Below are 57,671 nucleotides of genomic sequence, written 5' to 3'. Positions count from 1 at the left end.
AGTGAAATAAGGTTATTAGATAGTTGAACATCGCCACCTACACCCTCAACTTTGAACAGCCGCTCTATAGATTGAGATAACTTAGTGTTGAGCTCATCTGCACTCACACCAGCTTGCGCAAATAACGCCCTGACACTCGAGCCCGTTTGCTGTAACAGCGCATACATTAAATGGACTGGTTCTATAAATTGATGATCTCGACCCAATGCAAGGGATTGAGCGTCTGACAACGCACTTTGGAATTTGCTAGTAAATCTATCTAAACGCATGAGACTCCGCACCTAAGTATTCTAAACTACTTCTTTAAGTGGGTCCTTTGGTGAATATGTTCAAGTAGAGAATAGAATTTATTTGCGCCAGATCACGGTTGCCATGCGTCCACATTGCCCCTCTCGGCGGTATGAAAAAAATTGCTCACTATCACTGTAAGTACAAAGTTCATCGCTATAAATATAGTTTATATTCAACGAATTTAACCGAATACGAGCCAATAGAAAAATATCCGCGAGAAACTTGTTTCCACCATTAGGCGTAAATGCCTGCGTTTGCGCTGGTAATTTTTCTATGAAGGCATCTTTAACTTCAGCCCCCACTTCAAACGCAGTAGGTCCAATTGCTGGCCCAAACCAAGCCACTATCTCATTTGCAGGTGCACGAAAGCACTGTAGCGTGTTCTCTATAATACCACCAGCAAGTGGCCGCCAGCCGGCATGGATTGCCGCAACTTCATCACCTTGTCGACTTGCTAATAGGATAGGCAAACAATCTGCGGTCATAATTGCTAAAGGCTGTTTTCTTAAACGCGTATACAAAGCATCTGCACTACACGTCTCGTCAAGCTCTGTATGCGCATCAACACGGTGTACATGTGAGCCATGAACCTGATTTATCCAAATAGGCTCAGCTGGAAGAGACTTTGCTAGCAGCTTGCGATTACTTTTAACATCTTCAACGCAATCTCCGACATGAACCGCCAAATTAAACGTATCAAAAGGCGACTTAGAGTAACCGCCCAAGCGGGTGCTTGTTAAAGCACCGACTTTCTCTTGCACTGGCCATTGAGGCAATATCATATGACTAGTATTCAATTTGAGGGTTAGCTTTCGTATCCGCTCTTAGCATCTCAGTCAGCGCTTGCATATCATCAGGAATTGGCGCTTCCCAAGTCATTTTCTCACCGGTAATTGGGTGTGCGATACTGAGTTTAACAGCATGAAGTGCCTGCCTTTTGAAGCCTCGTAATGTCTCTAAAAATTCTGCTGAGGCATTTTTCGGTGGGCAAGGACGACCATTGTAAAGCTGATCTCCAATCAATGGATGCTTTAAATATGCCATGTGTACACGGATCTGGTGTGTTCTACCTGTTTCCAGACGTAACCTGAGTCGCGTATGGGCTCTGAACTTTTCAGCAACACGATAGTGCGTAATCGCAGGTTTACCCATTTCATGTACCGCCATATGCGTACGCTTTGTGGCATGACGACCAATCGGCTTTTCGATTACACCGCCAGCTGTCATTGTACCATTACAGATAGCTTCATATTCTCGGGTGAAGTTGGTGCGCGCTTGCAGGTTTTTAACCAAATGAGTTTGCGCCTGAATGGTTTTTGCAACCACCATCAAACCTGTTGTGTCTTTATCCAAACGATGCACGATACCAGCACGCGGTACATTGATAATATCAGGGTGGTGATACAGGAGTGCATTAAGTACCGTACCATTAGGGTTGCCTGCACCTGGGTGAACAACTAAACCCATAGGCTTGTTAATCACCAGAATATCGTCATCTTCATAAACAATATCTAGTGCAATATCTTGCGCTTCATACTCGCGCTCTGCTTCTATTTGTGTTTCGATCTCTACGACTTCACCACCAAACAGTTTTTCTTTGGGTGTGCTTAATGTTTGACCATTAACGGTTACCTTCTCATCTAAAATCCACGTTTTTATTCTTGAACGTGAAAAATCAGGGAACAATTGCGCTAATATTTGGTCTAGACGTTTACCGCCTAACTCGATTGGCACTTCGGCTTGTAGAGAAATTTGCTCTGACATGTGTAACTTTACCTAAATTACCAGTGCAAGCCTCGCTCGACTGGGTTAGAATCGCATAAATGCATAGTTTACTCGGTTTTACCGACTTGGCCTAGCCGAAGACAACGAAGGTAGTAAAATAAAATGATAATGAAGTTGGGAAAACGCGCTGCTGCAGTATTTATTAGCGCATCTATACTAGGATTAGCCGCATGTTCTTCAGCACCAGAACAAGAAGAAATTGAACGTGTACCAAACAAATCTGTACAAGCATTATATGAAGATGCCAAACGCACACTAGACTCAGGCCTATACGCTAGAGCTATTCAGCTACTTGGCGCAATCAATGCTCGTTACCCATTTGGTCCTTACTCTAGACAAGTACAAATGGATTTGGTTTATGCACATTATCAAACAGGCAATATCGATCAAGCACTTGCAACCGTAGACCGCTTCATTCGATTGAATCCGAATCACAAAAACCTAGACTACATGTATTACATGCGTGGTTTGATTAATATTAAAGCCGATGAAAATGCGTTTCAGGAATACTTTGGCGTTGACCGTGCGGATAGAGATGTAAGCAAAACACGCGTTGCGTTCCAAGATTTATCTACGCTAGTCAAAAACTATCCAGATAGCAGTTACACGCCGGAAGCGAAAAAGCGCCTTGCTTGGCTACTCAATAAAATGGCACGCTATGAGCTGAAAATTGCTAATTATTACTTTGAACGTGAAGCGTATTTGGCAGCAGCTAACCGTGGCAAATATGTTGTTGAGCACTATTCACAAAGTAGTTATTTGCTTGAAGCGCTGGACATGATGGAGAAGAGCTACGACAAGCTTGGTCTAACCGAGCTAAGTGACCATGTCAGAAAGACAAAAGCGCTTAACCAACGTTAAAATTTTGGTTCAGGCATCTGTGATGCCTGAACTCCCCTATTGGATACGAAGTTAAATCGCTTCTTCGTCTTCTTCCCCAGTACGGATCCGAACCACACGCTCAACTTCTGTGACAAATATCTTACCATCACCAATCTTACCGGTTTGAGCCGTTTTCAAAATAACATCAATTGCACGGTCGACATCTTCTTCTGCAAGTACAATGTCTAGTTTTACTTTTGGTAGGAAGTCAACCATATACTCTGCGCCACGATAAAGCTCAGTATGGCCTTTTTGGCGTCCAAAACCTTTGACTTCACACACAGTCATGCCAGTAATACCTATATCAGACAGGGCTTCCCTTACATCATCTAACTTAAATGGTTTAATTATTGCTTCAATCTTCTTCATGATTATCATGCTTCCTCTGGTAATGCGTCGATTTTAGACAATAGGGGCAAGCATGGCAAACATAGCTGTTGAATAATATATTGAAAAAGCGCAAAATAAAGTATCATAATCAGCCTGTATTTGGAGCTTAAGATGCGATACCAACGCGGCATGAGCTTATTGGAGTTGTTAATCACCGTTGCTATTTTAGGTGTATTGGCTTCCCTGACTTTCTTCTTCACAAGCTCCACTTATCAAGAAAATCGCGCCCAGAGTTTTTTATTGGAGCTTAAGCGTACTGTCACTTTTGCTAGAGCAAAAGCGACTGCCAGCGATGAAATTGTCATCGTATGCCCTGTTCTAGAAACTCTACTTTTGGAAAATAAAGACTTTACTTGCAACACAGACTGGAAAAGCAATCGAATCGTTATTTTTGTAGATCGAGACAATAATGGTACATACACGACTGATACTGATGACTTATTAAGAGTAATGGAACGAGTATTAGATAATGATGACTTAAACTACCCAGTTGCTTCATTAAAATTTGACTCAAGTGGCCGACTTGGTGACGGACAAAATGGTACATTTGTCTACTGCCCGAATGGGGCTACAACACAAAACCAAAGCCTCAATATAACACAAGCAGGTACGGCATTATTCACTGGTGATACAACGCAAACTTGCACCTAATCTTCAACACGCTAAAAAAGAGTTTTAAAACCAAAAAAGATTAACTTTTTCATTTTCACACTCGCTATTGTACAGATGCACTAAAAAATAATAATTAAAGTGCATGGCCAACGGTGTTTAAATTTTACCCCCTCAAATCCACCTTCTAAGTCACCAAAATACATACCTATACTCAAGGACTAGAGTGGAATTGATGAACAAAATTAAAAATACAGGGTTTTCACTGTTCGAGCTGCTTATCGTGCTATCAATATGCGCCATTGTTACTTCACTTGCTATTCCCTCTATGAGTGAAGTTTTTTCTATTAATAGACCCAAATACGCACTCATGTATCTAGACAGGTTAATAAGTTACGCCAGACTTAAGGCGGTTTATTCTGGTGAACGTGTCACACTATGCCCGTTGGTTTCAAATTGCTGCGCAAAACACTATTGGCATACTGAACTTACTCTGTTCATTGATAGAGGTGAACTAAAGTGCTTAAACGATCAAGACACCATTCTTACAGTTAGCACTGGCATAAACCCAGCTGACGATATTAGTTATCAAAGATCAGGAGTCACGTTTAAACATACGGGCAGCACTTGGGGCCTTGCAAATGGTACTTTTGTCTATTGCATCACCAAACGCGATGGCAGCAAATATGGCAAAGCACTTTCTTTAAGCACAGCTGGCCGCACCAGACTAAAAGATACTTCTAAATGTAAACTTTAGCGCTCCCAGCAAGTATCCGCGCTGGCTGTCCCAGTCACTGTTTTTATACCTAAGTTATTGACAGATAAACTACTGCACTCAAGATCTCCTTGAACAGGCCCGCCCGCGGCGGTTGCCGTTAAGGTATAGCCCCCACTGCTGACACTGACTGAGATATTAAAATAACCGTTTTCACTTGTTGTCGGTACGCCAATATCTTCCAATTTACTGGCATACTCTCGATTATCCACAAAATACTGCTCTTGCTTATTTGCCGCATCCAATAAGATGGTCATGGCATCCGTTCTCGCGCCGCGTTTAATATAACTAGAGTAATTGGGATACGCCAAGGTGGCGAGTATCCCGACAATAGCTACAACTATTACGAGCTCGATCAACGTAAAACCTGAATCAACATGCATTTTACTTTTCATCATTATCTTCTTTCTTGTAAATATAAAGTTGCCTTGTTTCGTACGTGATCGTCAGTGGCGAAACACCCGGTACATTTGCAGAGCCATCGGTATTTTTATAAACATTGGGTGGCTCAAGCTTGTAAGGATCAATACCATCAGCAGGATTACCACCAAACATGTCATCTAACGCGTCATCTTTTATAACTGTCGGGCTGATAATTTTGGCTTTGACCGTCTTTTTCTTCGTGATTGGGTCTTCGTATACATCGTAATGCGTCCGAGGTGTATCTGGTAGTGTGGCTGTCGTCCTGTAACGACGTAATTGGAATACTTGCATACCGTAATGCAGGTGCACAATGTACAAGTATCCTGTACCTTCGCCAATCGAACATTGATTTTCTGAGACCGTCGTTGGTGAAAACGAAGTAAAATAGGCTAACCCACCAATCGCTGTTGCTGCAGAAAGAGACTTTTCTCCTGCTTCTAATCTAATTTTCCAGCCTTTCGCTTTACCTAACTCTACCTCTTGGTCCGTAAAATTCTCGTAGCTATCTAGGCTAGATTTAAATGGATCATTAGTGACATTAAACAAATCACTTGCGCGGATCACACTTGGCGTATTATCTGACGTAAATGATTGAGTTTTTGTATTTTCATCCCTGACCATAAATAAAAAGTTCTTGATGTGTGTTGACGTTGGCTTTGCTCGGTTACCACTACCAATCAAGATCCCCTCGTACGGTACATCTCTTCTAATTTTAGTCGCCTTGCCATCTATAATTTCTTCGGTGACCTTGCTGAAGTAAGTCCTTGCTATCATGGGTCGATAGAAAAACCTTCTTTTAGCAATGTCATTCCCACCACTCAAGTTAGCTAGCATATAATGAGTCCATGGCGCATCTTCATCGTCCGGTTTGCTACTAGGTAGATCTACTCTCCAAAGCCCACCACCCGTATCAGCTGCATAGATCCTATCAACATAACCATCATAGTCAGAGTCAAGCACACTCACATCCGCAGCAATACTATGCTCGCCTTTAAAGCCGTTATCAGGAGTCAAAGACCATACGGGCTTACCGCTTTCTAAATCAACGATATATATTCCTCTGCCTTTAGTGTCTTCCGAGAAAATAGCATTGTCTTTATTCGTGTCATACCCAGCACCAAAAATTAACACTGGCTTGTCTGGTTGAGCTGTAATAAAAGACACAATAGGCTTAGACCAAGACTGGCCTAACTCTGTGAAATCACCAACACCACCCTTAATTGGCCCGCCCCACAACATTCTGGGCTGATCCGGTACAGTAATATCAAAGCCGTAATATTCATTGCCACCGCGTCGCATACCCGCAATCAACCAAACTTTCTCACCAGAATCCACCACTCCACTATCATTTTTGTCCCAAAAATACACTGTGATAGGTCCGTCCATCCCATACAGCTTGGTATCTTGCCTGCGATCTCTAAGCGGTTTCATAATATCTAGGAGCGAGTCTGGAATGAACGCCCAGCTTTCTTCAACTGTTTCTCCTTTATCTTTGAACATATGCAAAAAGCCGGCATTAGTACCCACAACCACCCTTAAATCATCATTGCCATAATCTATGGTCACAGGCCTTGAATGAAGTGGGTCTCCAAAGATATCTTTTCGCCTTTCGTTAGTGATACGGTTACCATTTTGGTCATCGACATCAAGCCCTCTTGCCCACAACATAGTGTTTTGCACTTCGGCCGTTGAACTACCAAGCTTTGCTGCCAAATTTACCAATGAACCTTGGTGAGCATTTAAAGCGGACGCATAATCAAAGTCATACAGGGCCCCTTTACCATAATCTGAATATAAACGACGAACTGTTTGCCGCTCAGTCAGCTGGTAATTAATCCCGCCTTCCAATACCACGTTGCCATCTTTACTGCTTGGCGCAGACCAAAACGTTGTGACTGACTTATCAATTTGACCTTGATCATTAATCGCATTAGTTGTGCTAGATGAGCCATGTACGATACCACCAGTCACTTTGAGTTTTTTAAGATTCCCAGCCCATCGAGTATGAGTTTCCGGATAAAACATAGTGAAGTAAACCGAATCACCACTGCGACTCAAATCAGAACTACTTGTAGACACTGAAGGAGATGAAAAGCTATCGCTTTGCTCTCGTATTTTTGAAATAGTTAGTTTTAGTGCTTCAGATAACTGCGATGCCGTATTTGCGTGAAGGTAATCCCCTCCACCGTCAATCTCCCCCGTTTGTCTCAAAAGCGCTTTACCGGCATTAGACATACCAGTACCAAATCCAATTGTGTAAACTCGCGCAAAGTCTTGCTTATCAGGTGTAGTAGGGTATAAGTCAATGGGCGTTTCTGAGGTACCGCGCATCAATTTTGCCAAGGTGTTTAGATAGCTATTAGATAACTTATCCGGTTTCGAGCCAAACGTTACTAGATGTTCGTCAGATATATCAGTATCTTTTCCTGTGTCACTTGTTGGGTCACCGTCAGTCATCAAGATAATATTCGTTGAAGTATCGCAGCGCTCAGGTTCACCAGCTACAGGCGCAAAAGGTGATATATAGGTGTTGTTATATTCAATGGACTTATCTCTGTCATTACCGCCATTAAAACCATAATCAACGGATTCCCCTTTAAGATACAAATAAGCCTCCCACAAGGTTTCCGCCAAGGGAGTGCTGCCGCTGGCTCTAAGCGCATTTATTTTACTGACAACCACACTTGGATCGGCACCAATACCATTTAAAACATACCCTCCTGAGCTGGAATACAAGCGCATTAAGCCAAAGTCAAAATCAGGGTTGTCGTTCACTAAGGTAGTCATGGCATCTTTCGCCACTCTCAGTCGGCTGTCATAACATCTTGAAGAGCGATAACGGCCATTCTTGTACTTATAACAGGTCTTGGATGTCTTTGAGGTGTCAAAACACTCTACGGATCTCAGCCGCCAATTTTTATACTCATAGCAACGCCGCCCGTCAGTTACATCCCACGCCATACTGCCTGAAGTATCAAAAATCACCATAACACGCGACTTTTCAGAGCCACCCACATCGTGTTTTACATACAGTTCAATGTCTTCAGCATATACACCGCTGCTTATCAGCAAGCAAACTAAGAAAAGTCTTTTAAAGTACATCATTGATTTGCCTTAACATCTTGAATCTCTTGACCAATACCAATAACGACTGTCACCTTATGACGGCCTTGGTCACCATACTCTACAGAGCTCGTTAGCTCAGTCATATTGCAGACAACCCCCTCGGTATAACCATATATCCTAGGGCACGGAACTTCTAACTGTCCTTTATTCAAGTTTCTTAATTCATAATCGACTAGGCTTTCTTGGTTTTCATTATCAAACTTGTGAACACCGCCATCATTGGCGTCTATCTGACCATTGGTTAGATGAAACTTACTGGCACCAAACATTTGTTTTTGATCTTTTACCAGTCGCTGCACCTCGCCCATTAAATAGGCCTCAGCTGTTTCACGCTCTTGTGCTGCATTGGTAATTTTTATATCAATCGTACTGCTACTCATCAATGTCACAGCGATACTCGTCACCGCAACGATCAATACCATAGAGACGATTAATACCATCCCTTTTTGTTTCGAATGATTTACCATGCTGAAGACCCCATGTTATATAGCTGAACAGTCGTTGAAAAAACGGTTCTCCTATAACTGTCTGAAAATGTATGAACGACTTTGTCGGTATCGTTCCCTAATGTATATTTTTGGTTCTTCAAATTTATTCCAGGATCAGGCTCCAAAGACCTCACAAGTACGATAACCTGAACGGTCAATACACCTTCAGACCTTTCCCAATCAGCAGCTGTCATTTGCTTAACGCTGCGATAGCTATCCACTCGGCTATCACCATCAATATCAATACCAAATAAAAAGCGCATATCCTCAACGCCTTCGATGACGGTTTCAGTGGTCATCTGACCGCTCACAGTTAACCTCTTCCTCATCAGTACCGGAATTGTCAATGGCGCATTATTAATGGTTATCTGTTGCTCGCTTATGTAATAAACATGATGACTATATGGCCAGAGCGTCGCATTTACATTGGGTAAAGCGACAAAGTCCCTCCCTGCGATAAACTCCCCCTGCTCTTGCTGCGCAATAAAATAATATTTATTACTATTTACTGCATCATTGATGATTTGCTCGCCTTCTAGGAATTTAAGTTGCAGGGCTTCAGTATTCTTTTTTGCGCCAGTGATACACTCTAGCGTAGTACCCGTAGTCGTATAGCTGGCATAAATTGGACGAAAGTTAGTAGGCACAGCAGCAGGGAAGCTGCCGTTATTCAACCCCCCAAAACAATCACCAGCGGGGTTAGATGGACTTACGGAGTTAACAGTACTAAAGCTTTTATCGTAAAAAGTACCCCAAAATCCTATCTGCTCCAAATCTCTACGCAGCAAAGTTAAGGATAACCGACCTATTTCTTGCAGCTCTCCAATGGCCATCGTGTCTTTCGTCGTCACTCGCATACTGACATACGTCGCAACAACGCCACCTAAGAGTATCGCCCCGATAAAAAGAGAGATTAAGATTTCGATCAGAGTAAACCCACGCTGGCGCATTGCTAACTCCTTACAAGTACAAAGCTAGATAAAGACACGAGCCTTCTGTAGTCATCGTTGGTGCCGCAGTTAATACCCGATGTCGTGCTGTTTGCTTTAATCGCTTGGCGACCAACCCAAGCAACAGTAACAGTGACTTCAAAGCCATCACCATCTCTAACAGGGGTGATGCAGACTGTTGTATCGTCTAAAGAACCCGTATTCTCTTTTGCCCGAATAGCTTGCTTCCATTGTTCTTTGTCTAAATTAGCTATCGCCTGATTGTTACAAAAGTTAGAAAAGCACGTCGTATCCGTATTGAGTTCGGTCTCACTCGTAAACGAGCCACCATATAAGTCTATTAATGAAGCCGTGTCGTTTGACCTGATCCGCTGAATAATGTCTCCTGCCAAGGCAACTGCAGCAGCTCGCTGCATAGAATCAAAGCTAGCTTGCTTCGCCTTTGCTTGCAGTGCCACAGCACCTAACAACCCAAAGCTAAGTACCATAAAGGCAACGACCACTTCTAGTAAGGTAAACCCTACTTGGACTTTTTTTGGAAACAAAATACCCATGAAAAAAACTCAATATATACTCTATATTACATATTATCGCTTTTTTTTGATAACCAAACCGCCAGATGACTAAACGGTCAATCAATGAGGGTCAGTGGTTAAAACACTGTTTTTAGACTCGCATAAGCGCGTCTACTTACCTGTACAGGCTCTGCTAAACCATTGAGAACAACTCGATGTCCCCCTTCGCAACTTTCTAATTTTACAATGCTCGCCTTTTTAACAATGGTATTTCGATGTACTTGGACAAAATGGTGGGGATAATCAGACAAGAGTTTCTTCAAAGGCATATCAATCAGCGCATCACCACCTTCAAAATAGATATGCGTGTACCTATCGTCAGTTTGCGCAATTACAATGTCGGGCACATTTACCCAACGAATGTCATGCCCAACTTGGTATTGCAGCTTGGCCAATGAATCAGGAAAAAGGTGGTTCAATAACTCAGATATTTGGCTCCGATCTACTGGCTTAACAAGATAACCTGAAGCAAAAATTTGATAAGCTTTCAATGCATGTTCAGGATAAGCAGTCACATATACCAATTTTAAATTGGCGTTATTTTCACGCAAGTGCTTTCCAAGTTCGATGCCATCCATCTCTGGCATAGAAATATCTAAAAATACCAGTTCCGGCTTTAAACGCTCAACCAGCTCAACCGCTTGTTGGCCATCCGGAGCTTCTCCAATACACTCTAGTGCCTCAAATTCACCGAGTAATCGCTGTATACGTCGTCGTGCGATCGGTTCATCATCTACTACCAGATATTTCATTCAAAGCTCCAAGCGGCAACATAACTGTTAACACAAATCTACCACTTTTTTGCGATGTCTTCAAAGTTGCTTTTTCGCCATAGTAAATTAATAGGCGACGAGTTATGTTTTCAAGGGCAATCCCCTGACCTGAGCGCGACTTTGAGCCAGCGTTAAATGGGTTATCTACTTTAAGAGTTAACATTGAATTTACAAAGCCGACTTCAATGTTGATCACCCCACCTTCCCGCATAGGCTCGATACCATGAACTACAGCATTTTCTACTAGCGGCTGCAAAATAAGTGCAGGCACCTTTACATTTAAGTTAACATTATTAATAGACCACACAACCATAAGACGGTGTTCAAAGCGGTATTTCTCAATTGTTAAATACCCTTTTGTCAGAGATATCTCCTGCTCTAAGCTATGTGTTTTGTTGCGTGCAAAAGCAACTTGCATCAGCTTCGCCATAGTTAAGGCCGCTTCCTCAGCATCATTTGGACTTTCATGACAAAGCTCAGCTAATGTATTTAACGCATTGTGTAAGAAGTGAGGTCGAATTCTCGCTTGTAACGCCTCTAGCTCGGCATTCGCTGCGTGTGCAATAGTATTGAGGTTATCGATATAAATTGCCATGAAATGCAGTAACAAAATCACCACAAAACCGCAAATAGCATTGTTATTAATAACAAACGGCCAATCTACTGGCTCAACGGGAGTAAAGGGAGAATATTGGACAAGCACACTTGTCACAATGCATACAGACTGGAAGAAAACCAGCACTAAACCAAGCTCGCTCTTGAACGAAAGTGGTTTTGAAAATCGCAGCACCAGGGCTATTAATGAAAGTGTGACAAACGCATTTGCGTGTGTGAAAAGGCTGACTAAACCAAGACTTAACCAAAAGTCCTTACCACTAGCCAATGTATAAATAAAGGCGACGGCCTGCGAGGCAATAATCATTGCAAGTATGCCTCGCTCAGTGAGCATCGCCTTAAATAAACCACGGTCAATCGACGTCGAATGAGCCCATGGTGTCATGTTTTATCTCAGCTCTACAGGCACTGCAAACACTACATTTTCTTCCTGACCCGGATTTTCTAAAACCGTATGCCCACCCAATTCCTTCAAGCGAGAAATTACCTGTTGAACTAAAACTTCAGGTGCAGATGCACCAGCAGTGACGCCTACACGCTCTACATTATCAAACCAATCTGCATCAATACTTTTCTCATCATCGATAAGGTGCGCAGCGGTGCCCATTTTGTCTGCTAATTCACGCAAGCGATTTGAGTTAGAGCTATTTTTTGCACCCACCACGAGTAGCAAATCCACTTTATCAGCTAAATCACGCACAGCATCTTGACGGTTTTGCGTTGCATAGCAAATATCATCTTTGCGTGGTCCATGGATCTCAGGAAACTTCTCACGCAATGCATCAATAACATCTGCCGTATCATCTACTGACAATGTAGTTTGGCTACAATAGAACAAATTACTCGCGTCTTTAACTTCTAACGAGGCAACATCTTCAGGTGTCTCAACAAGATAAATCCCACCTTCAGGGTTATCGTACTGCCCCATAGTACCTTCAACTTCTGGATGACCGTGATGACCAATTAGAATGCACTCAGTGCCCTTTCTACTCGCTCTAGTCACTTCCATATGTACCTTGGTAACCAATGGACAAGTAGCATCAAACACCTTCAATTCGCGTCGTTTCGCTTCTTGTCTCACTTGTTGTGAAACACCATGCGCACTAAAAATAACGATGCTGTCATCTGGTACTTGATGAAGCTCTTCAACAAATACTGCGCCTCTGTCTCTGAGACCATTTACAACATATTTGTTATGTACAACTTCATGGCGTACATAAATAGGCTTTTCGAAAATATCGAGCGCACGCTCAACAATACTAATCGCTCTATCTACACCTGCGCAGAACCCACGTGGATTAGCTAACAAGATTTCCATTAACCATGAACCTCTAAGATATCTACTTCAAACGTCACCACCTGACCAGCAAGAGGGTGATTAAAGTCAACCGTAACAGAGTCTCCAGCCACTTCACGAATAAGCCCAGGTAATTCAGTGCCATCAGGCTGAGTGAAAGCAATAATACTGCCAACTTCTGCAGGTGTATCAGCACCAAACTTGGTGCGATCTAAATAATAGATATTATCTGGATTTGGCATCCCAAAAGCATCTTCTGGCTGAAGCTCAAAGGTTTTGTTGTCACCCTCTTTTAACCCCAGTAAGCAGCTTTCAAAATTTTCAGTGAGGCTTCCATCTCCCATAAACAACTTAGCAGGCTTATTATTCACCTTTGTTGAGTCAGCAGCAGATCCATCTTCCAGCTTTATTGAATAGTGGAACAGCACTTCTGATTTTGGGCCTATGACTTGTTCACTCACGCCTCTGTCTCCCGAGTATTGGTTTTATCACCAAAAAATGCATCAAATAAAAGTAAACCAGCACCACCGACGATCGCCATGTCTGCGACATTAAAAGCAGGGTAATGCCAATCTTGATAATAAAAATGTAAAAAGTCGACAACGTAGCCTAACGTTACGCGGTCATATAAATTACCTATAGCGCCAGCAAGCACCAATGAATATGCGCCACACAGCACCAAGTTATTGGCTCTCAAGTTTTTTAGCCACACGACTAATAATACGCTGATAACCACGGCAATACCGCTGAGGAACCATCTTTGCCATCCACCGGCTTCACTTAAAAAGCTAAATGCAGCACCATAATTATGCATGTATGTAAAATTGAAAAACGGCAACAACTCTATTGATTCATACAGCTTCATATTTGCAACTACTAATGCTTTTGTGACGTAGTCTACTGCAAAAAGCAGTAGACTTAGCCATAACCACACTAGACCACTTCGTTCGGTCAATTTGGTCACTTGCAACTCCTATGCAAATTTACGCTGTTCGCCTTCACCGTCAACATTGGTAATACAGCGACCACACAGCTCTGGGTGGGCTTCACTTGTACCAACATCTTCACTGTGATGCCAACAACGATCACATTTCGCCGCATCTGTTGCAGCAACTTTAATGAATAAGCCGTCAATCTCAGAAGCCACTGAGCCTTCTGGTTGGCTTGATACTACTTCAACATGTGCTTTTGAAGTAAGTAATACGAAGCGTAGTTCATCTTCTAAACCTTGCAGTTTTTCAGCTAATTCACCACCTGTGTACAGCGTTACCTCAGCCTGTAATGTCGCCCCAATCACTTCTTCTTTACGTGCGTTCTCTAGCACTCGGTTCACTTCATCACGAACTGTTAATAGCTCTTGCCAGAACGCATTATCAAATTGACCACACGTTGCGCCTGTAATTCCGTCGTACCAAACGTCAGTGAAAACAAACTCACCACGCTCACCTGGCAGTGCTTCCCAAAGCTCTTGTGCCGTGAAGCTCAAAATAGGCGCCATCCAACGCGTCATTGCCTCGGCGATATGATATAACGCAGTCTGACATGAACGACGAGCATGACTGTCACTCTTAGCTGTGTACTGTCTGTCTTTAATAACATCAAGATAGAATGAGCCTAATTCACCTGTACAGAAATTCATTAGCTTCTGCGTAACCACCAACATTTGATAGTTGTCATAAGCTTCAACAATTTCACTTTGCAGTTCTGCTGCACGAGAAACAATCCAACGATCCAACTCAACCATGTCTTCAATGGCAACTGAATCCGTTGCTGGATTGAAACCACTTAAGTTAGACAATAAGTAACGGCTAGTGTTACGAATACGGCGGTAACGGTCAGCTGAACGCTTGAAAATTTCATCAGAAACTGTCATCTCAGCTGTGTAATCGGTTGAAGCAACCCATAAACGTAGGATGTCAGCACCTAGTTTATTCATGATGTCTTGTGGTGAAATCACGTTACCCAAAGACTTTGACATCTTGCGGCCGTTTTCATCCACTGTGAAACCGTGCGTTAACACTTGCTTGTATGGCGCGTGACCGTTAATAGCCACAGACGTCATCATAGATGACATAAACCAACCACGGTGCTGATCTGAGCCTTCTAGATATAAATCTGCAGGGCCACTCAGCTCTTCTCTTGCATCAACAACACATGCGTGTGTGACACCAGAGTCAAACCATACATCCAGCGTATCTTGCACTTTAACGTACTGCTGAGCGTCTGTTTCATTGAGTAATGTGCTTGGTTCTAAGTCATACCAAGCTTGAATGCCAGCTTGATCAACTAAATCAGCAACTTTTTCGATTAGGGTTTCAGTATCTGGGTGAAGTGCACCAGTGTCTTTATCAACAAAGAGTGCAATTGGCACGCCCCAAGTACGTTGACGTGAAATACACCAATCTGGGCGACCTTCTACCATGTTAGCAATACGGTTTTCACCCCAAGCTGGGATCCACTGTGTTTTCTCGATTTCTTTCATCGAGTCTTTACGTAAATCAGCTTGATCCATGCTTACAAACCATTGCGGTGTTGCACGGAAAATAATTGGCGTTTTGTGTCTCCAACAATGTGGATAGCTGTGCGTTAATGCATGATGATGCATTAACATGCCTTTTTCAGTCAGAAGCTCAATCACATTTGCGTTCGCTTTGAACACGTGCTGGCCAGCAAAAATCGGCGTGTCCGGTAAATATACACCGTTCGCACCTACAGGATTTGCAACCTCTAAGTTATATGCTTGTCCTGCCACGAAATCTTCTTGACCGTGACCAGGTGCGGTATGAACGATACCAGTACCTGAATCAGTCGTAACGTGCTCACCAAGGATAACCGGTACATTAAAATCGTAGAATGGGTGTGCAACTTCTAGGTTCTCTAGCGTATCACCTTTACAGTAGCCTAATACGTGATATTGCTTGAAGCCAAAGCGGTCAACTGCGTCTTTTACTAACTCAGAGCCTAATACTAGGCGCTGCTCTTTGCCTTCGTCTTCAATTTGAACCAATGCATACTCAAGGCCGCCGTGTACAGCAACCGCTCGGTTTGCAGGTAGTGTCCAAGGTGTTGTCGTCCAGATAACTGTGCTGATATCGCCTTTGCCTTCGTGACCTTCAGACAGTGAAAATGCTTTCTCTACTGCGGCCGCTTCGGTAAATACAAAGCGTACATCAATTGCTGGTGATTGCTTATCTTGATATTCAACTTCTGCCTCAGCAAGCGCAGAACCACAGTCAGTACACCAGTGCACAGGTTTTGCACCTTTGTGTAAATGACCATTCTTAATGATACGACCAAGTACTCGAATCGCATTCGCTTCGAAGTCGAAGTTCATTGTCAGATATGGCTTATCCCAATCCCCAAACACACCTAGGCGTTTAAAGTCTGTTTTTTGCCCATCTACCTGCTTACGAGCATATTCGCGACATTTTTCTCTAAATTCAGCAACCGACACTTTCTTGCCCGGCTTACCGACTTTTTTCTCTACCATCAACTCGATTGGTAGACCATGACAGTCCCAACCAGGCACGTAAGGCGCGTCAAAATCAGACAACGTCTTCGATTTAATAATGATATCTTTTAAAATCTTGTTTACTGAATGACCGAGGTGAATATTGCCATTCGCATAAGGAGGGCCATCGTGCAGTATAAATGGCTTTTTACCTTTCTTCGCGTTACGAATTTGACCATATAAGTCTTGTTCATACCATTTTTTAAGCATTTTGGGTTCGCGTTGCGCCAAATTGCCACGCATCGGAAACGATGTTTCCGGTAAATTTAAAGTATGTTTGTAATCGCTCATTTAACTTACTTTCCGTTCGGCTACCTAATTTTAGAAAATACTGCTCTTGCTGCATCGACGTCTGCCGATATCTGCTTTGTCAGATGCGTCAGTGACTCAAATTTTTGTTCATTGCGAAGCTTATGAATAAGCTCCACCTTAATAAATTGACCATAAATATCTTGGTCAAAATCAAATAGGTGTACTTCTAATAATGCACGCTTGCCGTTTAGTGTCGGCTTTGTACCAACATTAGCTACACCGTTGTAAATCTTGTTTTGGATGTAAACATTTACAGCAAAGACCCCTTGTACAGGACTCACTTGTCGCTTCAATGCTACATTTGCGGTCCGAAAGCCTAGCTCTCGACCCTTTTTCCAGCCATGAATAACCCGCCCAGAGATAGCATAAGTATGACCTAACATCTCGTGTGCTTTGTGAAGATCACCTTGTGCTAACGCATTACGAATAAGCGTGCTACTGACACGACTGTTTTGCTGTCTAAAGCTCAATGTATCTTTAACATGTACACCCAGCTCTTGTCCGATATTTGATAACATCGCAAAGTCGCCTTTACGAGCTTTGCCAAAACGAAAATCATCACCTACAGTCAGGGCTTTAACCCCCAAACGTTGATACAGTATTTCACGGACAAAAAACTCAGCTTCTAGATTTGAAAACTTATTATTAAAGCTGACACAAATAACACGCTCTATGCCGTTCTCAGCGAGCAACGCAAGCTTATCACGCAGTCGTGTTAATCGTGCTGGCGCTTTGTTCTTAATAAAAAACTCTTGCGGCTGCGGCTCAAAGAGCATCACGGTACTGGGTAAGTTGTATTTTTCAGAGTCTGCTTTGAGCCCTTTTAATACTTCAGTATGGCCTAAATGAACACCATCAAAGTTTCCTATAGTCAAAACACAGCCGTAGTGGTGTGGTCGAATATTATGGATGCCCCTGATTAATTGCATACAACGCGTGCCTTTTGCTCGAGTCTTCAAAAAGCCCGATTATACCCAAGTTAGTTAGAAATGCGAGCTATGAAGACCTTCAATCGAGTCTATTTATTCTTCTATCTGCCGAATTTCTTTTATCGTCGACACCCTAACGCCACAAACATACAAAATGCAGAAGTACAAAAAGATTGCGCTCGCTAATAAACTACCCAAAACCCATAACTGTGTCGCAATCCCTTCCCCTCGCCATGTAAGCTGATGTGATAGCCAATAAACACTGCTGGCCATAACCAAAGTTGCAAAAATGGCTTTTGCGGCAAACCACAATGTAAAGGTTGAAACGGTATAAACCTGCTCTCTCTTAAGCCCACGATAAAGCAAAAAAGCATTACAGGTAGCTGAAAGAGAAGTAGCTAGAGCGAGGCCCAAATAACCGAAGAAAGGCGCCAATGCCAAATTGAAAATCATATTGAGGGTCAGTGCCTTAATACCTATTTTTACTGGTGTTTTAGTATCCTGCCTTGCATAAAAACCAGGCGCTAACACTTTTATCAGCATAAAGCTGACCAAACCTACACTATATGCTGTCACACCTGCGCTGACAGCTGCTATATTGTCAACATCGCCATTTTTAAACTCGCCATGACCAAATAACACAGAAATAATTAAAGGACTTATTACAATCAGCCCCCCCATTGCCGGGAACCCAAGTAAAAGTACAAATCGTACCCCCCAGTCCATTGTTTGCTGGAAATTCTCACCTTTATCATTCGCATGCAACTTTGATAGCGTCGGTAAAATAACTGTGGCAATGGCAATACCAAATAATCCAAGCGGAAACTCAATAAGGCGGTCCGAGTAATATAGCCACGCAATTGACCCTGTCATTAATGCAGCGGCTATGATCGTATCAAGTAATAAATTAATCTGGCTCACCGAGACACCAAAAATAGCAGGCAACATCAACTTGCGAACTTTTGTCACATGTGGTGCATGCCAAGCAAATTTTGGACGAGATAACATGCCTAGTTTACCTAAAAAAGGAATCTGAAATGCCAATTGAGCAGCACCTCCAATGAACACACCAATAGCCAAAGCATAAGCACCTTGCTCAAAATGGTCGTGTAATAGTAAAGCGCAACTAATTAAGCAAACATTTAATAGTACAGGTGTAAACGCCGCAACTGAAAAGCGGTTGTAAACATTCATGACCGCGCCACATAGTGCAACCAATGAAATAAAGAATAGATAAGGTATGGTAAATTTAAGTAATGCACTGGCCAGAAGGAATTTATCTGCATTTTCTCCGCCTTGCCACCAATCAATAAACCAAGTTGTACCGAATAGTGCGGCTATAATAGGGGAGCCAACAACTCCAAATAGGGTAACACACAGTAAGATAGTCCCAAGTGTTCCCGCAGCTTGCGCAACAAAGACACGTACTTCGTCATCGCCATGTTTTTCTTTAATCTCAGATAAAACAGGGACAAACGCTTGCGCAAAAGCCCCTTCAGCAAACAAACGTCGAAAAAAGTTTGGAATGCGATTTGCGAATAAAAATACATCTGCCGCGAGCCCAGCACCCAGTAAATTTGCAACGACCGCATCACGCACTAACCCCAAAATGCGAGATAGCATAGTCATTGCACTCACAATCATGCCTGACTTGAATAGCCCTTTTGCCACTAAACTTACCTTAAGAAATAAAAATAAGCGCCAAGTATGCCACAGACAAGCAAGAACCATAACCACTAAACATCGGGCACAAATAAGAAAGCGACGTACTTCATTATTAAAGCTAGGCTTGGGTTCTGTGTTTTGCTACAATACGCCCATTAATCATTGGCCTTTAGGCTTATGATTCGTAGTCTGTTAACGCCGTAGCCGAGGACCACAGGTTTAGGAGATGGTTTTACAGACTTATAAAGGCGGTGCATCTTACGCTAACTGGCATAAAAGATGTAGCAAAGCCGTACTGAAATACATAGGTCGGACAGGTTAATTTTTATTGACATTGGATCATAAAACAGGCATAGTCCTCGGCCTTAAAACTAAGCTTATTTTTAAAAGATTGTTAGGAGCATACCTTGGCTAACATCAAGTCTGCAAAAAAACGCGCTATCACTAGCGAAAAGCGTCGTCAGCACAACGCAAGCCGTCGTTCAATGATGCGTACATACTTCAAAAAAGTTATCGCTGCTATTGAAGCTGGTGATAAAGAAGCTGCACAGCAAGCATTTGCTGTTGCAACTCCAATCCTAGACCGCTACGCAACTAAAGGTCTAATCCACAAGAATAAAGCTGCTCGTCACAAGAGCCGCCTAGCTGCTAAAATCAAAGCGCTATAATCTGTGGAAATGGATATAAAAAAACCGACGTAAGTCGGTTTTTTTATGCCTATCATACAGAGGTAAAACGCAATGCTTTCAAAACATTACGCTATTTCCAATTTCGGATAAAACTTTTTCAACATCGCTGCAATTTTCTTCGGAGAAAAAGGTTTTACTACAAACCCTTTCGCCCCACGTTCAATAGCGTCTTTTACGTTGTCAACCGTTGAGTGGGCAGATACCATTACTACATTGATCTCAGGATTTATTTGAGCCAGTTCAGCAATTAATTCTTTTCCATCTCCATCTGGTAATTCTATATCCAAAAAAACAATGTCAAAGTGCCGCTCTTTACAGGCTTCAATACACTGTTTTGCGGTTGATGCTTCTTTTACATTGTCAATTCCCAAATGCATCAATGTTTGATGCAAAAAGCTGCGAACGGTTCCTACATCATCAACAATGAGAATAGAGATTTGTTGTTCCATATCCTTTCCCGTGGGCTAGTAATTAGAAATGCGCTATCATCTATAGCATAGAACTATTATAGAGTCCTGCAACCAAAAGGCTACACCTAAGCATGGCAAATAATCCAAAAAAACAAACACTATTGAATAAAAGTGACTTTCAAAAGCAACAAGCAAACAAAAATAAAAAGCGTCGCCTCTCTGCACAGCAAATCAAACGACAGCAAGAACTCGTACAACAACACGGCCATCAAGGAACGCAAACTGAGCCACCGAAAAAACTAACAACACTTATCACCATTGGTGTTATAGCACTTATCGCTATATTATGCCCAAAGCCTAAACTTATCACGTATAAAAAACTCAACATGGTAACTCAGAGCGTCTATTGGCCAGGTTTACCTGGTGTCGAACCTATTTTATTTGATTCCATCTTACAGCCAATTAAAGCTTCGGAGCGCAGCACACTTTATTTGTGTCAAGATGTGTCAAAACCTGATACATGTCAAAAATATGCGATTATTGAAACCCAAGGTTTCATCGCTGCAATGAAACACCTCGTACTTTATTAAAAAAACTAATCCGAAAATCATAAAATTACTCGTTTGAGATGACTAAAAAAGCGGCGCATAATGGCGCCCCTTTTTAATCATCTTTGGAGTTAATTTAAGATCATGGCTAATGAGTTTGACTGGTTACTGAATAGTTTATTACTGGTACTAGGATTTGGAGCTCTTTTTATTAATCATAAAACATTGCTTCGAGCCGCAGCTATTATGGCCTGTAGCTTATTATTTGTTTTGTTTAGTCTAGATCTTATGGATACTTCTGTGATTTCTAATCTTGGGTTAATTTTGATTAACTCCTTTTATTTGTTTAAAGTGTTTACACTAGAGCACTACGATAGCAACTAAAAAATCAGCCAGCTGAGGTACACGAAATCTCAGCTCATTATCATTAATAATATCTATTAAATAAAAATACATATCTATTCACACAAATAGATTAATTTTCAGACGCGCTACGTTTTCACCCCAATTTAGATCAAAAAAATATTCACCTGTTTAAGGCTATCCAAGGTTTCAGGGATAGGCTAAAATCGTGAAAATTGTCCCTTATTGGAGATTCGTCATGGCAATGACAGATGAAGAGTTATTTTTAGCTTCAATGGGCGATGTTGTACCGCTGGCACAAGATAATCGCGCACAACTTAAAAAACAACAAAACCAACCAACGGATGCACAACTAGCAAGGCGCAAAGCAGCTCAAAAAGAACTAGATTTCGATCCCAACTTTTTATCAACAGAATATGTTGACTTGTTAGACCCCCATGATCAGTTAGGCTACAAAAAAGATGGTGTCCAAGAAGGTGTTTACAAAAACTTAAGATTGGGCAAATACCAGATTGATGCAACACTTGATCTACACGGCAAATCATTTATCGAAGCCCGACAGGCCATGTTCGAATTCGTCACAGACTGCCAAAAAAGAAATATCCGTGTTTTACTTATACGCCATGGTATCGGCCTTAAAAGTAAGCCGTTTCCTGCTATTCTGAAAAGCTACTGTAACAAGTGGCTGCAAGAAATGCCTAACGTATTAGCTTTTCACTCTGCCTTAACGTGCCACGGTGGGAGCGGTTCAACATACACGCTACTCAAGAAAAGCGACGAGAAAAAACTAGAGAATAGAGAAATACACGCGAAGAGATAAACCACAAGATGGGGCGTAAAGCCCCATATTCATTTCAACATACTCTATTGATTTTGAACAAAGTACGTACAGGTTTGGCACTCAGCGGCCTGCGCTTGGTTAAACCAAGCTGAAACACCCAGTGCAAGTACAGAAATAACGACAAAATAAAGTTTCACACCACCTTGACCGTTTTTCATTTTTTTTCCTGTCTTATTATTGTTTTTTTCCTAACATACTGAATATAAAAAGATGTCTCAATATGTTTTTATATACAGTAATTATGTAAATTAGAATAACTATTACTTACATTTACTTACAAATCAGAGAGTTAATTTTTTTCTCTATTAAATCATTCATTAATAAAATCAACTTGAGAGAATTTCAGTCAAAATTAATTCTTTTTTAGTATCTAAAAATATTAGTAGCCTTTGTTCACATCCACTGCATTTTTAATCGGTAGACCCGCGATGCAAGCTCGGATATTTTCTGCAATTTGTGCAACAACCGTATCTAGATTTGTCACAGCTGCAATATGCGGGGTGACCATCACTTTAGGATGCTTCCAAAAAGGGTGAGTTTTGGGCAATGGCTCTGTGGCAAAAACATCTAAGACTGCACCACCAATCTCTTCTTTATCTAGCGCTTCAATCAAGTCTTGTTCATTTAAATGCTGACCTCTCGCAACATTAATCAGTAAACACTCACTAGACACATAATGAAAAATCGACTTGTTCAATATGCCTTGTGTTGCTTCAGTTAATGGTAACAAACACACTAAATAGTCGAGCTCAGAGGCAAATGCTTCAAGTTTCTCCTCTCCATGAAAGCAATCAATGTTATCAATCTCTTTATGGCTTCTCGACCAGCCTCTAACCGTAAAACCATTATCTAATAAACGCTTTGCAACAACTTTACCCAGTTCACCCAGACCTAGTATGCCTACACTTTCACCTGTCCTCGCACGGCGCGGCTTCCAATATTGAGTGTCTTGATTAGCAATGTATGATTGATGTCTCAATTTATAAGCCAGTACATGAGACAATACATATTCCGCCATGTCATCACTTAACTGTGGATCAACAATCCTCGCAACTTCCACATCTGAAGGGAAACTATTCATGGGGATACCATCTACACCCGCGCCGAAAGACTGCACCACTTTCAGGTTCGGTAATTGCAGCCAAAGTGATTCGGGCGCTTTCCATGTTAATACAAACTCTATGCCGGATAAGTCGTCACATTCAGGCCATAACTGCAAGTTAATACTAGGTAATGCAGCTTGTAATTTTGCCATTAATTTTTCATTATTTCTTCCAGTTATACAAACTAATACAGACATATTACTCCCCAATTTAAAATACAAAACTCACCCTGCACAGTATATCGTTTAGTAACACGCGGATAATAGTGCGAGATCACCATAAAATTGACATACCCATGCAACGCAATTGTCACATTCAGTTTTTAATCTGCTATAAACACAGCCGTAGAGAATTATGATGATCAGCGTTGATAAAGTGATCGAAGCCAACCTACCACAACTAGAAAACTCACCAAAAGTGAAAGGTTTAGTAAAAAAAGGATTAGGCTACTTATTACATGAACAAGAGTTCGTCGCATTTGCAGATACATACCCGCACTTGGAGGGTCTTGAATTTGTAGAGCAAGTACTTGAAGAATTAGATTTTGACGCACGTTTCAAACCTAAGCAAATTGAACACATACCTAGTGAAGGCAGTGTTGTGATTGTCGCAAACCACCCTATTGGTTCATTGGATGCTCTCGCACTCATCAAAGTCTTAGCTAAAGCGAGACCTGACTTAAAAGTCGTCGCCAATCGCATGTTAATGTCAATTACGCCAATGCATTCATTATTACTCCCTGTGGATAACGTATCTAATGCCAGTCGCAAGCAAGAACTCGCTAATATCCAAAAGCACCTTAAAAGTGAGGGAGCACTGTTAATTTTCCCTGCGGGCGAAGTCTCTAGGCTAGGTCCGACGGGTATCAAAGATTGCAAGTGGAATACGGGTTTTTTACGCATGGCAAAAAAAGCCAACTGCCCTATTCTCCCCATCTATATCAAGGCGAAAAACAGCCCTCTGTTCTACGGCACGTCTATGATTTACAAACCTCTGGCGAGCTTGCTTTTGGTTAAGGAAATGTTTAAGCAAAGACAAAAATCGTTGGAATTTGAAATTGGGGCCAGTATCCCACCGGAGTCCTATCGATTAGATAACCTCAAAGATAAAGAGATCGTTGCACTTATCCGCAAGCAACTGTATCGATTAAACAGTAAAAAAGCACTCCCGTTAAAAACACAAACCCCCATTGCCGTTCCTGAATGCAAAAAAGAGCTTAAAAAAGCCATTGAGCAATGTGAGCGCCTTGGCGAAACCGCAGATGGCATGCAAATATACTTGTATCAATATGCTGGCAGTTCCCCCATCTTTCGAGAGCTCGGCCGCTTACGTGAAATTGCTTTCAGAGCCGTCGGTGAAGGCAGCGGTAAAAGACGAGACACTGACAAATATGATATGTACTATCAGCAGTTAGTGCTATGGGACGCCAAGCAACTTGAACTGGTGGGGGCTTACCGCTTAGCCAGTGCTCAGCAAGTTATTCGGCAACATGGTACCAATGGCTTATATACCAGTAGCTTGTTTTCATACACGGATGATATGGCCCCCTACTTTAATCGAGGTTTGGAATTGGGTAGAAGTTTCGTACAGCCTAAATATTGGGGTCGTAAAAGCCTAGATTACCTTTGGTATGGCATAGGTGCATTTATTCAGCGCTATCCCGAACACCGCTATTTATTCGGTCCCGTCAGTTTATCAAACGCATTGCCAGATAAAGCAAAAGCCATGTTGGTATATCACTATCAACACTACTTCTCAGCGCTTGACAACTTAGCACACCCAAACAATGAATTTAAGCTCTCACAATCTCAGTTAGAGACCTGTACTGATTTGTTCTGTGGCAATGATATAAAAGAAGACTTTGCTGAGCTCAAACACATTTTGGCGAACATGGGCGCACAAGTACCAACGCTTTTTAAGCAGTACACAGAGCTTTGTGAACAAGACGGCGTTAACTTTTTAAGCTTTAGCATTGATCCTGATTTCAATAATTGTATAGATGGGCTGGTACTCGTCGACTTGACCAAGTTAAAAGCAAATAAAGCGAAACGTTATCTTGGTGAAAATATTTATCAGTCGTAATGAGGCTTTCTGCTTTTATAAAAAGAAAGCTTGCGACAAACTCCTTGCAACCCTGTTGCAATTTTTTATACTGGCGCTCGGTCTTCATATATAACAACGCAGATTAAGCGCCAGTAATGATTAAATCTCTCTTTAATATCATCGTTTTTGTTGTCATCTTTGCTGCCGTGCTAGCGTATCAGGAACTCGGCATGCTAGAAGATGACGGCAAGCAATCAGCCCCCTACTTCTCATTGCCTTTATTAGAGAATACATCGCAAAGATATGACATTAGCCAGCTTCAAGGGGATCGTTCTGTCATTTATTTCTTCGCACCTTGGTGTAATATTTGTCGTTACAGCATGCCGAATATAGACAAGCTTCACCGCCAAGGAAAAGTAAACGCAGTTGCCATCGCGCTAGACTTTCAAAGTGCCGAAGAAGTTAAAACTTTTAGCAAAGACTTAAACCTATCCATGCCTGTTTTATTAGGTAATCGAAAAACCGCACAAGATTACAAGGTTAAAGCCTACCCAACTTACTATGTGATGGATCCAAAGCTCAAAGTCATTGAGCGCTCTATTGGTTACTCAAGCGAGCTGGGTATTAGATTTCGCCTGTAAGAAAGTGTATCGCAGCTATACATTTTCTTACCCAAATCCGCAATAAATCAACGCTTTTAGTCCGTAAACTGTCGTCAAATTTGAAGTTACTCACTGCCAAAGGGACTCGACGATGTTTGCACTTACTGCGAAAAAGCGTTTTATTTTATCTCCAATCATGTTGTGTATGGCGATGTCAGCACATGCTCAAACCAAAAAAGATGATATTGAGCATATAGAAGTCATTTACAAACGCAGCTCTATTACCTCTGAAATTACGGAAGACACCGAAAAGCTCATCGAAATGCCTGGTGCACTGGGCGATCCACTGCGTGCTGTTTTTGCACTACCTGGGGTCGTCGCTGCTGGCGGTTCAATGAGCGAGCCTGCGGTTAGAGGCTCATCACCCAGCGATAATATGTTTGAAGTCGACTTTATGCCAGCAGGGTATATTTTCCATGACTTTGGCAGCTCTATTTTTAATCGTCATATTATTCAAGATTTTCAGTTGTACTCAGCAGGCTATGGCGCGGGTTATAGTAATGCCACAGGTGCGGTGTTTGATGTTACGTTAAGAAATCCCAAATACCAGCCAATTACGACCACACTAGACTTTTCGATGTTTAATGCTGGTTTTTTTGTGGAAGGTCAGGCAACTGAAAATACGGCGTTTTATGTCTCGGGCAGAAAAAGTACGCTCCCATTATTTTTCAGTGAAGGAGAAGAGCTAGATGATGACGATGGCGAACCATCAGGGGTAACCATTAACGACGCCCCAGATGACCATGACTATCAAGGCAAGTTTTTATGGGACATTAATAATAACAATACCCTCACCTTTAATTTTACCGGTGCTGAAGACTCCGCCGCAGCTGGGTTTAGTGAACGCGCTGAACTCGCACAAAAAACGCCTGAGTTTCAGGGGGATGCCCGATTTATTCGAGACTTTAATAGCCAGAGTATTCTGTGGGATCACTACAACAAAAAGTTTCACTTAAGGGTCGGTGTTGGCGCACTGGATCATTCCGGGCGACTCGAATTTGGCAAACAACCAAACAATCTGGCAGGCTTTTTTGAACAAGAAGGTGAAAAGCAACTTACCTATAAAGCACGCCTAAACTATACCGTTAACCCACAGCACCGGTTTGTATTTGACGCAGCCTACTTTGATAATGAAACGTCTTATGAATATGACACATTTCAATATTTGTGTACCGAGATTGATCCAGACTGCGACTTGAAAAAGGGAGATCGTATTTCAGGTAAACATACCATAGATCTGGACTCAGGTTTTGTTGGTATCACGCATATCTGGCAACCCCATGAAGACTGGCAAACCGAAGCCGGTGTACAAAGCCAGCATAATCGCTATACCGACGAAACATTCACTTCGCCTCGTGTCGCAGTAAATTACTATGTGACACCTAATAGCGTAATAAGCGCGAAAGTCGGTCGTTATAACCGCATGCAAGATGTTGAGTACATTCTGCCTGAAATAGGCAACCCAGCCCTCAAATCACAAGTTGCGACACACAGCACCCTTGGATTTAGACAAGTGCTTGAAAACGAGTGGTCTTGGTCGATAGAGGGCTATTATAAAACCATGGAAGATTTACCACTGGCGATCGACGCTGGCAGCAATGCACACCTTTTATATAGCAACCAAGTCGAAGGACGTGCATACGGTGTTGACCTTCTGGTAAATAAGAACAAAACCGATAACTGGTATGGCTGGGTAGCACTGAGCTACGCCAAAAGTGAACGAACTGACTTAAGCCGTAACGTCACGCGAGATTATTATGCAGATACACCGCTCGTATTTAACGCGGTCTTGAACTACGACATTAATGAGCTCTGGCAAGGTGGATTTAACTTTACCGCACGCAGTGGGCAAGCTTACACCCCTATTGTCGGTGTAAGAGAGAACCCAGATCATACTGGGCGCTTTTTACCTGTTTATGGCGACCCGTTCTCTGAGCGCTTTAAGACTTACCACAGACTGGATGTGCGATTTGAAAGAAAAACCACCGTGTTTGGCCTAGAGGGCAAATTAATACTTGAGCTCATGAATGCTTATGGCCAGGATAATGTCGCTTACATTGATTTAGATTACGACAAGATCTCGTCGGTGAATGACCTACATATAAAAGAAGAAAATGACGACTTTGAAATGCGCCCTTCAATTGGTTTTAGTGTGACTTTTTAATATAACGCCGTCATCTACACTGATAAAGGCGTGGCGAGCAAGTAATTGCCTCTTGCGTTTTTCGCCATCGCCTTGCATGATCCGCTCCTTAAACATGTCGGAGTATTATCATGCCTAAAGCTTGCGCGTATCACATCTTAGTGAAAACTGAAAAAGAATGCTTAGCCATCAAAGCCAAACTCGCAAAGGGGGGAGATTTTAATAAGCTAGCAAAACAGCATTCAACATGCCCTTCAAAAAAACGTGGCGGTGACCTTGGTGAATTTAACAAGGGCGATATGGTTAAAGCCTTCGATGACGTAGTTTTCAAAAAGCCGCTTTACGAGGTTCATGGCCCTGTTAAAACCAAATTTGGCTTTCACTTAATTAAAACGGTGTACCGTTCGTAAAACACTGCTCAGCCTGTTCATTTTTTCAAATCGAAAAAACAGATTGGTGTAATAGCTTTTAATCAATTTTAATTCCAGCGCGCTCAACTATACTGAGTGTCATTGAAATCATTGAGAGAGTTATTACTATGTTTACTGTTATTTTTGGTCGTGAAGGGTGTCCTTATTGTGTACGTGCGAAAGAATTGGCGACGCGTTTAAAAGACGAGCGTGACGATTTCAATTTTCGCTATATCGATATAAACAAAGAAGGGATCAGTAAAGCTGACCTAGAAAAGTCTGCTGGCAAGCCATGTAACACGGTGCCACAGATATTTGTAGACCAAGATCACATTGGTGGATTTGATGATTTTGAGGCCTATGCCAAGGCAAATTTAGGGTTATATCAATAATCCTAAAAAAATTACAGTTTATTTTTTAACCAATTTCAAACACCTACAAATTTAGTGCCAATTTATACAAGCAATTATCTTTTCTTTACTGTACAATGCCGCCTCTTTTAAATTGTTGAGGCGCATTAATGTCAGAACCAGTAACGTTTGAATCTTTAGACCTTTCTCCTGCAATCCTAAAAGCAGTCGAAGAGCTAGGGTATCAATCACCTTCTGAGATCCAGGCTCAATGTATACCGTTATTGCTAGAAAGAAAGGACGTGCTGGGACTAGCGCAAACGGGTACGGGCAAGACGGCAGCTTTCGCACTGCCGCTATTAAACAATGTTGACGCATCCGTTAAGCAACCACAAATTTTAGTACTGACTCCGACTCGTGAGCTTGCATTGCAAGTTGCTGAGGCATTCGAGCAGTATGCTAAGTACACCAGAGGCGTAGAAGTACTTGCGCTATATGGTGGACAAAGCTATGGCGTGCAGTTAAGTGCACTTCGCCGTGGCGCACAGATCATCGTGGCAACTCCGGGGCGTTTAATCGACCATATCAACCGTAAGACCATTGATCTATCAAACTTAAATGCATTGGTATTAGATGAAGCTGATGAAATGCTACGCATGGGCTTTATCGATGATGTTGAAAGCATCATGGAAAAAACACCAGAAGAAAAGCAAACATGCCTTTTCTCTGCAACTATGCCAAAGCAGATCCAATCTATTTGTTCTAAGTACTTAGATAACGCAGAGCAAGTAAAAATCACTCCACGTAACTCAACTGTTGACACAATTGAGCAGGTGTACTGGCGTGCAACGACACATAAAAACAAAGCAATCGTACGTTTCTTAGAAGCGGAAGAATATGATGCTTCTATCGTGTTTGTACGTACTCGTAACGATACTGTTCAGCTTGCTGAGCTGCTTGAGCGTGAAGGTTTCTCTGCTGCACCACTCAATGGTGACATGAACCAACAGGCACGTGAGCGCACAGTTGAAAGACTGAAAAGTGGTTTACTAGATATCGTTATCGCAACAGACGTTGCGGCACGTGGTCTAGATGTTGACCGCTTAAGCCTAGTTATCAACTACGATATCCCACAAGACAGCGAAGCATACGTACACCGTATTGGTCGTACTGGTCGTGCGGGTCGTAAGGGTAAGGCTATCTTGTTCGTAAAAGGTAACGAGCGTTACTTACTACGTAACATCATGCGTCATACTCGCTCAGACATCGAGCAAGTCGAGCTTCCAAGTGCAAAAATCGTTGAGCAAAAGCGTATTGAAGCACTTCAAAACAAGCTTAGCATGTCACTTGATCACAAAGACATTGAGTTCTTCAGTGAAGTTGCTCAAGGCCTAGGTGAGAAACTAGAGCTAAGCCAAGAACAACTTGCAGCTGCGCTACTTTGCCTAGCACAGCAGCAATCTCCGCTTAAAGTTGAAGAAATTAAAGTTCAACAACGCGAGCGTCGTGAGCGTGATGGTAATCGTGACCGCCGTGACGACAGACGCGGTGAACGTGGCGACAAGCGTGGTGAACGTGGCGACAGAAAAGGCCGTCGCAATAGCTCAGAACCGATGGATACTTACCGTATTGAAGTGGGTCGTGAGCATGGTGTTCAAGTTAAGAACATTGTGGGCGCAATCGCTAACGAAGCAGATATCTCAAGCAAATTTATCGGTGAAATCCGTTTATTTGATGAGCACAGTACCGTTCAGCTTCCACAGGATATGCCTGCTGAAACGCTAACACACTTCCAAGGTGTTCACATTTGTCAACGCCCAATGAAGATGACTAAGAGCACACACCCTGCTGATCAGGCGCGTGGTAACGGTAATCGTCGTGAAGGTGGTAGACGTTTTGAAGAGCGTGGCGAGCGCCGTGATGGTGGCAGACGTTCTGAAGGTCGTGATGGTGGCAAACGTAGCTTCCGAGATCCTCGCAGTGACAAACGTCGTGACGGAAACAGAGATGGTAACCGTGACAACAGACGTAAAGAGCGCGGTGAGCGCAACGAAATCAACTTCTCATAAGTTGTAACCGTTATTGATAAAAGCCGCTGACTCAGCGGCTTTTTTGTTTTTGTTGACCCGTCCTATATTACGTTGTCACTTTTTTAAACCGCTCTACCAAACTAGCTTCTAGGATCAAACCTAAAATAACTCACTAACAGGTTAAACAATTCCGGGTTTTCTTGCTTTAGCTCAACTGGTTTTTCAATGAAAGTCTCCGTTAAAACTGCAAAATATTCTGCTTCATTGGTCGCACCGTATTCATGGATAATGCAGATGACGCATTTGATACGCAAGCTTCAACCTTTTCGTGTTTGCCAATTTTAAACTGCCCTTCCCAACCAATCTCTAGGATCAAACCTAAAATAACTGATTAACAAATTAAACAGTTCAGGATTTTCTTGCTTTAGCTCAACTGGTTTTTCAATGCAAGCCTCCGTTAAAACTGCAAAATATTCTGCTTCATTGGTCGCACCGTATTCATGGATAATGCAGATGACGCATTTGATACTCAAGCTTCAACCTTTTGTATTTGTTAATTTTAAACTGCCCTTCCCAACCAATCTCTAGGATCAAACCTAAAATAACTCACTAACAGGTTAAACAATTCCAGGTTTTCTTGCTTTAGCTCAACTGGTTTTTCAATGAAAGTCTCCGTTAAAACTGCAAAATATTCTGCTTCATTGGTCGCACCGTATTCATGGATAATGCAGATGACGAATTTGATACGCAAGCTTCAACCTTTTCGTGTTTGCCAATTTTAAACCGCCCTTCCCAACCAATCTCTAGGATCAAACCTAAAATAGCTCACTAACGGTTAAACCGTTCCGGGTTTTCTTGCTTTAGCTCAACTGGTTTTTCAATGAAAGTCTCCGTTAAAACTGCAAAATATTCTGCTTCATTGGTTGCACCGTATTCATGGATAATGCAGATGACGTACTTGATACGCAAGCTTCAACCTTTTGTATTTGTTAATTTTAAACCACCCTACCCAACCAATCTCTAGGATCAAACCTAAAATAGCTCACTAACAGGTTAAACAGTTCCGGGTTTTCTTGCTTTAGCTCAACTGGTTTTTCAATGAAAGTCTCCGTTAAAACTGCAAAATATTCTGCTTCATTGGTCGCACCGTATTCATGAATAATGCAGATGACGCATTTGATACGCAAGCTTCAACCTTTTGTATTTGTTAATTTTAAACCGCCCTACCCAACCAATCTCTAGGATCAAACCTAAAATAGCTCACTAACAAGTTAAACAGTTCCGGGTTTTCTTGCTTTAGCTCAACTGGTTTTTCAATGAAAGTCTCCGTTAAAACTGCAAAATATTCTGCTTCATTGGTCGCACCGTATTCATGAATAATGCAGATGACGCATTTGATACGCAAGCTTCAACCTTTTGTATTTGTTAATTTTAAACCGCCCTACCCAACCAATCTCTAGGATCAAACCTAAAATAGCTCACTAACAAGTTAAACAGTTCCGGGTTTTCTTGCTTTAGCTCAACTGGTTTTTCAATGAAAGTCTCCGTTAAAACTGCAAAATATTCTGCTTCATTGGTCGCACCGTATTCATGAATAACGTGCGGCATTTGATACGCTAACTGTGTTTTTAGCTGACGATAGGCACGACTTAACACATCAGCCCAATGCTGGTAACTGATCCCTTTTGGCAACTCTGGCGTGCCATTAGTATTGCCAGCTTGCTGATCTAATTGATGAGCAAACTCATGAAATACCAAGTTATGACCATCCCCGGGTAAGCGGTTGCCCTCGAGGACATCGTGCCAACTGAGCACCAAGGTGCCACCCGGCCAAGACTCGCCTTGTCTCACAGCTGTGTGATAGCTTACTAACCCAGCACTGTCTTTATTGGTTTGCGGTGCATAATACTGACTTGGATATAGCAGTACTTCTTTAACATTGGGATATAAAGGCCAAGCTTGATTTAACACCAATAGACAGGCATCCGCTGCGATAATTAACGACATCGGCCTTGTCACTTGCAAGCCGTCACGTCCAATCACTCGCTTTTCACCTAAAAACCAAATGATGTGCTGCTCTAAACGTGTACGATCAGCTTCCGTCATGTTGCGATAAATAGGCATGTAATTACGCAAAACTTTTTTATCTGCCCGAGATAGGCTTTGCTGCTGGTATTTTTTGTGCCAAAAGTGGCGTTTAATGTCGTTGAGGTACCAATAGACCACCACAAACACCACTAAGAACAGGATCAACATTAGATTTATCATATTTGCTCATTTACTGTGCTTTTTTATTTAAGTGTGTTCACCCTTGTCCCTTTTCAATCATTTTTTGATAAAATCGACAAAAAAGTACCGAATAAATAAAGCCATGACCTTGCCCATTGAATCCATCAAATCAGAATTTTTAGCGACCATTACCAAGCAAGATGTAGTCGTGACCGCAGCCACTGGTTCTGGTAAATCAACGCAACTGCCTATCTGGGCAGCCACAATGGGAAAGGTATTAATTGTTGAGCCAAGGCGAATTGCATGTACATCACTTGCTGAATATGTAGCTAGCCTATGCAACTCTAAACTGGGCGACAAGGTGGGCTATGCAATCCGTTTTGAAACCGTGTTTGATGAACAAACGAATATTGTGTTTGTCACGCCTGGTGTCGCACTAAGATGGTATTTTGAGGATAAATTAGCCGATTATTCACATATCATACTCGATGAGTTTCACGAGCGTCGCTGGGACATGGATTTACTACTAGCACTACTTAAGCAACATGCAAAACACCGGTTAGTACTGACTTCTGCGACGCTCAACGCACAAAGCCTGAGCCGCTACCTTGAAGCACCGATACTGCATAGCGAAGGCAAAATGTATCCCGTAGAGCAAGATTTTATCGCAAAAGATCAGCGCGCTATGCCCAGTAAAGACCGCCTTGTCGAGCGTGTTGTCCTAGCCTGTCAACAAGCGCTTGAAGATACACATGGCGACATTTTAGTGTTTTTGCCGGGCAAAGGAGAGATCCTCGCCTGTACCACAGCCTTAAAATCTCTCGAAGCCATTATCGTCCCGCTTTACAGCGGCTGTAGCAAACAACACCAGCAGCTCGCCCTATCGCAGCAATCAACACAGCGTATAATATTGGCCACTAATGTCGCAGAAACATCCCTTACAATTCCAAATGTTACCTGTGTGATTGATTCAGGGTTAGAGCGTCGTACACACCTGAGAAATGGCAAAACGGTACTTGGATTAGATGCCATTGGCCAAGATTCAGCAAAGCAGCGCCTCGGACGAGCAGGCAGAACTCAAGCTGGTATCTGTATTCGTCTATACGGCCAATATGCCCCTTTAATTGAACGCACACCACCAGAAATACAACGTGAAGCACTCACAGAGCTTGTACTTGCAGCTGGGTGCGCAGCACAAGGCGTTAACTCGCTGCCCTTTATCGACCCCTTGCCAGAGGCGTCAAAGCAACGTGCAATTTCCACATTGCATAGTATAGGTGCGATTGACGATGACCAACTTGCGACCAATCTTGGTCGACTGCTATACCCGCTTCCAGTTGATGCTGAGCTTGGTTTTTTAATTGATAAAATGCCATCCGGTGCGCTCAAACAAGCAATGATTGATTTAATCGCTGTTATCTCTGTGCCAGCGCGCGTTTATCAGTTACCAACTCATCTTGAACAATTAGAGCAACTAAATCTGCTACTGTCTAATCAGTGCGATATAGAGCTTGCCATCGCGCTTGTAAGAGGAAAGCTTGACGGTATTGTGCAAGCAGATCCTGAAGCCCTAGCCGAAGCTAAGCAGTTTAGTGAGCAATTGAGAGAAGCATTTTCACTGCCAAGCCTGGATAAAGCAGCTAGCTACGACCGCCAAGCGCTTCTCCAAGCCATAGCCGAAGCGCGCCCAGAGTGGGTGTTTATAAAACGACAAAACCGCAGGGGCGGTTTTGGCAATGGTCACGTGGAAGTCTCTGTATCAAATACCTCACGCGTAGATGAACGAACACAAGCAATGCTGGTGCTCGACACTTTTGCTCTGGCTGGCAAGGGCACTAAGCAAGCGATGACCATGGCAACACTTGCCGCGCCATTGCCGATTAAAACACTCATTAAGCTGGGGATTGGTGAACAACACATTATCCGCACATTCATAGAAGATGGGCAGATCAAAATAGAATATAACTTAGTCTATGCTGGCGTGTCGTTAGTAACAAAAGTCAGTGATGCACAGGGTGATATGTTGATCCCCGCTTGTCGTATGCTAATTCAAAGCGGGCAGCTGTTTCCAAATGTTAGTAAAACACTTGAAGACTCGCTCGCATACCATGCATTGTACTATCAGTACGAGAAAATGAGCGAAATAGTACCTACACCAGAGGAGCACATAGAAAGCAGGCTGTCCGAGCTGGGTGTCACTCACTTTGAAGACCTAGAGCTAATTGAACCAGAAGATTTATACTTTCAAGCTGTGGAACGCTGGATACTCGACCCTTTTATTGAAAAACACCCTATCAGAGTCACATTGCCCGAGTTAAGTATCTCTGTAACATACAACTTTTTATCAAAGCGTATTTTATTAGAATTCCAATCGGGAAATAGAAAAGATGCGCCCAAAAGGTGGGAGTTGCCTAGCTTTCAAGGATATAAACTACAGTATAAAAAAGCCAGTAAAGTGGTTGATATAAAATAAAACCATAGTTCTCTCAGCTTATCTTATGTAAACCATGGTAAATTCAGTTTTAAAATAAAAAAGGCTTTTTAAATGACGATTATGCCGCCGTTTAAAATGCCTTTTCTGTTAACTAAAAGTATGGTTAGCATTACAAGAAACCTAGTTCATACGCCTTTTAATAAAATAAGTTATTAGCGTTTCACCTTATTTCTCATACCAACTATTACCTCTAGTTTTATCCAATATAACTTGCACTCTCCTGTTACCTTCTTCCATTTGCTTCATTTGATGAGTAGAGTAACAGTAACGTTTTTTAATATTACTACCGAGCTTTGCACGATATTCACATTTTACAGAGTCATTTGCAGCGACAACGTCTTTATTTGATTGATTAGTTGATTGACAAGCCGCAAGGGTTAATACGGTTGCCGCTAGGGCTAGCTCTTTAACTTTCATATTAAACATCCTTCTTAATTAAGAAAAATCCATTGAGGATTTTTCTATGGCAGATTATAAATTAAAATAAGTAAACTGCTTGCTCGTTATTGATAGGGCAGCATGCACAGATATAACAATACACATAACTAGTTTTACGTTAGTATCAGCAAGATGAATATAAATAGCGCTTATCTATCACTTAAGTAATAAATACTATACGTAATCGGTTGTTTTTAAGTCTAGTTAGTTTTACTGATAATTCAATCTACAGATGATAAAGATAACTGAATAGTAATCATAGATATGTAGGTTTGCTAATATACAAGATAAGAGGTACCTTCATTTAGCCTTTGGGCTTGGCTACTATCTTTCATCTTGTATTTTAATGAATATAGCTTCCGGAGCTCAAATATTTTTAATTATTAGAAGGTATGATATTGAAAATGTATCATCTTTAGCAAACTACTCTATTAAATCCATATAGTTACTGAGATAAAAATCATCTTTCGCTGAATTTATGTATCTACGATTAATAAAGCACTTAACAGATACTTAAACTTCTAGTTGTTGCCTTCATATGAACTGACTGCTCTTACTTGGTTAAACGCTTCTCTTTCTCTTCTTCTCTCTTCTTTGCGTTGTTTCATCTGAGCAGCAGTATAACAGTAACGTTTTTTAATATTACTGCCGAGTTTAGCACGATATTCGCATTGCATCGCGTTATTCGCAGCCACTTCATCTTTGTTTGACTCACTGGTTGATTGGCAAGCCGCAAGGGTTAAAACCGTAGCTGCCAGAGCTAATTCTTTAATTTTCATAATAAACATCCTTCTTCTTAAGAAAATAGAAAAGCCCATCTGGGCTTTTCTACAAGAGTTTTACATATTAAAACGAGTAAGTTGCATTCACGTAGAAAGTACGACCATATACATCTGTGTAACGAGGGTCATAACCAACTTGGTGACCAGAACCTGCACGACGAAGTGAAAGTGGTGGCTGCTTATCAAATAGGTTATTGATACCGAATGTAATCGACGTATTTTCGAAGCCTAAATACGTTGTCTGATAGTCCATGTAGCCAACAGACGGTACACGTAATTGAATTGTATCAGCACACACTACAGGGTCTGTTGGTTTACCTACACGTACAAGACAAGAAGTACCTTCATTTTGTCTTTGATCTAGGTAACCACTTCTCCATCTGTAATTAAATGTATGTACAAAGTCACCGTGGCTTAATGTATTGCTTAATGACAACATATTACGGAAAGTAACTTCATCATTTGTACCAAACTGACCCATTGATGTTAACCAATCACTTGGATTAGAGCCATCTGTACCTGGATCTGTATATCTACGTTCAATAAAGTAAGTACCAGATAGTTTAGTATTCAATGTACCGAATGAAAGGTCGTTTTTCAGTTCAAATGAGTAATCAACACCACGGTTAATTTCTTGACCGATGTTCAATGCTCTTTCGATAATTGCTAGTTCAGTGTCACCTGTACCTGGGTTGAAACGCGTTCTGAATAAGTTAGCATGCTTCACTGGATCAGCAAATATCTGTGCCTCTGAAACTTCTGAAACCTTGTTCTCAAGTTCAATTTCAAAGTAATCGATAGTTACACCGAAATCCGTTGAAGGAGAGTAAACAAAACCAATTGTAGACTGCGTTGAAGTTTCAGGTACTAGTTCTGCATTACCAGAAACGAAGTTTTCGTACTGTGCTTCACCATCTTGACATAGGTATGCAAGTGGGTGGTTACCTAATTCACACTTATAGCTACCGCTAGTCACACCAAAGTTTACAAGTGGACGGGCGATTTCTAGGATAGATGGTGCTTTAAAGCCTGTGCCGTAGCTACCACGAACTAATAAATCTTCTGTAGCTTGGTAACGGAAGCTCAACTTGTAAGTTGTGTCATCCATCTTCACACCAACTGGACCACCAGGTACATTATCACGCGACAAGCCACTTCCGCTTGCATAGATAATTGATTGACCATCGACCTCAGATACTTCGTCGTAACGAAGTGCAGCTGAAAGCTCAAGGTTATCTAGTACTGGGATTGCGAATTCTGTAAAGACACCTAAGTTATCACGTGAAAACGCGTAGTCTGTACGAGGGTTTTCAAATAATATCTGACCGTTTCGAGTGTTTTCATCATTAGTAGACGTGTACTCATAGTCTCGAACATCAACACCGAATGCAGCGTATACCGTACCCGCTGGAAGTTCAAACACAGGTAATGAGCCTTTGAAATTGAACGCTTTCATTTCAATTTCATTGGTCATGTAATGACCTTTGTACATAGTATCTTGTACAATCTTTGCACGCTCTGGATCATCAAAGTTATCTGGTGTTTCAAAAATATTGATTTGACCAGCTTCAAGTGCAGGTACAAACGCAGACGATAGTGGCCAACCATCTACATATGTCTGTGTACGTTTGTTCTTAGATACTGTGAAATATGTATCATAGTCAATCAAATCAAAGATATAACCTTTCGAACCTACAACAAAGTGGTAGCTATCTGATTCCCAATTTGTGATACGGTTACCACCTGCCAATGCACGCCAGCGAGGACGGATGCTATCAACCGTTGCAAGCTCATGCTCGTTAAGCTTGCCAGGTAGGTACGGATGTACGTATTCATTCGCAAGATCGCTATCTAGCGCAATCTCAAATTCACCTGTCGGGTAAGGTGCGATACGTGAAATTTGACTGTAATCTGTTGCTGTAAGCTCTGAATAAAGTTGAATATCTTCTGTAACTTCAAAGTTAAAGTTAGCAACAAAAGAGTGGCGCTCAGATTCAGGGTAGATTTCTAGCGTTTTAGTAAAGTCATATTCACAGAAATTACCGTTTGGTGCATTGTCTGGAGCACACTCGCCATTTTTCTCAAAATATGGGTTAAAAGCAGCAAAAGTTGTGTTGTGCTCGCCTTTGTCATTTAATACCGGTGTACCGTCATCATTATATGGTAAGTGACGAACCCTAACGTTGCCCGGAATTGCATTACTAGAAGACGCTAATAAGTACTTCTCTTGACCATCATGCTGGAATGATAGAATACCTGTTTTTGCAAAGTCACGCTCTGCAGATTTCAGCTGTTCTTTACTGTCAAATGAATAACCTAGAGATAGGCTGAAACCATCTTCATCAAGATCACCAAAACCAGTTACAATGCTCGCTGTGTAAGAACCACCACCTGATTCCTGCGGCTGGTAGTAACGTGCATTAACTGTAGTTTGATCAACTTCATCTCTTAGAATGAAGTTAACAACACCAGCGATTGCATCTGAACCATAAAGTGCAGATGCACCATCAGTTAGAATTTCAACTCGCTCAATCATTGCAAGTGGAATTGTGTTCAAGTCAACAGCAGAGCCTGAACCTAAAGGCGCTGTACGACGACCATTCAATAGTACTAGTGTATATTCAGCACCAATATCACGTAATGAAGCAGTAGCTGTACCACCACCACCGCCACCTACAGAGTCAGCTGGTGTAGTGAAACCCTGCATTGATGGCAAGCTCTGTAGTAAATCTGGAACAGACGCGAAACCAGATTGATCGATGAAATCACGACCAATTACCTGTACTGGAAGTGCACCTTCCATATCAGTTCTTTTGATTGCAGAACCTGTAATCTCGATTTTTTCAATGCTTTCTTCGCCTTCGGCAGCAACAGCACTTGTTGCAGTTACTGAAACTGCACCAAAAGCAATCGCTAAGCGAACTGCTTTTGAGATCTTATTATTTAACATTCAATTTCTCCCTGAGCTTCTATCAAAGCTTTTATTTTATTTATGGTCTCTATACAAGGTTAAACACGTTACTTTTTTGTGTACCTTATATGTAACACCGCCAGTATAGTAACCACAAAGTAAATACCCATGCAAGCTTGTAAAAACCAGTTAATACAAAGGTTTATTTCAATAAAGTGGATGAAAGAATTTATCAGAATAAGATATGGAACTTATTTGGGTGGTTAGGGATTTGATTTAAAAAAGAACAAAACAAAAATTAAAAAAACAGCAAAAAAAACAACAAATAAACAATAATATCAAGTAGTTAAAAACAAAAAAACAAACAAAAAACACACTCAACACATTAACCTGCCGTAACTACGACGCAGCTAACAAAAGAAAAACCAAACAACAGCGCGACTATAAAAAAACAAAAAATAAACATAAAAAACACCAAGTAAACAACAAATCCCCAAAACAACAACAAAACAAATAAAAAAAAACCTGCATAAGCAGGCTTTTCACACAAAAATATTTCATCCAGAAACTTAATCTACAAAGCGTCTACCTTATTTACATAAATATCTTCATCAGATTTATGAATTAAGTTATAAATACTTAAATTTGTAATGTTTCCTTTAAAATAAGTAACTTGGCTCCAAACTATATCTGGAGCCAATCGCTGATATTAGAACGTGTAATCAGCTTGTAGGTAGAAAGTACGTCCATACGGGTCAGCATAACGTGGGTCATAACCAACTTGGTGACCAGCAGCCGCATTAAGAGTGAATGGCGGCTCTTTATCAAATAGATTCTTAATACCAAAACCTACGTTAGCATTGTCACCCCACGCATATGCAAGACGATAATCGAAAGTCATGTAAACAGGAATGTGCTTTTGAATCACGCTGCCATCTACCCCTTTATCCCAATCATCCGCTTGAGCAACTGTGAAGCTAACATCCGCTGCCGCATCCGTATAACCGCTACGCGCTTTAAGGTTTAAGCTGTGAGTAAAGTCACCATGGGTAAAGGTATTATTAAAGTTTACGATGTTACGGAAAGTAACCGCTTCATTTGTACCAACTTTACCTAAGCTTGTATCCCAGATATTGTCGCTACCTACACGTAAGTTTTCACTTTCAATCATATAAGTACCCATTAACTGAGACTTAAGCGTACCGAAAGAAAATTCCGTCGTGAAATCTAAGTGCCAGTCAATACCTGAATTTCTTGATTCACCAACGTTATCAGCAGCTTGGATAATAGCTACAACCGTTTTCTCAGCACCTTTGTCAAACTTAGTTGTGAACCACTCAGCATATGTTACTGGGTCATCAAAGATTTGGTTTTGAGTTAAACGTCTAACCTGGTTCTCCATCGCTACGTTCCAGTAGTCCACACCAAAGCTTGTGCCTTGATCGCCAGACCATACGAAGCCAAATGTATATTGTTTAGACGTCTCTGGCTCAAGCGAAGGGTTGCCTTCACGGTAAACATCGTACTGTAATTTTTCAGTATGACAGAATTGAGCAATTTCCTGTCTCAAAAGAGGTGGGCAATCGTATGGAGATGCCGTTACACCAAACTCAAGACGAGGCGCTGCGATTTGTCGCATGGTTGCTGATTTAAAGCCAGTACCATATGACGCACGTAGTAACCACTGGTCATCTGGACGGTAAGATACACTTACTTTATAGGTAGTATCGTCAGCACTGTCATTTACAGTCTGATTGCCTGTAAGCTTAGAGTTTGTGATTTCACCAATTTCGTCATAACGTAGTGAACCTGTCACTTCAAGGTTTTCAAGTACTGGTATAACTACCTCGGCAAATGCACCATAGCTATCACGCTCAAGGTCAAACTCTTCGCCCGCACTTTCAAATAAAACTATCTCAGCATTTTGGCCTTCGCCATTTGTTAGAGAGTAGCTAGATTGACGGTAGTCAAAACCAACAGCCATATAAACTGTACCAGCATCTAACTCAGCAATTGGACCAGACGTTTTACCTTCAATGGCAAATAAGCTTGTATCTGTTGTATCCCATAGACCACTGAACATAGTATTACGAACGGCTTGGTTTTGCTCATCCGTTAGTGAATCAGGGTCTGCGAAAATGTTAACTTCACCAGACTCAACAAGTGGAATGAACTGATCTTGTATCGGATAACCTGTAATACGTGTCTGCTCACGCTCTGCATCTGACGCTGTAACCGCTACATCATAGTTCCACTCACCAAAATCACCACGAAGACCAGCTACGAAATGTGTTGTTGATGTATTGAACTCGTCAGTACGATTGCCGCCTGGAAGTACACGCCAACGAGCAGTAACTGGGCCTGTTCTTTCTTCTAGAACATTTTGTTTAACGCCATTGGCATCTATATAGTCAGTAGGTAGATACTTGATAACGTTATCGTTAACAAAAGCAGACTCTTCACCTTTCTTTCTGTTAAGTACAAAGCCACCTGTTGGGTAAGGCGCGATACGCGTCGTCATTTTGAATTCAGAAGCAGAAGCAGTTACATACGCTTCAGTATCATCATTTACTGCAAATGTACCTTGTAAGAATAAGTTGTTACGCTCACTCTCAGGTTGAATTTCAAGCGTACTTGTATAATCAAACTGACATGCATTACCAGCTGGAGCACTTGTAGTGTGACAAGAACCATTTGCTTCCTTATACGGGTTTAGCGCATAAGTCTTAACTATCTTATCACCATCGTCGTTGAGGTTATATTCGCCATTCGCATTTACTTCATTGTACGTTACATAAGCATTACCAGGAATCGCATTTGCAGAACCTGCTATTGCAACAAGGTCTTGCCCTGCGTGTTCAAACTGTAAAAAACCAGTTTTAGCGAAATCACGATCTACAGATCTTAAGTTATCTTGCTCATCACGGCTAAAGCTTACCATTACGTTAAAGCCATCGCTGCCTAAATCACCAAAACCAGTTGTGATTGCAAAGTTTGAGCTTGAAGTGTCTTTTGGCTTGTCATAACGTGCACTGATAGTCGTTTCTTGCACATCATCTTTAAGAATAAAGTTTACAACACCAGCAATAGCGTCAGAGCCATACAGTGCAGACGCACCATCTTTAAGAATTTCAACACGCTTGATTGCTGACAATGGAATAGAGTTGATATCGATACTTGAACCTGAGTCAGACGACGCCATACGACGGCCGTTTACTAAAACAAGCGTGTATTCAGCACCAAGGTCACGTAGTGAAGCAGTTTGAACACCGCCACCGCCGCCACCTACAGACTCACCTGCAGCTGTGAAGCCCTGCATTGAAGGGATGTTTGCGATTAAATCTGGCACACTTGTTACACCAGACTTTGCGATGTCTGTTGCATCGATCACGTCAACAGGTAAAGCGCCTTCAAGATCAGTACGCTTGATAGCTGAACCTGTGATCTCGATACGTTCTACTTCTTGTTCACCTGCTTCATTAGCAGCTACAAAACCAGATGCTGAAACAGCACCTAAAGCCAATGCTAAGCGCACTGCCTTGGTCACTTGATTGTTTAACATTTGAATCTCCCTGGACCACCCTTTTGAGTGGTTATAATTATATAAATGGCGTTAGCCAATTTTTTATTGTTGCCATTTAAGCAACTCATTGCAGGAATACTAAACAATACCTGCCCTTATCGTCAACAATTTTATTGCACTTATAACCTCAAAAATCAACATTATTTCACACATAAAGTTACAAAGAAAACAACAAAAAAACATTAAAACATTGAAATTAAAGCATTTATTTTTTTTGGCTGAATATTTGATCAAGTACCAAATAAAATAACAAACCAGAGATTACATAGATTGGATCAAAATACACAATAAAAAACCTTTAAAACCCGTACCCTTTTAACAAACAAATTACATTTTCAAATAAAACACCTAAAAAACAATAGGTTATAACTTAAAAACAGAAAGCAAACCACGGTTAAATATGTGTAAACAAACAAAATTTGATACAAAAAAGTAAATCAAACAAAAAAAGTCACTGAAAAAGAAACAAAATTAAAACTTGAACCCATTTTTTGATACAAAAAGAACCACTTTCACATCAAAGTAAAATATCAATTCATTTATTTCTAAAAACAAACCAATAAGTCACAAAAACATTAAGGCTAGGATTCAAAGTTTTTTGTTCCGAGGGTTACAGGGCAAAGTTACTGCTGAGGATTTAAGAGGAGAAACAAAAAAGCCTCGCATAAAGCGAGGCTTGATAATTTGATAAATCAAATGTACAGATTAGAAGCTGATGCTGTAACCTGCAAATAGTTCACGACCGATGTGACCAGAGTTGTACATTGAGTCGTTGATCCAATTATCGTTACTATCAAATAGTACGCCTTTGTCAAATAGGTTACGTGCGCCTACAGTAAATGTACCATAGCTCTCTGTGAAATATTTCACATTCAAGTTATGAGTTACATAAGTTGGTACATCACCAGAATAAACAATATAAGGGTTACCAGTTGAATCTACTTGTACCACATCACTTTCGTGAGTGCCTGCGATAATGTCAGTTGTCCAGTTTACTGCGTAGCTATCTGCAGAGAAGTTAACTGTGAACTGAGAGCGCCATTCTGGCTGCTGCGGAGCACCTTTTTGGTTACTCATAGGACCTGAGAAATAAACGTCTTCACCTACTTCAGTAAGTACAGTAGTTACTTTCTTAAATTTAAACTCACCGAAACTTGTATCTAGGTTGTAAGACAAATCAATGTCAAAACCTTTACGCGACATGAATGAGCCATTTGCATATTGCGTGTGTGAGTAACCTTCAATCGCACCATTAGCAGCACGGCTTAACTTCACTTCAGGGAACTTAGCATAAACTTCATTAAGCTTGTTACCATTTTCAATGTGCACAAGGTCTTGAATAGTGATTAATGAAATTACATTGTCAATCTCAAGCTCAAAGTAATCCACCTTAATCGCTACATCTTCAAAGCCAGAGTAAACAACACCTAAGTTGACATACGTAGACTCTTCTGCGCCTAGGTTTTCATTGCTCTTTCTTAGCTCATTATAAGCACTTTGCGGGCAGTTTAGATACGCTTCGCGAACTTGATCTTCACTTGCGCCAGCAGGTAGACCATTTTTACATGCTACATAATCAGTTGTTACAGGGCTACCCTCTGACTCTGCACCATATAGCTCTTTTAGCGTTGGTGCACGGAAACCTTCTGAATATGAGCCACGAACTAGTAGGTCATCAAATGGACGGTACTCAAGTTTAACACTTGGGTTACCTACACTGCCAAAGTCGCTGTAGTCATCATAACGGTATGCCGCACTTACAATTAAGTTGTCAAATATTGGGAATGCAACTTCGTAGAATAAAGCGGTTACGTCGCGCTCACCCATACCTGATCCACCTGCGTTACCGCCTACTAGCTTCGCATCGCTTTGTGCATCAAACTTTGAGTCTAAAACTTCTTCGAAGTACTCACCACCAATATAGTGGCTGATCATACCGCCTTCAAGTTCACCAAATTCAAAGCCAAGACCGGCAAAGAAGTGGTCAAGATCGCTCTGGCTTTCAACATACGTTGTCGCACGCATGTTATTGATGCCTTGCTCAGAACCCATATCAATGTTTTCTTGCGCATTGTATGCAAGACCTGAGTAGCTTAGGTAGTAACGACCCGCAGTACGGTAATCAAGGCGTGCTTTGTGATAAGACACTTCCCACTCAGCTGTGTCACCAAACATACCTTTAAGACCTAACAAGTAGTCTTGCTGATAATCGGTTACTTCACCATCTCGGTTACCAAGTTGGTACCAGCGAAACTTACCTTTAGCAACTTCATCTAATGGGTTGTGCTCATTGTCTGCTGACATGTTAGTCCACAACGCAGCAGCTGGTGCATAACGGCCAAATGAGTCATTACGACTGAACATACCACGCGCGTATAGTTCGATATCATCTGTTAATTCGTACGCAAGGCTAGTCATGATAGAGTCACGTTTTGTCGATGCCATATTTGCCGATACGTCTGCAAAAGCATAACCACACACTTCACCATTACCAATACCACCATTACCTGTGCCTTGGTCAAGGATACCAACAAAACCAGGTACGGTATTTTTCAATTCATTACACTTTGGTGATGCGTGATGGTTTCCTTCACTATCTACAATAGTCGCTCCAAAAACGCTAATACCTGTCGTTTCGTCACCAGCTGAGATTAAGCCATCACCGTTTTTATCTTCCCATGTTGCTTTCGTGTAGTCTCGATCGCGGTCGAAAATAGCACGACGCTCTTGATGGTCGTATACAAACGTGATGTTGCCTTTGTCTGAACTTACACCGAACGATAGTGACATTTGCTTCGTCTCACCGCCGTCAGCTTCTGGGCGACCTACTTGGATATCAAATGCTGCACCTTCAAAATCTTTTTTCAAGATAACATTGATAACACCTGCGATAGCGTCAGAACCATAGATAGCTGATGCACCATCTTTAAGGATTTCAATGCGCTCAACTGCCGCCATTGGGATTGAGCTTAGGTTTGCACCACCTGCATTCAGTGATGGAGAACCACCAAGGCGCTTACCATCAACCAATACTAGTGTACGGCCGGCACCAGCACCTAGTAAGCTTACTGTATTTTGTGATTGCGCACTGTTACCTGATGCAGGTGCAATCGAACCAAAGCTGTTAGATGTAACACTTTGTAGTGCTTCAGCAACCGATACACGGCCTTGGCTTTCAAATTCAGCAGTTGTGATAACTTCTACAGGGCTTGCACCTTCCATATCAACGCGTTTGATACGTGAGCCAGTTACTTCGATACGTTCTACTTTTTCTGCACCTTCTGCAGCTACAGCATTAGTAGCAAATGCAGCTGAAGAAGCAGCACCAAACGCGAGTGCAATACGCACAGCTTTAGTTACTTTAGTGTTCAACATGTGATTCTCCCTGGGCTTATCTACCTGAATAGTAAGCTTGAGTTTTATAAGTCTTTACTTCTGGCTCTAGTGGCCGGTTTTAAAATTCGGCATGGATACTAATCGGGACTCATGTTAAACGTCAAACAAGCACAAGTTAACACTCACTAACAAAAACTAAACAGCAAACAATCAATTTTTAATACCGTTTTGAAGTTAATAAACACTTACTACAATATGAATTAAATTATTAATTAATTTCACAGAGTTTATGGGCAATAAAAACACAAAGGTGTGTTTTTTTAAAAAAAGCAAGCTGCAAATGCGTTAATAAAAATATTTTTAATTTTAGTTTAAGTGGCTAATTTTCAAACAAACCTTTAACTGACTACAAATAATTTGCACAAATAGGAAGGTGCATTTACATCACTGTAAAAGCAATTTTATAGATTGGCTATCTGTTGTGCGGCAAAATCTCGAATATTACAAAGCGATAAAAATTCGCATCTAGAGATTTACAAATCAAAGGATCGTTGACCTGCTAAATTGATCGCATTTTCATCAATATTCGGCAGCATTCTATATATAGGTAATATTTGCTTTTCTATATAATGGGTATAATCAAGTTGCTTAAGCGATTTAATATATAGTTGTGGGCCAGACTGACTAATATAGTATGCAATTTGACTGCCCTTACCCAGCCCATTCACCAAGCCTAAGCGCGTTGCTTCTTTAGCTGCACGCACATGGGGGGGAATATTCTTGACGTATGCATCCAATGACTTGCCAAGGCGCTTTTTATAGATGAGCTTATCATCCACTTGCCCAGAAGTAATAAGACCGATGTAATGCTCTGTGATTTCTACAACGCTCTTACCATCAAATAACGCACGGATCAGCGCTTGTTGGTACTCTTTGGCCACGCTCGTCCAATCACTGCGCACAGTCTCCATACCTTTAAATACCAGCTCAGGTTGCCCATTATTCTCAATTTGGCCGACATAGCGTTTTTTAGACCCCGTTTCTTGGCCTCGAATTGTGGGCATAAAAAATGGGCTGTAATGCGTTTCAAACTCTATCTCTAAAAAACTTGATAACTGATACTGCTCTTTCAGTTCTTCAGCCCAGCGTTCATTGATCATTGTCATCAGCGTTTTGCCGATGTCCTGGCAGTCTTTTGCGCTGGCAACATCCGCAACCTTTACAAATGTAGAGTCTGTATCACCGTATATCACTTCATAGCCTATCTCTTCGATCCAACGTCGCGTGGTTTGCATGATTTCATGACCGCGCATCGTAATTGAACTCGACAGTCTCGGGTCATAGAAGCGGCATCCTTTAGAACCTAATACACCATATAGACTATTCATAATGATCTTTATCGCCTGCTGCAGCATTTGCTCTCCTTCGAGCTTGGCTTGATGGCGAGCGTCCCAGAGCTTAGCAACCAGCTGAGGTAAATGATGCTGCTCTCTTGAAAATAATCCTTTGTTGAATCCAGGAATGGCATTGAGCGCATCTTGCTCTCCCTCTATGAGTCCCATAGGATCAATACAGAAGGTACGTATAATGGATGGATAAAGGCTTTTGAAATCCAGCACCAGGACGTTTTTATATAGCCCAGGTTTGGAGTCCATCACATACCCACCAGGGCTATCAAAGTTTAAACCATGTTCTCCAAGGTTGGGCGCAATATAGCCACTGCGATGGAGTAAGGGTAAATAAAGGTTAGTAAATGCTGCCACAGAGCCACCCATACGCTCCAGTTCCAACCCTGTTAATCGTGTTCTCGCAATAGCAAAGTCAAGCAATGACTGCTGCACAAAAATATCCCAAACTAACTGACAATCTTCTAAGTTATATTTGGCAAGACTCAGCTTGTCCTCATGGAATTGTCTGATAATTTCTTCTAATTGATTATCCTGAGCAATCAATTTATCGCGACCAAGTACTTCTTTGGCAACAAAGCTTAACTTAAATGTTTCAAAGTGATAGGTCGCATTTTTCATGGTATCAATGCCATCTATCACAACCCGGCCAGGGATCAGTACACGAGTAAAATGCCCACTGGATACTTGCATCGCTTCCCCATCACGACCGATATTAAGCGATACGCCCAAAGCCTGAGCGCGTTCATGAAGCACCACACAGTCAAAGTCAATGACATTCCAGCCAATCAATACGTCTGGGTCTAACTGTACTATGATGTGACACAAGGTATGAAGTAACGCAATTTCATCTTCAACCCAAACAATATTGATATCGCTTGGCTGTGGCTCCCCTATCATGATCACCGTTTTTCTATCATGTGATACCAAGCCAACAGAAAACAAAACGCCATCACCACTGCACTCAATATCCAATGACAGCATAGTTAGATCTGGTACAAACACAGGGTTAGTTTTTAATTTTGCACGCTTTAGTTCAGTGTAACCGCTGCATTGTACAGGCTGGCCGGTGACCCAAACCCCCCCTTTAATATAGCGCTCCATTAAATATCTATCAGCATGGCGGATATCTTCCTCATACATTGGCACATATCCGGTCAGTGTTTCTTTTGCGTTGTAAAAATCACTTAAACTTAAAAAATACAGTGCGCACACTTTAGATTGGTCAAAATGCTTTAATGCCAAATCTGCTAATCTGAACTGGCAGCCTGCTTGTTCTAACTTCTGTTTTGCCTTATCACGATGCTTTTGCATGATAAAAAACACACATTGCTCATCTTCAACAAAAACCTTAATCGCACCTTGCTGCGTCTTCAACCAATAACACAAGCGTAACTTGCCTTTATATGAAGTTTGTTGCCGTGACAAAATAAAGCCCGGATATACTGCTTGTGCCAATTGTGAACCCCGCCTAAAATACACCCCTGTAATTATATCCATACTTTTTTGCTTAGGCGATCCACATGTTGTCAGACTCTTTAAAAAAAACCGTACGTCATGCCCATCAAAATATCGCTCAGCAACTTGAGGATTATCGCCCTCGCAGCAGCCAAAACTACCTAGTAGCAGAAATCGCAAAAACGCTCGCTGGTGAATACCATAAATCACAGCGGATCTGCGTTATCGAAGCGGGTACAGGTACGGGGAAATCTTTGGCTTATTGTCTTGGTGCACTGCCATTGGCACTCGCAAAAAAGAAAAAGCTCATAATTTCTACAGCAACGGTCGCGCTGCAAGAACAGTTAATTGAAAAAGAACTGCCTTTTTTTAAAGAGCATAGTGGCATCGACTTTAAATTTGATTTGGTGAAAGGACGCCAGCGCTATATTTGCGTACAAAAGCTGATGGCTGCGGTGAATCAAGACGATATGCAAATGTCTCTGGTACCAACGACCTCATCCCCCCTGACTGACATGGAGCAGAAATGTTTACAGACACTTGCCAATGCCTACCAAAACAAGCAATGGGCAGGTGACAGAGACAGCTGGGAAGATACTATTCCTGATAAAGTATGGAATTTAATTGCCTGTGACAAACACGCCTGTCAGCGTCAAATGAAGTCCCACCATTTGTGTCCGTTTCATCTTGCACGACAAAAAATTGCGCAAATGGATGTTCTGGTTATTAACCATGCACTATTGCTCGCTGATCTAGAGCTTGGCGGTGGCACAATATTACCTGAACCTGAAGATACCTTTTATGTCATTGATGAGGCCCACCATTTACCTCACATTACACGTGACTTTTCATCCGCCGCCGCAACCATCAAAGGCACCATAGAATGGCTTGAAAAGCTATTAAAATTTAGTGGCAAAATGGCCAACACCATTGTGTCGCAAAAAGCGATTGGACAAAATTTCAAACTGAATGATGCAGCCAACGACGCCAGTAAGTACCTTAGAACGGTTCGAGACAGTTTGGATAAAGCGGAGTTTGAATATAACGACAACGATACTTACCGATTCATCAACGGTGATGTCCCTGAGTCTCTAACGACTCAAGCGAAAGATATTGCTGATGCAACGCTCGATGCGCTTAGAGCACTAAATAAAATGCATGATGCACTGACTACCGATGTATCCGATGGTGACGTACAAGCATTTTTAGCCGACCCTCTGCTGGTAGAAAGTGGCCAATACATTAATCGTTTAGAGCAGCTGAATAAGTTATGGTTCAGCTATGCTGCCAAAGGTGAAAGCACCCCGCACGCACGCTGGATCAAGCGCATGGAATATAAAAACCATCACGACCATTTATTATGTGACTGTCCAATAGAAGTTGGCTTTTACTTAAAAGACAAACTTTGGCGAGAATGCGCTGGCGCAGTGCTGTGCTCAGCGACCCTTACTGCACTAGGTAGCTTTGATCATTTTTCCAAAGAGAGTGGATTAATTGGTGAAGATGGTGTGAAATTCATCAAAGCAGACTCGCCTTTTGCATATCAACAACAAGCCACTTTGCATTTACCCAAAACAACCGTTGAACCAACTGATAAAACATTCAGCGATTTTTTAGCTGATGCACTACCGCAATACTTAGATAAAAACAAAGCAAACCTCGTATTATTTGCTTCTTATTGGCAAATGGATCATGTGGTCGCAGCGCTGCGCAAAAAGAAACTTAATATTCTTGTACAGGGAGAAATGTCGCGAGAAGCCTTGCTTAGCCGTCATAAAGCTGCCATTGACTTAGGCGCTGGCAGCATTTTATTTGGCACACAAAGTCTGTCTGAAGGGCTAGACCTACCCGGCAAGTATTTAGAGAACTTGATTATTACCAAGATACCTTTCGCCGTACCCACTTCGCCAGTTGAAGAAGCACAAGCTGAATTTATTCAGTCAAAAGGCGGAAATCCGTTTTTATCTATTACTGTACCGGATGCTGCAAAGAAATTAGTGCAAAGCTGTGGTAGACTGCTGCGCAAGGAAACTGATTCTGGTCGCATCACGATACTTGATAGGCGCCTTGTAACCAAACGTTATGGAAAAGCCATGCTCGACACGCTACCACCCTTTGCAAGACAAATAGATTAAGAATGCTAGAACTCGCTTTTGATCCCCTCACATGGGCACTTTTATGTGCAGTTGCGCTGGCAGCTGGCTTTATTGATGCGGTCGCAGGTGGCGGAGGCATGCTCACTGTACCTGCACTTTTAACTGCGGGCTTACCGCCGCATGTCACTTTGGGTACCAATAAATTAGCTGCAAGCTTTGGTTCACTCACCGCAAGTTTCACCTATTATAAAAAGCAATTATTCAACCCACGCTTTTGGGCGGCCTCGACTATCGCTACCGCCATTGGGGCAATCCTTGGCACCTTATTGGTTGATAAATTAAGTATTGAGTTTTTAAATAAACTACTGCCGGTGATCATCATTATCGTCGCTTTATATAGCTTGTTCGGTAGCCTCAGCTCGACTGAATTGAATACCTTGCCAAAGAAAACCCCGATGTTAAAAGTTAAGCAATGGCTTCAAGGCTTATCTTTGGGCTTTTTTGATGGCTTAGCAGGGCCTGGAACGGGCACGTTTTGGACCGCATCAAATAGTTTATTATATAAAATGAGCTTGCTACTTAACTGTGGCTTAGCACGCTCAATGAACTTTGTGTCAAACTTTATTTCTTTGATCACATTTGTCGCTCTTGGACATGTGAATTTCTTGCTCGGTGTCACAATGGGGGCTTTTTTGATGCTCGGTGCTTGGATTGGCGCGCATTCAGCCATTAAATTTGGCAGCAAGCTAATAAAGCCTATATTTAATACTGTCGTGATACTTTTAGCGGGCAAGCTCATTTTTGAGGCTTATATTTCATGAGTCAAGCACTGAACAAGCTCAACAGCAAACTTGAACAACTGGGTACTCAAGCCTATCAGTTTGATAATGCCAAGTGGTTTGATAAAAACCGCTATATTCAAAATCAGCCTAGCTTATTTGATAGTCATTTATTTCACACCAAAAGTTTGTTACTTAGTGATTATGTCGAAGAGATTAAGCTCACACTAAAAAACCTGCCACCAGAGCAGAACCGCCATGCATACCAATTTGCAGTGGAGCAAGTGGGTGAGCAAATGCAAGCTGTAATTAAAGTGCTTAAATCAACACCTGTATGGGCAAAAGAAAACAAACTGAGCCAACCGAAAAAGGCCAAAGTATATAAAAAAGCCATCCAGCGTATTATGCAATCTTCCCATGAGTTATATCAGGAGCTGTCTAAAAACCATGAATTTGAGCGTCGCTTACAAGAAATGATCGATCTTCGACGTGCTCAACTCGATGGCGCAAACGCAGAACAAAATGCCAAACTCAACGCAGAAATACTAGCGCTTCACACCCGCTTAGGGCGTTGTCGTAAAGCCATTTCAGCCACAGAAGAAAAAATACAACAGCTCGAAAAGCAAGGTAATCGCTGACGTGTTGTTTTACGATGAAATTTACAGCAGCCTTGACCTCCCACCCAGACATCGCTTTCCTATTTGTAAATATGAAAAGCTCAAAGCACGCATCGAAGACACAGAACTCAGTCAGTATCTAAGACCCGTCAATGATAAAGCCACTCTACAGCAACTCACCCGTTGTCACACCCAAGCGTATGTCGATGCTTTTTGTAGTGGCACCATGGGTCAAGTCGACATCAAACGCATGGGGTTTCCTTGGTCAGAGCAATTAGTTGAGCGTACCTTAACTTCTGTTGCAGCCAGCATAAAAGCAGCCAACTATGCCCTTAAACATGGTTTCTCAGCAAATTTAGCCGGTGGATATCACCATGCATTTAGCGACCGAGCCAGTGGTTTTTGTATTTTTAATGATCTAGCCATTGCCGCGTGCGAATTAATAGATACGCAACAGGCTGATACCGTGTTGATATTAGATTGCGATGTCCACCAAGGTGATGGCACTGCAGCTATTTTAGAGTCTCGCAGCGATGTGGTTACCTGCTCAATCCATTGCGAACAAAACTTTCCAAGGGTCAAAGAAGCCTCTGATTATGATTTTGCCCTGCCCGCAAATACACAAGACAGCGAGTATTTAAGCACACTTAAGCAAGCCTTAGACCTCTGTGTCCGTGTCCATCAACCAGATATTGTTTTATACAACGCTGGGGCTGATATCTTTCAAAAAGATGAGCTAGGCCACTTTGATATATCGCTACAAGGTGTTTTAGAGCGTGAACAGATTATTTTAGACTATTGCTATCAACATGCCTTGCCGTTGATGTGCGCCCTAGGTGGCGGGTACCAACGTGACACTGACAGTTTAGTTACCGTACATCAGCAACTATTTAATGCCTTGCAAGCTTCTCGCTTCCTTGCCTAACTCCCTTTTTCTTGACCGTTTTCGTGGCTACTCGAAACAAACTTTACCTTAGTCTTAAGTCGCGCACTCTACTTTTATGATATAGACTTTAAGTAGCATTGAGGGGGAAAACTAAGGAGTTAACACGATGAAACTACATGATGATTTACATAATTATTATGAAAAGGTCATGATCGAACAAATCTTAGAGCGCAAATTAAACGATAAGTATGACGATAACGTCATGGCTGATTTTTGCTGTACTGTTCTCAATCAGTTACCTGCTCGATATATTCGCTATGATGTAGATATGGAGTTTTATCTGCCTCAATCTGAGCGACAACAAATGGAAGAACGTGTTAAAATAGCCATAGATGTCGCCATTGAACAAGTATCCAAAAAGAGACAATTCTCGAATGAATAAGCCCCCATCAGTTGACCAAGCCCCCCCATATATAAAGCTCGCCGTAGACCTCATTATGCTACTAGAGCAAAACGAAGTCCCGCCACAACAGGTCCTAGATGCCTTGGAAATCGTCAAACAAGATTACCAGCAAAAGGCAACTTCAGAGCTAGAGCAAAAAAACTAAAGTAAACAATTAATATACATTTCGTCACAAACCCCTTGTAGAATAAATGCTCAATTTACTAGTGTCACTATCGATAACAAGGAATATTATGATGACCAATAAAGTGATATATGGTGCAGTTATGCTAGGCTGCACGCCCTTTAGCTCACTCTCGCACGCAAACGACTTTGTAGCACTCACGCCCGCATTACCACCCGCCTATATCATTAACAACACCGAGCCGGTATTTGACTTTGATACAGATGGCTGCCTACCTAGTGCAGGTATAAGCCGCACCGGACAACAAAATTCAGGACTAAAAACATCAGGCGCGTTAGGTGGTCACTGTCGTGATAGCCAATTTTTATCCACCTCTAATACTGTGCACAGACATGCCTGTAAGGTAACAAATGATGGACAATTTTGCGCCCACTTTTATACCCTATATTTTAAAAAAGATCAGGTTTTTCCATACTTAGGTGGGGGTCATCGCCACGACTGGGAGTACGCTGCGATTTGGACAATTGATGGCATCGTTACCCACGGCAGTTATAGCGCCCATGGGGATCTCTACACCAAGCCAGCTAACGAGCTTCCCTTTGAAAATGGCCATTTAAAAATTGTCTACCATAAAGATGGTCTACTAACACATGCATTTAGATTTGCTAAGCAAAATGAAATCGCAGAAAACGACTACGGGTACTTTGTCACCCCGTCTATCATTAGTTGGCATCATATGACTGGGGATGGGATAAGCAACCAAATACTGCGTGACAAGCTAAATTCATACGATTACGGTTCAGCCACTTTACCTGTGAAAGATAGTCGCTTTTTAATTAACATAAACCGATTTAAACCAAGCCTCTATCCCAACTTTTCAGTTCAGGATTTAGAGTTGTAGGCCAATAATGAGGGCATAAGCTCGCCCTCAAACCTGAAAAAGTTAAGCGCTATGTAGCAAACACTGACTATGCATCATTAACTTATACTGGGCAAAGAAACGACTATCAGCCTCGGATTCATATGGACATACAAAGTATGCAACATCATCTCTAAAAGGCTTACTTTCAATATGTTTCCCATCTTCCCAATACAGAACTGCATGCTTTACTATCTCTTCAAGGTAAGTGTGATCCCACTGATAGTGCGCGTAGCCATGATGATCCGACAAATACGGTGAATAATCTTGCACACACGCCACACTGGCAACACCATTTTTATGATCTGCAAATGCTTTGGCGTCGTGCTCTGCGGTTTTCGGGTTAACAAAATAAGCGATGTCACGCCGTGGAGGAATGGCCTGCGGCAGACCAAACTTATCTCTAACCGCTGAGCACTCCACAACTACCCAAGACACAAAATGGGCGCCAATCTGATGGTCCCATTTCAAAGCAACAAACATGGTTATACTCCTTACAACTATTATCAAAGTGCGTTGCTGTTTATCCTTTATCAGCTATTTTTAAGCCCAATATCACACAAGTAATCTAGCGCATGATGATACCCTGCAGCTCTTGAATTAGTCCCTAAACTTAAAACGAAATATTAATGCACCGGACATGACACATACAGATAAACTTTGGCAGAAAATGAGTTTGTTTAACCTACATCAAACGACAGCGCTTTCGTGGATAAAAAGGCCTTTATTCGTTGATTTTTTTGATATGGACACACTTTAAATTAAGTTCTACGACTTTCAGGTTCGTAATTTAGGAGGATGAATCTCATCCTCATGGCCCGTGACTCTCATGCTTCAATCTATTAACCGCTTATAAAACATATATTTCAAACAATGAAAAATTGTTACAGTTTATTGCAAGTGTGCTATCAGCCGCTTTAAAACAGCGGTTTATCGCGCTATGGGAATGCTGTTATTTTTTGGGGCTAGCACTTTTCTGTTCAATCGTTACACTCCAATGTGTACTGTTAAACTTGGATGTTGTAATGAATTTAACGCGCAGTTCTCTTAAAAATCCCGCTAGTGTCATTGTCATTTTGGCGCTGGTTTTGGTGTTTGGATTATTAAGCATATTCAAACTACCAATACAGCTCACACCAGATATTGAGCAACCACAAATCACTATTTTTTCTGGATGGCGTCAAGCTGCGCCGGAAGAAATTGAATCTGTCATCATCGAGCCGCTCGAAAACGCGGTAAAAAATACGCCAGGTGCGCTAGAGGTCAATACCGTCATTAACCGCGGAAATGGTTTTATCTCTCTCACTTTTGCGATTGGCACGGATATGCAGCAAGCCATGCTAGACGTCTTAACCAACCTTAATCAAGCGCCTCCACTCCCCCTTGATGCCATTGACCCTGTGGTATCTGCTGGAGGTGGTTTTGGAGGCGGAGGCGGCGCCGCAGCAGCGACTTTACTTGTCACACCGTTAGAAGCAGGCGATGAAGGTCTTAGCCTTGACATGGCTCAATACCAAAAACAAATAGAAGAAATCATTGAGCCTAGATTATCTCAAATTCAAGGGGTCTCCCGTGTCGATCTCGCCAGTGAACGCTCTAGAGAACTTCGTGTAACTTTTGACCCACATAAAGCTGCAGCATTGGGCATTAGCATAAATCAGATCAGGCAAACGCTGCGCACCTCACAAGATACCTCAGCAGGGTTAGCAAACGTCGGCCGCAGGCAGTATACAGTTCGCTTTACTGGCCAATATGACTTGCAGGACATGCTGCAAATGCGCATCGGTTATTCCGGCGAAAGGCCAATATATTTGGCCGATATCGCCACCGTCAAAGAAACGTTTTCCGATCGATTAGGGATGAGTGGTCGCAATGGACAACCCGCTTATTACATTCGTATCGCACGGATCAATGATGCCAATACCGTCGCACTTTTAGATGATATTAACTCAGCCATTAAAGAGCTCAACTCTGGTCCTTTGGCTGAAGCAGGCCTAAGTATAGAGCTCAGTTACGATGCGTCAGTACATATTCGAAATGCGCTGCTCCTAGTTAAAAGTAACTTGGGCTTAGGTGTGCTCCTATCCTGTATTATTTTATGGCTGTTTTTTCGAGGTGTAAAAACCACCCTCATCATTGCTGCAACCATCCCTGTATCTTTG

The 57,671-nt window shown here is 41.8% G+C and carries 52 protein-coding genes and 4 pseudogenes (2 of these 56 cut by a window edge); 22 read left to right on the top strand and 34 right to left on the bottom strand.

Going from position 1 to position 57,671, the window contains the following annotated elements:
• From clpB to rluD, 3 genes are all read right to left on the bottom strand, one after another.
• On the bottom strand, positions 1-269 hold the start of the coding sequence (gene clpB, locus L1077_RS02385) for an ATP-dependent chaperone ClpB (RefSeq protein ID WP_237135439.1). It extends 2,308 nt beyond the left edge of the window; 269 of the gene's 2,577 nt are visible here — the first part of the coding sequence; its start codon is at positions 267-269; the stop codon falls past the left edge of the window.
• Between the two features lie 78 nt (positions 270-347).
• Positions 348-1,073, bottom strand: a complete 726-nt coding sequence (pgeF, locus tag L1077_RS02380; RefSeq protein ID WP_237135438.1) for a peptidoglycan editing factor PgeF — start codon at positions 1,071-1,073, stop codon at positions 348-350.
• Between the two features lie 4 nt (positions 1,074-1,077).
• Positions 1,078-2,055: a 23S rRNA pseudouridine(1911/1915/1917) synthase RluD gene (rluD, locus tag L1077_RS02375; RefSeq protein WP_063360241.1), complete on the bottom strand. Its 978-nt coding sequence runs from the start codon at positions 2,053-2,055 to the stop codon at positions 1,078-1,080.
• Positions 2,056-2,178: 123 nt separating this feature from the next.
• On the opposite strand from rluD, the gene L1077_RS02370 reads away from it, so the two are divergent.
• A complete protein-coding gene (locus L1077_RS02370; protein ID WP_237135437.1) occupies positions 2,179-2,937 on the top strand; it encodes an outer membrane protein assembly factor BamD in 759 nt (252 codons plus the stop codon).
• Positions 2,938-2,988: 51 nt separating this feature from the next.
• Here the strand turns inward: L1077_RS02370 and glnB are convergent, their stop codons facing one another.
• Positions 2,989-3,327 (bottom strand): nitrogen regulatory protein P-II, encoded by a 339-nt coding sequence (gene glnB, locus L1077_RS02365; RefSeq protein WP_010382451.1) that lies wholly within the window; start codon positions 3,325-3,327, stop codon positions 2,989-2,991.
• A 132-nt stretch (positions 3,328-3,459) separates the two neighbouring features.
• Between glnB and L1077_RS02360 the strand changes: the two genes are divergently transcribed.
• Both L1077_RS02360 and L1077_RS02355 read left to right on the top strand, forming a co-directional pair.
• The gene (locus L1077_RS02360) at positions 3,460-3,999 is read left to right on the top strand and encodes a pilus assembly FimT family protein (protein WP_237135436.1); all 540 of its coding nucleotides are present in this window, start codon (positions 3,460-3,462) and stop codon (positions 3,997-3,999) included.
• Between the two features lie 193 nt (positions 4,000-4,192).
• The gene (locus L1077_RS02355) at positions 4,193-4,714 is read left to right on the top strand and encodes a GspH/FimT family pseudopilin (protein WP_237135435.1); all 522 of its coding nucleotides are present in this window, start codon (positions 4,193-4,195) and stop codon (positions 4,712-4,714) included.
• Here L1077_RS02355 and L1077_RS02350 read toward each other — a convergent pair.
• The 13 genes from L1077_RS02350 to murJ form a co-directional block, all read right to left on the bottom strand.
• Positions 4,711-5,127 (bottom strand): type IV pilin protein, encoded by a 417-nt coding sequence (locus L1077_RS02350; RefSeq protein WP_440589531.1) that lies wholly within the window; start codon positions 5,125-5,127, stop codon positions 4,711-4,713. The two genes, L1077_RS02355 and L1077_RS02350, sit on opposite strands and share 4 nt — an antisense overlap.
• Positions 5,117-8,260 (bottom strand): pilus assembly protein, encoded by a 3,144-nt coding sequence (locus tag L1077_RS02345; RefSeq protein WP_343222070.1) that lies wholly within the window; start codon positions 8,258-8,260, stop codon positions 5,117-5,119. Before L1077_RS02345 ends, L1077_RS02350 begins: the two co-directional genes overlap by 11 nt.
• Positions 8,257-8,748 (bottom strand): pilus assembly PilX family protein, encoded by a 492-nt coding sequence (locus L1077_RS02340; protein WP_063360246.1) that lies wholly within the window; start codon positions 8,746-8,748, stop codon positions 8,257-8,259. Before L1077_RS02340 ends, L1077_RS02345 begins: the two co-directional genes overlap by 4 nt.
• On the bottom strand, positions 8,742-9,719 hold the full coding sequence (locus L1077_RS02335; protein ID WP_237135433.1) for a PilW family protein: 978 nt from the start codon (positions 9,717-9,719) through the stop codon (positions 8,742-8,744). Before L1077_RS02335 ends, L1077_RS02340 begins: the two co-directional genes overlap by 7 nt.
• A gap of 2 nt (positions 9,720-9,721) precedes the next feature.
• The gene (gene pilV / locus L1077_RS02330; protein WP_237135432.1) at positions 9,722-10,273 is read right to left on the bottom strand and encodes a type IV pilus modification protein PilV; all 552 of its coding nucleotides are present in this window, start codon (positions 10,271-10,273) and stop codon (positions 9,722-9,724) included.
• A gap of 98 nt (positions 10,274-10,371) precedes the next feature.
• Positions 10,372-11,046, bottom strand: coding sequence for a LytR/AlgR family response regulator transcription factor (locus L1077_RS02325; protein WP_237135431.1), 675 nt, complete (start codon positions 11,044-11,046; stop codon positions 10,372-10,374).
• On the bottom strand, positions 11,024-12,067 hold the full coding sequence (locus tag L1077_RS02320) for a sensor histidine kinase (protein WP_237135430.1): 1,044 nt from the start codon (positions 12,065-12,067) through the stop codon (positions 11,024-11,026). Before L1077_RS02320 ends, L1077_RS02325 begins: the two co-directional genes overlap by 23 nt.
• Before the next feature lie 3 nt (positions 12,068-12,070).
• Positions 12,071-13,000 (bottom strand): 4-hydroxy-3-methylbut-2-enyl diphosphate reductase, encoded by a 930-nt coding sequence (gene ispH, locus L1077_RS02315; protein ID WP_237135429.1) that lies wholly within the window; start codon positions 12,998-13,000, stop codon positions 12,071-12,073.
• Positions 13,000-13,440: an FKBP-type peptidyl-prolyl cis-trans isomerase gene (gene fkpB / locus L1077_RS02310; protein WP_237135428.1), complete on the bottom strand. Its 441-nt coding sequence runs from the start codon at positions 13,438-13,440 to the stop codon at positions 13,000-13,002. Before fkpB ends, ispH begins: the two co-directional genes overlap by 1 nt.
• Positions 13,437-13,943: a signal peptidase II gene (gene lspA / locus L1077_RS02305; protein WP_237135427.1), complete on the bottom strand. Its 507-nt coding sequence runs from the start codon at positions 13,941-13,943 to the stop codon at positions 13,437-13,439. Before lspA ends, fkpB begins: the two co-directional genes overlap by 4 nt.
• A 9-nt stretch (positions 13,944-13,952) precedes the next feature.
• On the bottom strand, positions 13,953-16,781 hold the full coding sequence (gene ileS, locus L1077_RS02300; protein WP_237135426.1) for an isoleucine--tRNA ligase: 2,829 nt from the start codon (positions 16,779-16,781) through the stop codon (positions 13,953-13,955).
• A gap of 20 nt (positions 16,782-16,801) precedes the next feature.
• Positions 16,802-17,731 (bottom strand): bifunctional riboflavin kinase/FAD synthetase, encoded by a 930-nt coding sequence (gene ribF / locus L1077_RS02295; protein WP_063360254.1) that lies wholly within the window; start codon positions 17,729-17,731, stop codon positions 16,802-16,804.
• A gap of 93 nt (positions 17,732-17,824) precedes the next feature.
• Positions 17,825-19,402, bottom strand: coding sequence for a murein biosynthesis integral membrane protein MurJ (murJ, locus tag L1077_RS02290; RefSeq protein ID WP_343222069.1), 1,578 nt, complete (start codon positions 19,400-19,402; stop codon positions 17,825-17,827).
• A 401-nt stretch (positions 19,403-19,803) separates the two neighbouring features.
• Here murJ and rpsT point away from each other — a divergent pair, with 401 nt between their 5' ends.
• Positions 19,804-20,064 carry a 30S ribosomal protein S20 gene (gene rpsT / locus L1077_RS02285; protein WP_010382487.1) on the top strand — a complete coding sequence of 87 codons (261 nt, stop codon included), beginning with the start codon at positions 19,804-19,806 and terminating at the stop codon, positions 20,062-20,064.
• A gap of 86 nt (positions 20,065-20,150) precedes the next feature.
• Here rpsT and L1077_RS02280 read toward each other — a convergent pair whose 3' ends face one another.
• A complete protein-coding gene (locus L1077_RS02280; protein WP_063360256.1) occupies positions 20,151-20,534 on the bottom strand; it encodes a response regulator in 384 nt (127 codons plus the stop codon).
• Positions 20,535-20,626: 92 nt separating this feature from the next.
• On the opposite strand from L1077_RS02280, the gene L1077_RS02275 reads away from it, so the two are divergent.
• The 3 genes from L1077_RS02275 (at position 20,627) to smrA (ending at position 22,226) form a co-directional block, all read left to right on the top strand.
• Complete coding sequence (locus L1077_RS02275; protein WP_237135425.1) at positions 20,627-21,085, top strand: hypothetical protein; 459 nt, start codon at positions 20,627-20,629, stop codon at positions 21,083-21,085.
• 102 nt (positions 21,086-21,187) lie between these two features.
• Positions 21,188-21,427, top strand: a complete 240-nt coding sequence (locus L1077_RS02270; RefSeq protein ID WP_063360317.1) for a hypothetical protein — start codon at positions 21,188-21,190, stop codon at positions 21,425-21,427.
• Positions 21,428-21,644: 217 nt separating this feature from the next.
• Complete coding sequence (gene smrA / locus L1077_RS02265) at positions 21,645-22,226, top strand: DNA endonuclease SmrA (RefSeq protein WP_237135424.1); 582 nt, start codon at positions 21,645-21,647, stop codon at positions 22,224-22,226.
• 44 nt (positions 22,227-22,270) lie between these two features.
• Here the strand turns inward: smrA and L1077_RS27410 are convergent, their stop codons facing one another.
• Together L1077_RS27410 and L1077_RS02260 are read right to left on the bottom strand one after the other, a co-directional pair.
• Entirely contained in the window at positions 22,271-22,405 is a 135-nt protein-coding gene (locus L1077_RS27410; RefSeq protein ID WP_275424192.1) for a hypothetical protein, read from the bottom strand.
• Between the two features lie 221 nt (positions 22,406-22,626).
• Entirely contained in the window at positions 22,627-23,547 is a 921-nt protein-coding gene (locus L1077_RS02260) for a 2-hydroxyacid dehydrogenase (protein WP_237135423.1), read from the bottom strand.
• A gap of 160 nt (positions 23,548-23,707) precedes the next feature.
• Between L1077_RS02260 and L1077_RS02255 the strand changes: the two genes are divergently transcribed.
• From L1077_RS02255 to L1077_RS02230, 6 genes are all read left to right on the top strand, one after another.
• Positions 23,708-25,432, top strand: a complete 1,725-nt coding sequence (locus L1077_RS02255) for a GNAT family N-acyltransferase (RefSeq protein WP_237135504.1) — start codon at positions 23,708-23,710, stop codon at positions 25,430-25,432.
• Between the two features lie 116 nt (positions 25,433-25,548).
• Positions 25,549-26,034, top strand: a complete 486-nt coding sequence (locus L1077_RS02250; RefSeq protein ID WP_237135422.1) for a TlpA family protein disulfide reductase — start codon at positions 25,549-25,551, stop codon at positions 26,032-26,034.
• Between the two features lie 112 nt (positions 26,035-26,146).
• A complete protein-coding gene (locus L1077_RS02245; RefSeq protein WP_237135421.1) occupies positions 26,147-28,219 on the top strand; it encodes a TonB-dependent receptor plug domain-containing protein in 2,073 nt (690 codons plus the stop codon).
• Positions 28,220-28,329: 110 nt separating this feature from the next.
• Complete coding sequence (locus L1077_RS02240) at positions 28,330-28,608, top strand: peptidylprolyl isomerase (RefSeq protein WP_039608643.1); 279 nt, start codon at positions 28,330-28,332, stop codon at positions 28,606-28,608.
• Positions 28,609-28,736: 128 nt separating this feature from the next.
• A complete protein-coding gene (locus tag L1077_RS02235; RefSeq protein ID WP_039608642.1) occupies positions 28,737-29,000 on the top strand; it encodes a GrxA family glutaredoxin in 264 nt (87 codons plus the stop codon).
• 128 nt (positions 29,001-29,128) lie between these two features.
• Positions 29,129-31,027 (top strand): DEAD/DEAH box helicase, encoded by a 1,899-nt coding sequence (locus tag L1077_RS02230; RefSeq protein WP_237135420.1) that lies wholly within the window; start codon positions 29,129-29,131, stop codon positions 31,025-31,027.
• 101 nt (positions 31,028-31,128) lie between these two features.
• Here L1077_RS02230 and L1077_RS02225 read toward each other — a convergent pair.
• The 7 genes and pseudogenes from L1077_RS02225 to L1077_RS02195 all read right to left on the bottom strand — a co-directional run.
• Positions 31,129-31,278 (bottom strand): annotated as a pseudogene (locus L1077_RS02225) (zinc-dependent peptidase); the annotation flags it as partial.
• A gap of 51 nt (positions 31,279-31,329) precedes the next feature.
• On the bottom strand, positions 31,330-31,521 hold the full coding sequence (locus L1077_RS02220; RefSeq protein ID WP_440589529.1) for a zinc-dependent peptidase: 192 nt from the start codon (positions 31,519-31,521) through the stop codon (positions 31,330-31,332).
• 26 nt (positions 31,522-31,547) lie between these two features.
• Positions 31,548-31,715: pseudogene (locus L1077_RS02215) on the bottom strand (zinc-dependent peptidase); the annotation flags it as partial.
• Between the two features lie 51 nt (positions 31,716-31,766).
• Positions 31,767-31,933, bottom strand: a pseudogene (locus L1077_RS02210) (zinc-dependent peptidase); the annotation flags it as partial.
• Between the two features lie 50 nt (positions 31,934-31,983).
• A complete protein-coding gene (locus L1077_RS02205) occupies positions 31,984-32,175 on the bottom strand; it encodes a zinc-dependent peptidase (RefSeq protein ID WP_440589528.1) in 192 nt (63 codons plus the stop codon).
• Positions 32,176-32,201: 26 nt separating this feature from the next.
• Positions 32,202-32,369 (bottom strand): annotated as a pseudogene (locus L1077_RS02200) (zinc-dependent peptidase); the annotation flags it as partial.
• Between the two features lie 50 nt (positions 32,370-32,419).
• Complete coding sequence (locus tag L1077_RS02195) at positions 32,420-33,256, bottom strand: M90 family metallopeptidase (protein ID WP_237135419.1); 837 nt, start codon at positions 33,254-33,256, stop codon at positions 32,420-32,422.
• 103 nt (positions 33,257-33,359) lie between these two features.
• Between L1077_RS02195 and L1077_RS02190 the strand changes: the two genes are divergently transcribed.
• Positions 33,360-35,690: a DEAD/DEAH box helicase gene (locus L1077_RS02190; RefSeq protein WP_237135418.1), complete on the top strand. Its 2,331-nt coding sequence runs from the start codon at positions 33,360-33,362 to the stop codon at positions 35,688-35,690.
• Between the two features lie 186 nt (positions 35,691-35,876).
• Here the strand turns inward: L1077_RS02190 and L1077_RS02185 are convergent, their stop codons facing one another.
• The 6 genes from L1077_RS02185 to L1077_RS02160 form a co-directional block, all read right to left on the bottom strand.
• A complete protein-coding gene (locus L1077_RS02185; RefSeq protein WP_237135417.1) occupies positions 35,877-36,128 on the bottom strand; it encodes a hypothetical protein in 252 nt (83 codons plus the stop codon).
• Positions 36,129-36,670: 542 nt separating this feature from the next.
• A complete protein-coding gene (locus tag L1077_RS02180; RefSeq protein ID WP_237135416.1) occupies positions 36,671-36,928 on the bottom strand; it encodes a hypothetical protein in 258 nt (85 codons plus the stop codon).
• A gap of 67 nt (positions 36,929-36,995) precedes the next feature.
• A complete protein-coding gene (locus L1077_RS02175; RefSeq protein ID WP_237135415.1) occupies positions 36,996-39,881 on the bottom strand; it encodes a TonB-dependent receptor domain-containing protein in 2,886 nt (961 codons plus the stop codon).
• A 670-nt stretch (positions 39,882-40,551) separates the two neighbouring features.
• Complete coding sequence (locus L1077_RS02170; RefSeq protein ID WP_237135414.1) at positions 40,552-43,404, bottom strand: TonB-dependent receptor; 2,853 nt, start codon at positions 43,402-43,404, stop codon at positions 40,552-40,554.
• 726 nt (positions 43,405-44,130) lie between these two features.
• Positions 44,131-46,800 carry a TonB-dependent receptor plug domain-containing protein gene (locus L1077_RS02165; RefSeq protein WP_237135413.1) on the bottom strand — a complete coding sequence of 890 codons (2,670 nt, stop codon included), beginning with the start codon at positions 46,798-46,800 and terminating at the stop codon, positions 44,131-44,133.
• A 494-nt stretch (positions 46,801-47,294) separates the two neighbouring features.
• The gene (locus tag L1077_RS02160) at positions 47,295-49,667 is read right to left on the bottom strand and encodes a DNA polymerase II (RefSeq protein WP_237135412.1); all 2,373 of its coding nucleotides are present in this window, start codon (positions 49,665-49,667) and stop codon (positions 47,295-47,297) included.
• Positions 49,668-49,690: 23 nt separating this feature from the next.
• Between L1077_RS02160 and dinG the strand changes: the two genes are divergently transcribed.
• The 7 genes from dinG to L1077_RS02125 all read left to right on the top strand — a co-directional run bounded on the left by dinG (position 49,691) and on the right by L1077_RS02125 (position 55,491).
• Positions 49,691-51,760: an ATP-dependent DNA helicase DinG gene (dinG, locus tag L1077_RS02155; protein WP_237135411.1), complete on the top strand. Its 2,070-nt coding sequence runs from the start codon at positions 49,691-49,693 to the stop codon at positions 51,758-51,760.
• A 2-nt stretch (positions 51,761-51,762) separates the two neighbouring features.
• The gene (locus L1077_RS02150) at positions 51,763-52,542 is read left to right on the top strand and encodes a sulfite exporter TauE/SafE family protein (protein ID WP_063360276.1); all 780 of its coding nucleotides are present in this window, start codon (positions 51,763-51,765) and stop codon (positions 52,540-52,542) included.
• Entirely contained in the window at positions 52,539-53,138 is a 600-nt protein-coding gene (locus tag L1077_RS02145) for a primosomal replication protein (protein WP_237135410.1), read from the top strand. The genes L1077_RS02150 and L1077_RS02145 overlap by 4 nt, the downstream gene beginning before the upstream one ends.
• Before the next feature lies 1 nt (position 53,139).
• Positions 53,140-54,042, top strand: coding sequence for a histone deacetylase family protein (locus L1077_RS02140; RefSeq protein WP_237135409.1), 903 nt, complete (start codon positions 53,140-53,142; stop codon positions 54,040-54,042).
• 127 nt (positions 54,043-54,169) lie between these two features.
• Positions 54,170-54,445 (top strand): late competence development ComFB family protein, encoded by a 276-nt coding sequence (locus tag L1077_RS02135; RefSeq protein WP_063360279.1) that lies wholly within the window; start codon positions 54,170-54,172, stop codon positions 54,443-54,445.
• Positions 54,438-54,611, top strand: a complete 174-nt coding sequence (gene rsmS / locus L1077_RS02130; RefSeq protein WP_237135408.1) for a pleiotropic regulatory protein RsmS — start codon at positions 54,438-54,440, stop codon at positions 54,609-54,611. Before L1077_RS02135 ends, rsmS begins: the two co-directional genes overlap by 8 nt.
• An 88-nt stretch (positions 54,612-54,699) precedes the next feature.
• Positions 54,700-55,491, top strand: coding sequence for an NPP1 family protein (locus L1077_RS02125; protein WP_237135407.1), 792 nt, complete (start codon positions 54,700-54,702; stop codon positions 55,489-55,491).
• A gap of 42 nt (positions 55,492-55,533) precedes the next feature.
• Here L1077_RS02125 and L1077_RS02120 read toward each other — a convergent pair whose 3' ends face one another.
• The gene (locus L1077_RS02120; protein ID WP_237135406.1) at positions 55,534-55,992 is read right to left on the bottom strand and encodes a hypothetical protein; all 459 of its coding nucleotides are present in this window, start codon (positions 55,990-55,992) and stop codon (positions 55,534-55,536) included.
• 542 nt (positions 55,993-56,534) lie between these two features.
• On the opposite strand from L1077_RS02120, the gene L1077_RS02115 reads away from it, so the two are divergent.
• Positions 56,535-57,671 carry the 5' portion of an efflux RND transporter permease subunit gene (locus tag L1077_RS02115; protein ID WP_237135405.1) on the top strand. The gene runs 1,986 nt beyond the window's last position, so the window shows 1,137 of its 3,123 coding nt (coding positions 1-1,137); its start codon is at positions 56,535-56,537; its stop codon lies beyond the right edge, outside the window.

It is taken from the genome of Pseudoalteromonas luteoviolacea (genome assembly GCF_021654285.1).
GTDB lineage: Bacteria > Pseudomonadota > Gammaproteobacteria > Enterobacterales > Alteromonadaceae > Pseudoalteromonas > Pseudoalteromonas luteoviolacea_J.
Note: the sequence above shows the minus strand (reverse complement) of the source record. Positions and strands in the feature narration are given on the sequence as shown.

What these genes read in the sequence shown, in the direction of transcription:
- L1077_RS02270 (WP_063360317.1), top strand. Translation starts at nt 21,188, where the DNA reads ATGGCTAATGAGTTTGACTGGTTACTGAATAGTTTATTACTGGTACTA.
- L1077_RS02170 (WP_237135414.1), bottom strand. Translation starts at nt 43,404, where the DNA reads ATGTTAAACAATCAAGTGACCAAGGCAGTGCGCTTAGCATTGGCTTTA.
- L1077_RS02160 (WP_237135412.1), bottom strand. Translation starts at nt 49,667, where the DNA reads ATGGATATAATTACAGGGGTGTATTTTAGGCGGGGTTCACAATTGGCA.
- smrA (WP_237135424.1), top strand. Translation starts at nt 21,645, where the DNA reads ATGGCAATGACAGATGAAGAGTTATTTTTAGCTTCAATGGGCGATGTT.
- L1077_RS02260 (WP_237135423.1), bottom strand. Translation starts at nt 23,547, where the DNA reads ATGTCTGTATTAGTTTGTATAACTGGAAGAAATAATGAAAAATTAATG.
- L1077_RS02150 (WP_063360276.1), top strand. Translation starts at nt 51,763, where the DNA reads ATGCTAGAACTCGCTTTTGATCCCCTCACATGGGCACTTTTATGTGCA.
- dinG (WP_237135411.1), top strand. Translation starts at nt 49,691, where the DNA reads ATGTTGTCAGACTCTTTAAAAAAAACCGTACGTCATGCCCATCAAAAT.
- L1077_RS27410 (WP_275424192.1), bottom strand. Translation starts at nt 22,405, where the DNA reads ATGAAAAACGGTCAAGGTGGTGTGAAACTTTATTTTGTCGTTATTTCT.
- L1077_RS02345 (WP_343222070.1), bottom strand. Translation starts at nt 8,260, where the DNA reads ATGATGTACTTTAAAAGACTTTTCTTAGTTTGCTTGCTGATAAGCAGC.
- L1077_RS02355 (WP_237135435.1), top strand. Translation starts at nt 4,193, where the DNA reads ATGAACAAAATTAAAAATACAGGGTTTTCACTGTTCGAGCTGCTTATC.
- L1077_RS02180 (WP_237135416.1), bottom strand. Translation starts at nt 36,928, where the DNA reads ATGAAAATTAAAGAATTAGCTCTGGCAGCTACGGTTTTAACCCTTGCG.
- ribF (WP_063360254.1), bottom strand. Translation starts at nt 17,731, where the DNA reads ATGCAATTAATCAGGGGCATCCATAATATTCGACCACACCACTACGGC.
- L1077_RS02245 (WP_237135421.1), top strand. Translation starts at nt 26,147, where the DNA reads ATGTTTGCACTTACTGCGAAAAAGCGTTTTATTTTATCTCCAATCATG.
- L1077_RS02135 (WP_063360279.1), top strand. Translation starts at nt 54,170, where the DNA reads ATGAAACTACATGATGATTTACATAATTATTATGAAAAGGTCATGATC.
- L1077_RS02120 (WP_237135406.1), bottom strand. Translation starts at nt 55,992, where the DNA reads ATGTTTGTTGCTTTGAAATGGGACCATCAGATTGGCGCCCATTTTGTG.
- L1077_RS02145 (WP_237135410.1), top strand. Translation starts at nt 52,539, where the DNA reads ATGAGTCAAGCACTGAACAAGCTCAACAGCAAACTTGAACAACTGGGT.
- L1077_RS02370 (WP_237135437.1), top strand. Translation starts at nt 2,179, where the DNA reads ATGATAATGAAGTTGGGAAAACGCGCTGCTGCAGTATTTATTAGCGCA.
- rsmS (WP_237135408.1), top strand. Translation starts at nt 54,438, where the DNA reads ATGAATAAGCCCCCATCAGTTGACCAAGCCCCCCCATATATAAAGCTC.
- L1077_RS02255 (WP_237135504.1), top strand. Translation starts at nt 23,708, where the DNA reads ATGATCAGCGTTGATAAAGTGATCGAAGCCAACCTACCACAACTAGAA.
- L1077_RS02235 (WP_039608642.1), top strand. Translation starts at nt 28,737, where the DNA reads ATGTTTACTGTTATTTTTGGTCGTGAAGGGTGTCCTTATTGTGTACGT.
- L1077_RS02175 (WP_237135415.1), bottom strand. Translation starts at nt 39,881, where the DNA reads ATGTTAAATAATAAGATCTCAAAAGCAGTTCGCTTAGCGATTGCTTTT.
- L1077_RS02195 (WP_237135419.1), bottom strand. Translation starts at nt 33,256, where the DNA reads ATGATAAATCTAATGTTGATCCTGTTCTTAGTGGTGTTTGTGGTGGTC.
- L1077_RS02335 (WP_237135433.1), bottom strand. Translation starts at nt 9,719, where the DNA reads ATGCGCCAGCGTGGGTTTACTCTGATCGAAATCTTAATCTCTCTTTTT.
- L1077_RS02350 (WP_440589531.1), bottom strand. Translation starts at nt 5,127, where the DNA reads ATGAAAAGTAAAATGCATGTTGATTCAGGTTTTACGTTGATCGAGCTC.
- L1077_RS02275 (WP_237135425.1), top strand. Translation starts at nt 20,627, where the DNA reads ATGGCAAATAATCCAAAAAAACAAACACTATTGAATAAAAGTGACTTT.
- L1077_RS02185 (WP_237135417.1), bottom strand. Translation starts at nt 36,128, where the DNA reads ATGAAAGTTAAAGAGCTAGCCCTAGCGGCAACCGTATTAACCCTTGCG.
- L1077_RS02165 (WP_237135413.1), bottom strand. Translation starts at nt 46,800, where the DNA reads ATGTTGAACACTAAAGTAACTAAAGCTGTGCGTATTGCACTCGCGTTT.
- glnB (WP_010382451.1), bottom strand. Translation starts at nt 3,327, where the DNA reads ATGAAGAAGATTGAAGCAATAATTAAACCATTTAAGTTAGATGATGTA.
- L1077_RS02280 (WP_063360256.1), bottom strand. Translation starts at nt 20,534, where the DNA reads ATGGAACAACAAATCTCTATTCTCATTGTTGATGATGTAGGAACCGTT.
- L1077_RS02340 (WP_063360246.1), bottom strand. Translation starts at nt 8,748, where the DNA reads ATGGTAAATCATTCGAAACAAAAAGGGATGGTATTAATCGTCTCTATG.
- ileS (WP_237135426.1), bottom strand. Translation starts at nt 16,781, where the DNA reads ATGAGCGATTACAAACATACTTTAAATTTACCGGAAACATCGTTTCCG.
- L1077_RS02190 (WP_237135418.1), top strand. Translation starts at nt 33,360, where the DNA reads ATGACCTTGCCCATTGAATCCATCAAATCAGAATTTTTAGCGACCATT.
- L1077_RS02250 (WP_237135422.1), top strand. Translation starts at nt 25,549, where the DNA reads ATGATTAAATCTCTCTTTAATATCATCGTTTTTGTTGTCATCTTTGCT.
- L1077_RS02360 (WP_237135436.1), top strand. Translation starts at nt 3,460, where the DNA reads ATGCGATACCAACGCGGCATGAGCTTATTGGAGTTGTTAATCACCGTT.
- L1077_RS02125 (WP_237135407.1), top strand. Translation starts at nt 54,700, where the DNA reads ATGATGACCAATAAAGTGATATATGGTGCAGTTATGCTAGGCTGCACG.
- pgeF (WP_237135438.1), bottom strand. Translation starts at nt 1,073, where the DNA reads ATGATATTGCCTCAATGGCCAGTGCAAGAGAAAGTCGGTGCTTTAACA.
- rluD (WP_063360241.1), bottom strand. Translation starts at nt 2,055, where the DNA reads ATGTCAGAGCAAATTTCTCTACAAGCCGAAGTGCCAATCGAGTTAGGC.
- pilV (WP_237135432.1), bottom strand. Translation starts at nt 10,273, where the DNA reads ATGGGTATTTTGTTTCCAAAAAAAGTCCAAGTAGGGTTTACCTTACTA.
- ispH (WP_237135429.1), bottom strand. Translation starts at nt 13,000, where the DNA reads ATGGAAATCTTGTTAGCTAATCCACGTGGGTTCTGCGCAGGTGTAGAT.
- L1077_RS02240 (WP_039608643.1), top strand. Translation starts at nt 28,330, where the DNA reads ATGCCTAAAGCTTGCGCGTATCACATCTTAGTGAAAACTGAAAAAGAA.
- L1077_RS02230 (WP_237135420.1), top strand. Translation starts at nt 29,129, where the DNA reads ATGTCAGAACCAGTAACGTTTGAATCTTTAGACCTTTCTCCTGCAATC.
- L1077_RS02325 (WP_237135431.1), bottom strand. Translation starts at nt 11,046, where the DNA reads ATGAAATATCTGGTAGTAGATGATGAACCGATCGCACGACGACGTATA.
- L1077_RS02320 (WP_237135430.1), bottom strand. Translation starts at nt 12,067, where the DNA reads ATGACACCATGGGCTCATTCGACGTCGATTGACCGTGGTTTATTTAAG.